This is a genomic window from Stutzerimonas chloritidismutans (assembly GCF_051486945.1).
In the GTDB taxonomy this organism is placed as follows: Bacteria; Pseudomonadota; Gammaproteobacteria; order Pseudomonadales; family Pseudomonadaceae; genus Stutzerimonas; species Stutzerimonas chloritidismutans_B.
Genome location: NZ_JAHVDX010000001.1, coordinates 172,223 through 229,893, shown reverse-complemented (window position 1 = coordinate 229,893; position 57,671 = coordinate 172,223). Strand labels below are relative to the sequence as shown.

Genomic DNA, 57,671 nt, shown 5'->3' with positions numbered 1-57,671 from the left:
CGACAGCTAGCGATTGCATGAACACAGCACGGCAACCGACGATCTCGCCCTGGCGCTATAGAAATACAGCCAGGCCGAGCCACCATATCATTGCTTTTTAATGTGTCAATGTGCTGATAGAGCAATCATTTAATGAGCCTCCCCGACGCACATCATCGGGAGGGCTGCATAGCTCTCCCCTTCAGCAGCGGAACGCGCCAACCGCGCTCTTGAGCCGCCCAGACAAATCCGCCAGGGATTCGCTCGCTTGGGTCAACTGCAACGCGCTGTCGGACGTGCGGGTGGAGAGCGTTTGAATAGTGGTTAGATTGCGGTCGACTTCTCTCGCAACCTGCGCTTGCTCCTCCGAGGCGCTGGCGATCACCAGGTTGCGCTCGTTGATCTGGCTGACCCCCTCAACGATCCGCTCCAGCGCTTGACCTGCATCGAGCGCCTGAGCCTGTGAGCTTCCCGCAAGCGCCTGGGTCTTACTCATGGCTGCCACCGCCTCACCGGCGCGGCCGCGGACCGCGGCGATCAACTTTTCAATCTCACCAGTCGAATTTTGCGTACGGTGCGCAAGCGCCCTCACCTCGTCAGCGACCACGGCGAAGCCGCGACCCTGCTCACCAGCGCGCGCTGCTTCGATGGCCGCGTTCAGTGCCAGCAAGTTGGTCTGCTCCGCAATACCGCGGATCACTTCGAGCACATCGCCGACATTGCTGATCTCGCCCGCCAAAACGCTGACCTTGTCTGTCGAGCCGGTGATCTCGCTGACCATCGCAGTAATGCCGGCAATGGCCTGACATACCTGCTCTCGGCCACGTTCCGCGTCAGCGCTGGTCTGGTTCGACGCTTCAGAAGTGCTTACAGCGTTGCGCGCCACCTCATCTACTGCCGCGCTCATCTCTGTCACAGCCGTCGCAGCTTGCTGGATTTCGCCGTTTTGCGTCTGAAGATCCTCCGAACTCTGTAGCGCCACCGCATGCAACTGTGTAGCGGCGGAGGCCAATAGCCCCGACGCATCGGTGATCTCGCCGACCGTTTGCCTCAGGCTCGCCTGCATTGCCGCCAGGCTGCGCAGCAGCTGGGCCGACTCATCATGGCCACGCGCGACAAGCTGCTGTGTGAGATCGCCCTTGGCTATGCGTTCCGCTGCAGCCATTGCATCGCGTATTGGCCGGGTAACCAGGCGTGTGATCCAGACGCCCAACAACACTGATACCAGAAAGGCTGCGGCGATACCCGTACCCAAAATCCAGCTCGAGCGAACGCTTGCTGCAGCGGCGGCCTCGGTCGCGACGCGGCTGCGTTCTTTATTTTCGTTGATGATCGCCTTCATTGCATTGGTCGCGCCCCGGTATGACGGGAAGGCATCACGATCCAGCACCAGCTTGGCCGCCGCCGCATCGCCCATGTCCAGCTCAGCGGTTGCACGGGCAATGGCAGCGGTATAGCCCTTCCATGCCGCCTCGAAAGCCGCGACCTGTTCGCGCTCGTCGAATGATTGCGGCGTCGCTTGATACTCGACAAATAGAGCTTCTACCTGTCCCTGGTTCTCCAGCATCGAGGCCCGCGCATCATTCCGCTCTTCAACACTCGCCTGCATCGCGACCAGCCCAATCAAACGGTAGGCATCACGAATATGCGCAATGACGTTGCTGCGCACATCATTTGCCTTAGTGATCGATTGAAGATCGTCAATCAGTACTTGCTCCAGCGCCTTGTGTGTGCCGGCTACTTCAAGCTTGCCCAACCCGCCGACCGCCAACGTCACACATGCACACATGCACACAAACCGAATGCAGCAATCAGCTTCGCGGCGATTGTTTTTCTCTGCAGCAACATATTGCTTCCTCCCAGATACCACGCGAGGCGCCCACATGGCACCTAATCGGTTCTCACGGAGTATCGGCAAGAGGGAAAGAAACTTTTGCTTTTTAGGACGCATATAGACGATGTAACGCTGGCGCCCTGCCCGACTGTTCGCAATGATGGCGATTCCCTGATTATCAGTCGCCTTAAGCGCGCGTCCCGGCCCGACCCTAGAGCGCCAGCTAACTAGTTTTAATGATCAGTTATCCACCAGCGGACAAGCGCTTGGTTTATCGCCTCCTTGCATCGCGTCGTTTGAGAGCTGGGCGACAGGTCAAACATGTGCGTCACGTTTGGGTAGACGTGCAGTTCGATTGCAACGCCAGAACCTGACAAGCGCCGTGCGTAGTCGAGGTTCTCTTCGAAAAACAAATCCAGGGCGCCAACGGCTATGAAAGTGGGAGGCAGTCCCGCCAGATTTGTCGCCAGGGCCGGTGATAGATAACCGAGCGTGTATTCGTCGAGCGCCTGCTGGCCTTGCAGGCAACGCCAGCAAAAGCGATTGGCCTCAGCCGTCCAGGCGAATCCGCCGGTTGTCGGGTTATCACGGGGAGCTGCTGGCGTCCCTGTGCGACAGTCGAGCATGGGGTAGACCAATAGCTGGCCGGCCAGGGCCGGCAAGCCGCTGTCCCGGGCGAGCAGCGCCAGCGCCGCCGCGAGACCGCCGCCGGCACTATGGCCCATCAGCGTGACTCGCTGCGGATCGATACCGAGCGACTCAGCCTGTTCGATCAGCCATTCAAGCCCTGCGAAGCAATCCTCCAGCGGTGCCGGAAATGGATGCTCCGGAGCCAATCGGTAATCGACCGCAACGACCCAGGCCCCCAGAACCTGGGCCAGATCTGCCAATTGGTCATCGGCCATTTCCGGCTTGCCGAGTACGAAGCCGCCGCCATGGATGTAATAGATAGAAGGCCTGGCCAAGCCAGGCTCCAAGCCAGGCGGTGCATAGACACACAGCCGCAGGGGCGCGTCATTTTCAGCGCGGTCAATACAATATTCCCTGAAACGCAAAGGCCTGACCGGTTCAAAGCCCGCATGTACCCGTTCGCGGATGACCGGAAGCGTTTCGAGGCTCCACACCTGTGGCGCCTCGTCGAGCAACGCGTGGTAGGCCGGGTCGAGCAAGTGCTTGCCATGGCTGGCACGGTTTGATGAGGACATCGAAGGCTCCTGTGAACGAAACATCAGGACGGTCAGGCCAACCGCAAGGCCAAAGCCAGCGAGATGGAAAATAGCGCGACCAGGTTGCCGAGGATAACGATCGAGGCCACCTTTTCCGGCTCCTGTCGGTAGAGTTCGGCAAACATGAAATTGAGCACGGCGGGGGGCAGCGCACCGAACACGAGCAGGATGTCCGTCTCGTGTGCAGACAAATCCAAAGCCAGGCAGAACAGGTAGGCGATCAGCATTCCGGTGAGCGGTGTCGCCACCGCGCCGACCACGCCGATGCGCCATTGCGCGAACGGCGCGGTGTTCAGCCGCACGCCAAGCGAGAACAGCATCAGGCCCGTGGACACGTCCGCGATGAGTTTGATTGCCGAGAGGAACGGCGGCCACAGCGTGACGCCCGACAGGCTCACCGTCACCCCGGCAATACCGGCGATTATCACCGGCTCACGCAGCAAGCGCCACAGCTTCGCGTTGTGCCCCAGCCACCAGGTGACGACAGCGAAGTGCAGAATGTTCTCGACCAGAAAGAGCACCACCGCGGCCGGCAGCGCCTGCTCGCCAAAGGCGAACAAGAGCAATGGCAGACCCATGTTGCCGGCGTTCTTGAACATCATCGGCGGCAGCAGCGTTTTGGGGTCGTAGCCCAGCCGTCGCGCGATCGGCCAGCCGAGCAGACCCGAGCCGAGCACGACGACTAGACCGCCAAGCGCAATCGCCTGCACATGGGCAAGATCCACCGACTTGCCCGCCAGCGCGGAAAAGACCAGTGCGGGCACGAAAATGCTCATGTTGAGCTGATTAGTGGCGAACATATCCGGACGATGCTTGCGGCCGTACAGGTAGCCGATCGCGATCACCGTGAACACAGGGAAAACGATGCTCACGATCTGGACGAGCATGGGGGTTCCTTTTTTGGTGGTTGCCTGGCGTCAGCCGTTCGCTGGCGGGCCGTTCAAGGCGTGGTAGCTGCGGATGACCTGACTGTCATCGGCGCGCCCATCGCCGCGTCCCGAAGTGGCGAGGAACAGCTGGTGCGCGACCGCCGCGATGGGCAGCGCCGCCTTGGCGTCGCGCCCGGCTTCGAGCACGATGCCCAGATCCTTGACGAAGATGTCTACTGCGCTGCTGACTTCCGGCTCGGCCTCGAGCATGCGCGGGCCGCGATCCTTGAGCATCCAGCTCGAGGCCGCCGAGCCGCCCATGATCTCCAACAGCACCTCAAGATCGACACCGACCTTGGCGGCGAGCGCGAAGGCTTCGGCGACCACCGCAATATGCACGCCGCACAGCAACTGGTTGACCGCTTTGACGGTCGCCCCCTGACCAGCACGCTCGCCAACATGGAAAATGCGCTGGCCAAGGCCCTCGAACACTGGCTTCACCGCCTCGAAGGTGGCACGCTCGCATGCCGCCATGATGGTCAGCGAACCGGCCTGAGCCCCAGCGGTTCCGCCTGACACCGGCGCATCGACGAAACGTCGGCCCGTTGCGCCCACCCGCTCAGCGATGCGTTCGACCGCAGCCGGCGGGCAGGTCGCCATCAGGCAGACGATGCCGCCCTCGTCCATCGCCTGCACAGCGCCTTCGTCGAACAACACCTGCTCGGCCTGAGCAGCATTGACCACCATCAGGATCAGTATCTGCGCGCCCCGGGCAGCATCAGCTGCGCTTACTGCGGATTCGCCGCCGGCTGCTTCGAGCGAGGTCAGCGCGGTTGGGTTGAGGTCGATACCACGCACATGGTGGCCGGCGGCCAGAAGGTTTTTCGCCATTGGCAGGCCCATCGAGCCAAGCCCGGCGAATGCAATGATGCTCATGAGCAGTTCCTCTGGCGACAACCCCGCATGGGCGGGGCTGTCGCCCATCAATAGAACGTGAAGGCAGGTACGAAGGAGACCAGGCCCAGCACCGTGATCGCCACCAGGTAGAAAGGCCACAGCTCACGCACCACCGCGCCGACCTTCTCGCGTGAGATGGCCGAGGCGATGAACAGCGTGGTGCCTACCGGTGGAGTGAACAGGCCGATGCTGAGGTTCACCACCATCATGATGCCGAGCTGAGTGAGGTCGAGACCGATGGCGTTGCCGATGGCGACAAAGGTCGGCCCCAGGAGCAGGATTGCGGCAGGCAGGTCAAGGAACATGCCCACTGTCACCATAATCAGGTTCAACATCAGGATGACCATCCACGGCGACTGCAGGGTTTGCGCCGTCCACTCCGCGACTGCCGTCGGCACGGACTCTACCGTCAGAACGTAGCCCACCAGGTTCGAGGCTGCGATCACTAGCATCACCACGCCAGTCGTGATGGCTGTGTGCACCAGCGCATCGTACAGCCGGCGCAAGGTCAGGTCGCGATAGATCAGCATGCTCACCATCAGGCCATAGAACACCGCCAGCACACTGACTTCGGTTGGCGTGGCGATTCCGGCGCGCAGCAGCACGACGATGAACGCCGGCATCGCCAATGCGGGCGCCGCAGCAAGGCTCACGCGCAGCACACCCTTGAGCGTGACCTCGCTGGCCAGGCGATTGAAACCACGCAGGCGGCCCGACAGGTAGCAGGTCAGCATGAATCCGGCACACAGCAACAAGCCCGGCAGCAATCCGGCGAGAAACAGCGCGGCGATCGATTGGTTGGATACGGCGGCATAGAGGATCAGCGGGATCGAAGGTGGAATCAGCCCCGCGATGGTGGCCGACGAAGCCGTGGCCGCAGCGGCGAATGCGCCGGGGTAGCCCTCTCGCTTTTGCCACGGGATCAGCATCGAGCCGAGCGCCGAAGCCTCTGCAACCGCCGAGCCGGACACGCCGCCGAACACGGTCGAGCCGACCACCGTAACCTGGCCCAGGCCGCCATGAAAACGGCCAACGAGCATGGTGGCGAAGGCAATCAGACGCTTGCCTAGCGTGCCGCCCATCATCAGGCTGCCCGAGAGCATGAAGAACGGAATCGCCAGCAACGGGAAGCTCTGCGTAGGTTGGAAGATCTTCACGATCGCCGCCACGCTGGGCATGCCGCCAACCGTGATAGCCGCCAGCCCTGAGCTGATCAGCAGCGCGTAGCCGACCGGCAATGCCAGTATCAGCAGGACGGCGAAGACCGCCAGCATCATGAGGGTCATAGGTCGTCCTCGATGTCGTGAGCGCGAACGGCGAGTGGGTCGCCGGCGTGCAGTAGGTAGACAAGTGTCGTCAGCGCGGTGAGGCCGAGGCCGACGAAGCCGACAATCATGGACATGTAGGCCCATTTCGCCGAGATGCCGGTGACGGGATAGACCTCGCTACCGGTAATCTCGATGACGCCGAGGCCCACCCAGGCGAGGTAGAAGAAGGTAGCGGTAATCAGAACCTGGTGAAGGATCAGCAGCACCCTGTTCCCGCCGTGGCCGATCCACCCTTGAATAGCGGTGACCGCGATGTGCTGGCCTCGTTGAGCGGCTAATACGATGCCGCCCATGACCAGCCAGGGAAACAGGATGTTGGGCATCTCGCTCGGCCAGCCCATGCCCTGGTTGGTGAGGTAGCGCACCACCACTTCGGCCATCAGCGAGCCGAACATGACGACCAGCGCCGCGATTGCCGCTACCACGCTGAGGGCTACGATCGCGCTGTCCAGCCACTTCGCCAACCGCGTCAGGCCACCCGGCCGGGCCGTCTCCTTGGTTGAGAGTTGGGCGGCCATCATTGCTTGCCCGCCTCCGAGACGATCAGCTCGACCAGCTCGGGATATTGCTTGGACCACTTGTCATAGACCGGCTTAGTCTTGGCTGCGAAAGCCACCTGATCGATCTCGTTAATCTGCACGCCGGCCTCGGCGAGCTTGGTACGAAGCTCGGTATCAGCCGCGAGCGACAGCTCTCGGTTGAGCTTGCCGGCTTCGATGGCGGCTTCTTTGACGGCTTGTTGGTCCGCCTTGGAGAGGCCCGCCCACACCATCTTGCTGGCGAGCAGCGGCGTCGTCTCGTACTTGTGCCCGGTAAGGGAGATGTACTTCTGCACCTCATGGAGCTTGGAGGAATAGATGTTCATCAGCGGATTCTCCTGACCGTCGAACACGCCCTGTTGCAGCGCGATATACAGTTCGGAGAAGGCCAAGGGAGCCGGATTGGCGCCAAGCGCCTTGAAGATGTCCAGCGTCATGGTGTCCGGCGGGGTGCGCACCTTGATGCCCTGCAGGTCTTCAGGCTTGGTGATTGGGCGCTTGTTGTTGCTCGTGTGGCGGATGCCGTTGTCCCACAGGGCCAGCAGCACGAGGCCCTTGGCATTGGCCGCCTCGTCGAGCTTGGCACCGACCGGGCCGTCGACCACCTGGTAGGCGTGTTCGAGGTCGCGAAACAGGAACGGCAGGCCGATCACGTTGAACTCAGGCACCACGCCCGCGGTGCTGCCCTGGGAGTTGGTGCTGAAGGCCAGCGTGCCCAGGCGCATGTTGGTCAGCGACTCGACGTCATCGCCGAACTGGGCACTGCCACCCACGTCGACCTTGACCCGGCCGTTGGTCTTCGCTTCGACCAGCTCGGCGAATTTTTCCGACGCCACCGCCTTCGGATTGCCCGGCGCGGCGTTATGGGAAAGGCGCAATACCTGTTGAGCCCAACCAGTGGAAGCAGTAGCCAGTGCGAAGGTCGCAGCGACCGCGATCAGTGTCTTTTTCATGAGCTTCACCTTGCGTTCTTATTGATATTGTTTGCAGTTCTTTTGGTACTTCTACGTGCCGCGCATCAAGGGGGCGAGCGCTCTCCACGCGCCCGCACCGTTTTTCATCAACCGTGGATGAGCATGCCTCCATTCACGTCGATGACCGCACCGGTGATGTAGGCCGAGAGGTCGGACGCCAGGAACAGATAGGTACCCGCCACTTCCTCCGCCTTGCCCAGACGATTGAGCGGAATGCCGGCGGCGATGTCGGCCTTCTGCTGGTCGGTTAGTTTGCCGGAGCTGATGTCAGTCTGGATAAGGCCCGGGGTCACGCAGTTGACGCGGATGTTGTCAGGGCCGAATTCACGCGCCATGGCCTTTGCCAGCCCCAGCACTCCGGCCTTGGCGGCCGAATAGTGCGGGCCACCGAGGATGCCGCCGCCGCGCTGGGCCGAGACCGAGGACATGCAGGCGATCGAGCCGCCGCCCTGCGCTTTCATGTGCGGAATGACCGCCTGCGACAGGTAGAGCACGCCGCGCAGGTTGACGTCGAGGATGCGATCCCAGCTGGCCGGATCGATCTCCAACGTCTTCACCGGCTGGGTGATGCCGGCGTTGTTGATCAAGATGTCGATGCGGCCGAAATCTGCGATCGCACGTTCGGCCGCCTTCAGGCAGGCGTCCTTGTCCGCCACGTTGCAGGCATAACCGCGATGCTCGGGGCCGATGGATGCAGCCGCCTCGACGGCCGCCGCCTCGTCGAGGTCGAGAATCGCCACCTTGGCGCCGTGGCTGGCGAATAGGCGGGCCGTGGCGAGGCCGATGCCGCGTGCCGAGGCTGCACCAGAAACCATGGCGACCTTGCCGGCAAGAAGAAGCGCGTTGCTCATAACGGTAATTCCTTCATAGGGCGCCCCAGCGGGCGCGTCTGAATGCAGTGTTCTGAGAGTGAGCGCAGTGCGCTTAGCTGAGCCAACCCTTGATGGTGGCGGACATCGCCTCGGTAGAAATCCCGTAGCGGTCGTGCAGGGTTGGCAGCGCGCCGGCATCGAGGAACGCATCGGGCAGCGCGATCTGGCGGAATTGCGGAGTGACGCCGGCGGTCAGCAGTGCGGTCGCCACGGCTTCGCCGAGCCCGCCAACCGTGGTGTGGTTCTCCGCCACAACCACCAGGCGGCCGCCGCGGCCCGCTTCGCGCAAAATAGTCGCGACGTCGAGCGGTTTGATGGTCGGCACGTGCAAGACGCCCACGTCGATCTTGTCCGACCCCAACGCCTTGGCCACTTCGAGTGCGCGCATGGTCAGGATTCCGGACGAGATCACCAGCACGTCGCGACCATCACGCAGTAGCTTGGCTTTACCCAGTTCGAAGCTGTAGTCGTACTCGTCCAGCACCAGCGGCACGTTGCCGCGCAGCAGGCGCATGTACACCGGGCCGTTGTGGGCGGCGATCTGCGGTACGGCCTGCTCGGTGTCGAGCGCGTCGCAGGGGTCGACAATGGTCATGCCGGGGATGCCACGCATCAGCGCGATGTCCTCGGTGGCCTGGTGGCTAGGGCCGTAGCCAGTCGTGAGGCCGGGCAACGCGCAGCACATCTTGACGTTGAGGTTTTCCTCGGCGATCACCTGATGCACGAAGTCAAAGGCGCGACGGGTGCCGAACACCGCGTAGGTAGTGGCGAACGGTACGAAACCTTCTTTCGCCATACCGCCGGCCGAGGCCATCAGCAACTGCTCAGCCATGCCCATCTGGAAAAACCGCTCCGGGTAAGCCTGACCGAAGAGGTGCAAATCGGTGTACTTGGCGAGATCCGCGGTGAGGCCGACGATCTCGGGACGATTAGCAGCCAGCTCGACCAGCGCCTTGCCGAAGGGCGCAGCCGTTACGCGCTGCCCCTCGGAGGCAATTGACGCGATCATCGCCGAAGTGGTCAGGCGTGGCTTCTTGACGGTGGTATTCATTTGGCGGCTCCCTGGGCTTGATCGAGGATGTCGAGGGCTTGCTGCCACTCGGTCGGATCGACGCGAATGAAGTGGTTCTTCTCGCGCTGCTCAAGGAACGGCACGCCCTTGCCCATCAGGGTGTCGCAGAGGATTACGCGCGGTTTGGCCTCGGTGAGGTTGCGCGCGGTGTCGAAGGCGGCGATGACAGCGGCGAGGTCGTTGCCATCGACACGCTGCACATGCCAGCCGAAGGCAGCCCACTTGTCGGCAAGTGGCTCGAAGGCCATCACCTTGCTCGACGGGCCGTCGGCCTGCTGGTTGTTGATGTCCACCAGGCAGATTAGGTTACCCAGCCCGTGGTGGGCCGCGCTCATTGCCGCTTCCCAGGTCGAGCCTTCATCGAGCTCGCCGTCGGACATGGAGTTGTAGACGAACGCCGGGTTGCCCTTCAGACGCAGGCCCAGCGCCATCCCTACTGCAATCGGCAAGCCTTGACCGAGCGATCCGCCGGACATTTCCATGCCTGGCGTATAGGTCGCCATGCCGGACATGGGCAGGCGGCTGTCATCGCTGCCGTAGGTGTCGAGTTCGTCCTCGGGGATGATCTTCGCCTCGATCAGCGCGGCGTAGAAGGCGATGGCGTAATGCCCGTGAGACAGGAGGAAGCGGTCGCGACCTTCCCAGCTTGGGTCTTCGGGACGCAGGTTCATGGCATGGCAGTAGGCGGTTGCCAGTACCTCGGCGTAGCCCAGTGCCTGGCCCACATACCCCTGGCCTTGCACTTCGCCCATTTGGAGGGCGAAGCGGCGAATACGGTAGGCGCTTACGGCGACCCTCGCGAGGGCCGGTGACGTATCGTTTTGCACGGATATCTCCTTGTTATTGGTCCGGCTTAGCGGCTTGCTGGCTGCGCATCGGTCATGTTGGCGAAGGCGTTTGTAGCCTTCTGAACGACGCGTCCGGCGGGTAGGAAAAAGCCTATGCCCTTGATTTCCTCTTCTCAAACGAATAGTTATGCCCAATAGATGAACTGAGCTAATGTGAAATCACCATGCAAACCCGCGTTTCTCTGAAGTCAGTACAGGCATTCGAAGCCGCTGCTCGGCTGTCTTCGTTCGCCCTGGCGGCGGAAGAACTTTTCGTCACGCCTTCGGCCGTGAGCCACCAGATCAAACTGCTGGAAGAACAATTCGGGGTGCGCCTGTTTCACCGGGTACACCGTGCGGTGGTGCTGACCGACGCCGGCCGCCTCTATGCGGAGGAGGTCTCCGCAGCGTTCGCGAAGATCGAGATGGCGACGCGCGAGTTGGGGCGCACGGCCAAGAGCGACATCCTCACCGTGCATTCGACGCCGAGCTTCGCTACCCAATGGCTGATGCCGCGTCTGGCCCGCTTCAGCGCCCTGGAACCGGATATCGACGTGCGGCTCAACGCGTCCTACCCGGCGCCGGCCGACCTGCTGACTCAAGGGGTGGACATCGACATCCGCTACGGCATGAAACGACTGCAACCGGCCGGGACCATGGTGCTCCCCTTCCCGCCCGAAACCATCGTGCCGCTCTGTGCACCCTCGCTGACCACCGGCGAGCATCCGATTCGCGTGCCGGAGGATTTGCACCACCACACCCTGATCCACAGCGAGGTATGCCTCGTCAGTTGGCGCGACTGGATGCGACAGCACCGCAAGGTGCCGCTCGATATCTCCCGCGGGCCGCGCTTCGATCGCTCCTTCATGGCGATCAGCGCCGCGGTGGATGGCCTCGGTGTCTGCCTGGAAAGCCTGCTACTAGCCCAGCGCGAACTCGATACCGGGCGCCTGGTCGCCCCGCTGGGACTCAAAGGGCCGAAGATCCAGGGTTACACCTTCAACATGCTGAAATCGCGCGCGGAGCTGCCGAAGATTCGCAGCTTCCAGAACTGGCTGTTCGGCGAGCTTGAGGGCCGCTAGCCAGCACGCCGGAGCGTGCGCCCGCCAAGGACGGACCAAGGCCCCCCTTGGCCACACTCGACGTAAAAAACACGTTATTTCTCAATCGATTCGCTCGCCCCGGTGCTACGGGCAGGAGCAACGATCAAGGCCAAGCCGACGCCTGGCCGAAAGCCAAATCAATCAGTTCAGCTTAACGATCCAACTCAGCGGCATGATTCGCATCAACACCGCCATCAGGCGCCACGGCCACCTTGGAACATAGGCGATCGCCGGCTCACGCTCAATGGCGCAGACCATTGCCAGACAGCCTGTTTCCTCATCCACCTCGAAGGGCAGCTTCTTTGCGCCGGCGTTCAGTTCGGTACGGATATAGCCGGGGAAAATGGTGGTAACGCGGATCGGCGTTGCCAGCAATTCAGCACGGATGCCTTCGGTCAGGCTTGCCAGGGCCGCCTTGCTGGCAGCGTAGGTGGTCAGGTGCCTGGGCAGGCCGCGAATGGCACTCATTGAGGAAATGGTCACCAAATGGCCGGCGTTCTGCTGGCGGAAGATTTCCACTGCAGCCTCACACTGCGCCAGCGCCGCGATGAAGTTAGTTTCGGCCGTTTTGCGATTTGTCTCGAAATGACCGGTCCCTATACGGCGTCCCTCACCTACGCCGGCGTTGATGATGATTCGGTCCAACTGGCCGAAGACCCGCTGGAAGTCTCCAAACACCGAGAAGACCTCGTCATGGTCGTTCACGTCCAGGGCGCGCAGCTCAACCCTGACACGGTGCTGCCCGGCCAGTTCGTCTCTCAACGTTTCGAGCCGCTCGGTACGCCGCGCGCACAAGGCAAGATCGTAGCCGAGTGTTGCAAAGCCTCGAGCCATGCCTGCACCAAGGCCAGAGCTGGCGCCTGTGATAAGGATGCTTTTACGGCCTGGTCCCTTGTTGTTCATGCCTGCAGATGCCTTACAAATAACGGATCAGATGAAAACTCGGCTCGTGAAATAGAGGCCGGAACGGCGGATGATCGCTCGGCATCGCCAGTCAAGGTAGTTCACCATCAGCCAGTAATGCCTGAACGCCGGATTGTGGGTTTGGCGGTGGTGGTAGCGGTAGTAAATCTGCTGAGCAATGCAGGACAGGCGGAACAGTCCGAACATCTCGTAAACGCCCAGTTGTCGCATGACAGGCCAACCTGCTTGAGGTAGTAGGCCACCGCTTCCTGACGGCTGAGCATGCCAAGAATATTCTCGGCTGCCGGCGTGACGCACGCATCAGCCGATTGTGATCGGCTTGTATCCAGTAGGCGAGCATGCTCCCCAGATCCATCAGCGGATCGCTAACGGTCGCCAGTTCCCAGTCCAGCACACCGATGATGCGGGTGGGATCCTGCGGATCCAGGATTAGGTTGTCGAAGCGCCAGTCGTTATGGATGACACAGCTGCCCCGGTCGGCTGGGGTATTGCGCTTGAGCCATTCACGGACCTTTCGTAGCTGGGCACATTCCAGGTGCGCGCGGCCTCGTAGCGCTGGTCCCAGCCGTCCACCTGACGCTGACAATAGCCCGGACCTTTGCCGACGCTTGCCAGCCCTGCTGACGCCGGTTCCGAGCCGATGCAGAGCGGCCATGGCGTCCAGCATGTTCAGGCAAAGCGTGCGCGCACTCGCTGCATCGAGCTGCAGCGAACGGGGCATCTCAGCCCAGGAAATGCGGAGCTCGTCGCTGCGAAACGCCCGCCAGAAGCCGATCAGCATCAGGGCACGATCGCGCCAACAGCGCCCAAACCGTGGCCAGTCGTCCTCGGCACGGGCTTGCTCCCCGTTTCGCTCTAACGACAACACGCACTGCTCAAGCTGGCGTAACTGTATCGGTACAGCCTGCTTTTGTTGGCGTGGATGCGGTGTCCGAATGCCCTTGAGAATCTGGCGGACCAGCGGGGTCTTGGTCGGATCAGAGAAGCCCTGGCTGACATGCCACTGCGCCACAAGTTGCCACGCTATTGAGCGACAGGCTTATTAGCCTCAGTCCAACGGCCGCTTTTGGCCGAAAGCGGTCTTTTGAAAGCGGCACCATTTAGCGCCCAAGCTAGACGCTCCTGAGTCACCGAAAGCCCCTGCAGCGGGTACTATCTCCCGCCCACACACTTGGAGGTAGATAATGTTCATCCCGCAGGCTTCAGATTGGGAAGCATCCATCGTCGCGGCCATCACTGAAGAACTGGATCAGCTTAAGTATCTGATCGAGGACGAAAGTGGCTCGACGGAGAGAGGCGACATCCATGCGCAAATCAGCCGGGTTTGCGGCCTGACCGATCTCGCGCAGAACGATGCAGTTCCTTTCGCCGCGTCGGCAAGGCTTCAGATCCGAGAATTGAATGAGACGGCGATGGGGATGATTCGAAATACGCTCGATCTCACTCCGGTAAGTGATGAGCGTCTACAGAGTCTTGAGCGCGAGGCTGCACAGGGGCTTTTTGATGCAATTGCGCTCAATATCCCCCACTTAGCGCAAGGCGAGGCGAGGAAATACGCGATTGCCCTGTCGACCAATGCTTTCGAGGAACTGCGAGAGTACATGGGTGAACATCCCGATTTCGAGATGATGGAGCAGTTGGTGCTTGTGCAAGACTACCGGGTGATGAAGCTGGCGGGAGACAATCGCTAAATCGCGGCTTTGTATCGGTGCCGAGTATCAGCAAAGAAACCCCGAACCGTCGGTCTCTTGTCGCAGCGCTTTACTCTAGGTCGATACTAGGCAAGGCGTATCACAGCAGCCCCAGGCGCTCCCAGGAGCCAGTCGCGCTATTTTCTCTTGGGCTGCGTAGCTTGCTCGGAGCAGGCTGCTCTTAGGCAATGATGCTGCTGCTTTCGGATCAAGGCAGCTGCCTACGTTCAAGCGTCCGAGGGTGACCAATAGGGAAGCGGCGACGCGCCAGGCTTATCAAGGATAATCGCCACGCTCTGCTGGGCTCGTGTGACCGCTACATAGAAGTCAGCTGCTGACAGTGGTACGAGGTACTCACCCTTGCTGATGAATTTGCCAATTGGGTCGGTGGGATAGATAAGCACTCGGTTGAAGGTTCGCCCCTTCGACACACCAAAATTCATGTAATCAAGATCGAATTCTCTGCCCGACCTGATGCTGTTGCGAAGGCACTGAGGTTGGAATGTATCGACGTACTGACTGACGTGCTCCTTCCTCACTAGAAAGACCCCGTCGTGCGCCGTGGCCTCGTGATTCTCGGAGGTTGTTTCTGGGAACTCCCAGGTTGGCTCGAAAATAGTGTCGGAGAATCTGGCGATCGCCTGGCAGCACCTCCAGGTGATGGAGCTGTAGGTGATCTCTAGGCGACCTGCCTCCTGCTGCCCTCTGAACCAACCAAGTGATTTGGAGTAGGCAAAAGCCTTCTTCATCCTGCTGTGTGGGTTTGTGGAAAAGACCGCTTGGCGTGTGTCCCCCACGAGCCGGATCTCTATGCGCGTACCAAATAGTGCCTCCAAGATGCTCCAGTCGTACCCTGACAAATCCTGCACCTCGTCGATCAGAATCTCGTCGTACAAACACTCAAGACGATGAATCAAAGCACCGTCGCTTTTACCTATCAGTTCATGGGATAGGCGGGCAATTTCCTTTGCGTAGACCTTGCTCGCAGAGTCGAAGAAGCGCCCCACCCCAGAGGCGTATCTCCCCGGATCACCATCGAAGTTGAACCCCATACAACGCTTTCCGGGGAAAACAAAAGGCACGAACGGTTTGACGAAGTGGCTTGCACGCGCGCTTTAATGGTCATAAAAGCTGGGATAGGATACCCAGCAGCGCTGCATACTCTTTTTACTTCTTTCCAGACTTTCGCCACGCGTGTTCCAGGGCCAGTCCACTCACCACATATGACGTTATCGATAATCGACTCGACACGGGGGTCAAGCTGTCGACATCCAACCGGCCTCCCTGACTTTTCACTTAAATAACATCTAGCCCCCATGCTTTCATCGAATTTCCTAATCAATACATATGCTCTGCTTGAGCTAACTCTCAATTTTTTAGACAGCCTAGTAATATTCTCACTCGTTCTGTCTCCGCTGAGATACTCTCTTATTGCCTCAAAGCGAAACTTTGCTAGGCGCCATTTTTTTTCATCAACTTCAGAAATATCCGCAGGCACACTTTCATTTTGATAAGACACGGATGAAATCACTGCTAACTCACCGACAGGCACGGACAGATACCTATTCTCAGCCTCTATGTAGACCTGCACCAAGTCCGGACCTAAGGACGCTTCATATTTACAAATTTTTCCGTCCCATAGGACACCTTGCCCTTTATTCAAAATTTTCATAAAAATCTACACAGTAATGCTCTCTGCCGATTTACGTTAACAACAGTAAATCAAGCACAACTCACATTAAATGCAATAAATATCCAGAGGCTGGATGAAATTTAGCTTTACGCAAAATATTTATTTAATAAAAACAAAGGCTTAAGATTTCTTGAGATTACCTAAAATCGACATCTGATTGATTTCACCGTTTCAACCTCACTTCCGTTCAACCCACCCACCATACGAAAACACTGATGCTCAGGAACGAAACCACCGTGGCGGCGACCAGCCCTGCGGCGCAGCGTTGTTCCAGCCCGTAGCGTGCACCGAAGATTGGATAGATGCTCATCATCGGCGCTGCGGCCATCAGGACGCCGGCGACCTTCAGCACGGGGTCCGATATGGGCAGCAAGCTGAAGCACAGCAAGACCAGCAACGGATGCAGGATCAGCTTGCCGATCAGCAATTGCCCGACGTCGAGCACCATGCCGCCGGGTTTGACGCCATTCAGGCTCGCGCCTATCACGAACAGCGCAACTGGGGCCGACGCCTGGGCCAGCATTTCGATGACGCGCATGATGAATGGCGGCGGCTGGACCTCCAGCGTCGCCATCGACAACGCCAGTACGATTGCGATCAATACGGGATGGCGAACCAAATTGCGTAACGTGCCCAACAAGGCGACGCCCACGCTGGCGCCGTTTTGCCGGCCGAGCTCGGCGAGCGTCAAGGCCAGCGGGATCATCACCGCATTCTCGATCATCATGCCCAGCGCCAACGCCACAGCTGCTGGCGTCCCGACCACCAGCACCACGATCGGATAACCGACGAAACCGCTGTTCGACACGGACATGCCCAGGCCCATCAGTGCGCTGCCGCTGAGGCTATCCTTGCGCACGAGCCGTGCAAACGCGTAGCCCAGCGCGAATATCGCCAGGGAACCGAGCCCATAGCCGATCAGGTAGTTCCAGTGAATGACCTCGGCCAGTGGCCGCTCAAGCAGCGCTCGGATGACCAGCGCCGGCAATGCCAGCGTGATGACGAAGCGCCCCATTCCGGCAACCTGATCTCGGGACACCAGCCCCATCCGGTTGGACAGGAACCCAATGGCGATGAGGATGAAAATGGGCGTGGTGATGGCGAGTATGGCAAGCATCGGTGGGTTCTTGAGCGAATGGGTATGCGTGTGGGCACGCGCTGTCACACAGCATACGTGACGCTCGGCAGCGCTAGACCGCCGTTTTCGGCTGTTTCGCCTCGGGTTCGCATTCTGTGTGGGATTGTCGACGCGCTGCGCCGCGTCTCCAGCGTTGTAGCCGTTCGCACCAGGCCAACGGCCGCTTCGCTCCGTGCGCTTGCCGCCAGGCCTCGGCTACGGCGACGCTGGCTTCGGCAAGTGTCGGGTTGATGTGGACCACCCGATGCAGCTTGTTCAGCCCAAGCTTGTGCTTCATCGCAACGACCAGCACGGCCAGTGCTTCATTGGCGCCATCGCCGAGGAAGGTCGCGCCGAGGATGCGGTCCCGCCCGTGTTCGGTCAGTACCTTGACGAAGCCGCGATTGCCCGCCGTCAGATGGGCTGTGGCCATGCTTTCGAGTGGGATCAACGTGACTTCGTATTCCTGCTCGGCAGCTTGCGCTTGCGCCTCGGTGAGGCCGACCATGCCGACTTCTGGAGAGGTATACGCGGCGCAAGGCAGTACTCTGTCGCTGACCGCCACGCGACGCAGCCCGGAAAACAAGGCATTGGTCGTAGCGTAACCGGCGCGGTGCGCGGCCTCGTGCGTCGAGGTATCCGGCGCCGAGACGGCTCCGACCGCGAAGATGTTGGGAAAACGCGTGGCCTGATATTCGTCAACCTCGAGGCTTTTATCGTCTCGGGTGCCGAGCTTGAGTGCTTCGAGACCTAGATGGTCCAGGGCGGGCTGGCGCCCGAGCGCGACCAACACGCGGTCGAACTCGGCCGATTCGGAGTAGCCATCCGGTGCAGTGCAGACGAGCCGGTGCGCCTCCCCTGCTCTTTCGAACCGCTCAGGCCGATGTTTTGGCAGCAGGCGAACGCCGTCGGCGCTGAGCGCGTCGCCGATGGCCCGGCGGGCCTCGGGTTCGTAACTGCCCAGCACTTCTTCATCATCGAACACCATCGTCACCTGGCAGCCCAGGCGCTGCATCGCCTGCGCCAGTTCGCAGGCGTTGGCGTTGCTGCCCAGAACCAGCAAGCGGTCCGGGCGCTCGTTCAGATTCCAGAGGTTCTCTGATGTCAGCGGCTCGACCTCGTCGATGCCCGGTATGGGCGGCAGGAACGCGTGGCTGCCGGTCGCGAGCACCATGGCGCGCGCGCTGATGCTGCGTTGACCGACGTCCACCGTCCAGGGCGAGGTCAGGTGCGCGTCGCCTTCGATGACCTCGACACCCATCTTCTCGTAAGCGTCCTTCGTCACTCGCGCCTGGGCATCGGCAAGGGTTTGCCGGACTTGCTGCATCACTTTAGCGAAGTCCACCTCCGGGCATTGGCCCGCGCCGAGGGTGTCGCCCCGGCGCAGCGCGTGGGTCATGTTGGCTGCACGCATCAGCGCTCGCGCTGGAACGCTGCCGCTGTGCAACGCCGCGCCGCCGAGCTGGCCGCGCTCGACCAGCGCCACCCGTGCTTTGAATGACGCAGCTTTGCGTGCCGCGGCCAGCCCGCCACTGCCGCCGCCAATCACCAACAGGTTGTAGTCGAACGACTTGGGCTTACTCCAGCCACGGAACGCTTTGCGCGCCTTGTACAGCGTGAGCAGGCGCGTTGCAGCAAGCGGAAACACGGCAAGCAGCACCAGGGTGCCGATCATGCTTGGCGAAAGAATGTCGGAGATCTCGCGGATGCGCGACAACTGCAGCCCGGCGTTCACGTAGACGAGGTTGCCCGGCAGCATCCCGGCCTGCGTCGTCCACCAAAACGTCCAGATGCCGACTCGCGTCAGACCCAACGCCGGGTTGAGCAATACGAATGGCACGATCGGAATCAGGCGCAGCGAGAACAGGTAGAAGGCGCCGTCGCGCTCAAGCCCGCGATTGATGCTCATGACCTGCTTGGCGAATCGTCGCTGCACCCAATCACGCAAGAGAAAACGGCTGATCAGCATGGCGATCAGTGCGCCGAGGTTGCTGGCGAAGGAAACCAGCAGCGTGCCCTCGCCTAACCCGAACAGCGCGCCCGCGAGGATCGTAAGTACCACGGTGCCCGGGAACGACAGCACCGTCAGCGCGACGTAGGCGAAGAAGAATACGCCTGCCGCCCACAGCGGATGCGCATGGACTTGGTCCCGAAGCGCCCCGCTCCGTGACTGGATTGTTTCCAGCGTGAGGTACTGGCTCAGGTCGAAGTAGAAGAAACAGATCGCCGCGACGATCAGCGTCAAAACAATCAGGATTCGCGTCAGTTTCATGCTCGCCCTCTCCACCGGCAGACACAGACAGCCCGGCGCTGCGACACGGCGCAGGCGGCTAAGGAGGCGATTCGATAAGGGTTGGTCAATCTATGGCTCTCATCGGGGTGCCTAGGTTCGAACCTGGGCAGGCCCAAGCGTTCCGGGCGACCCGATGATCCGTGCGCCTTCCCGGCCATCACCCTGGCTGAACGATGAGACGCAGCGGACCTCTACACCAGTGCGACAGCGGCGTCAGCCCTGTACAACTTATTGGAGCAACCACTTCCGGCGAGCGGACCGCCATCATCAGACCGGAGGTTTCATGCAATCGGACGATCATCTTCCCTCTCGCCGGAAACTACTCATTCAGGGCGCGGCAGCGACCCTTGCGGCAGGCGTCGCCGCGCCGATTTTCGCCCAGTCTTCTAATAGTGCAGCGCCCGCGCCGAATACCCCTGCCCCGCTACGCGACCCGACCGAACGCTACAAACAGCCGCCGTTCGAGGCGCAGAAGCAGCCATGGCCCGGGCTTGCTCGCGATATGGAGCCGCGGCCGGATCATGGTGAGGACAGTTATCAGGGCAGTAACCGTCTGGCCGGGCGCAAGGCGCTCATTACAGGCGGTGACTCCGGGATTGGTCGCGCTGCCGCCATCGCCTTCGCCCGCGAAGGTGCGGATGTGGCCATCAACTATTTGCCCGATGAAGAACCGGATGCGCAGGCCGTCGTTGAGCTGATTCGCAAAGCCGGCCGCAATGCCGTGGCGCTGCCCGGTGATATCCGCGACGAAGCGTTCTGCCGCAGCTTGGTCGAAAAGGCAGTGGAGCAACTCGGCGGGCTGGACATCCTCGTCAATAACGCTGCGCGCCAGCAGAGCCATCCGTCGATACTCGACATCACCACCGAGCAATTCGACTGGACAGTCAAAACCAACCTGTACGCCATGTTCTGGATCACCAAGGCTGCGGTGCCGCACATGCCACCGGGCTCGTCGATCATCAACACCTCATCGGTGACGACTTACGATCCGCCAGTCAACCTGTTGGATTACTCGATGACCAAGGCAGCCATTGTGAATTTCAGCAAAGGATTGGCGAAGCAACTCATCGAGAAAGGGATTCGCGTGAATGCTGTCGCTCCAGGGCCGTTCTGGACACCGCTGCAGGTCAGCGGCGGTCAGACGATGGAGAATCTCAAAACCTTTGGTAAGGACACCCCTCTGGGCCGGCCCGGACAGCCCGCCGAGATCGCTCCTTTGTACGTACTGCTTGCCTCGACCGAAGCCAGCTATGTCACCGGCCAGGTATATGGCGCAACCGGTGGCAACGGCCAACCCTAGCTGAAGGCCAGTGCAGCGGCGATAAGCCGACATACTCGCCGCTGCATTTCGGGTTGCCTTTCGCCTCGACGCTCCACGATGGCTGCCGCATCATGTCCGCCGGTTACGGCTTAGGTAACAATCGATGGACATGTTGAATGCGATGCGGATGTTCGTTCGAGTCGTCGATGCCGGCAGTTTTACCGCTGCCGCCCGACTGGCAGAGACGTCGACGGCGCAGGTATCGCGGCTCGTCTCCGAGCTTGAGAACGAACTACAGGCCCGGCTGCTTCAGCGGACCACACGTCGCCTGGCGCTCACTCAGGCGGGTGATAGCTACCTGGCTCATTGCCGCGCCATTCTGGAGCACGTCGAGCAGGCGCGCGTCGAAGCGAGCGGCGCGCACAAAGTTCCGCGTGGCCGCTTGCGCGTGCATTCGACCATTGGCCTCGGAATCCAGCTGCTGGCGACCTTCGCCGGGCGCTACAACCAGATCTACCCGGATGTGCATATCGAGTTGATGCTGTCCCAGCGTCAGCCCGACCTGCTGGAGGACAATCTCGACGTCGTCATCACCCTGTCACGCCAGTTGCCGGATTCCGATCTCGTCGCCCAGCGCCTCGGCACGGTGCACCATGTCGTTTGCGCCTCGCCTGGCTATCTGCAGCAACAGGGGGTGCCGCGCACTCCGGCCGAGCTGGGCCGACATCGCTGCCTGCGGCTGGCCGACCCGGTATTTGCCGACAGTTGGACGTTCATGCAGGGGGATGGCGAGCAGATCATTCATCCCGGCGAGTCGTTCACGGTCAATGTGGCCGAGGCGATGAGCAGCGCTGCCGAGGCCGGGATGGGCATTTGCCTGCTACCGGACTACGTCGCCGCCCCGGCGTTGCAACGCGGCACGTTGCGTCGCCTGCTGCCGGGTTACCGCGTTCAGGAGAAGAGCATCCATGCGCTCTACCCATCGCGGCGTTTTCTCGATGCCAAGGTGGCTACCTGGCTGGGCTTCCTGCGTGATGAATTGCCCAAGGCGCTTCGCGGCTTCCACGAGTCCATCGAAGACCCCGTGCATTGGGCGTGATGATTGTTGCGCGTTAAGTAAAGGTTCCTCTCGCTGAGACGTGTTTTTCCGTCCTGGCGGCTCCCCTACTCTGCACATCGTGACTTGCATCGTCGTGCTCGGTTGCTCCTTCCGGCACGGCGCCTGTCCCCTTCGGCTGCCGCCTGCCGGCAGCCCGTTTTAATTCCCCAGCGCGCCGATGTGCCGCTTGTTCACTTGTCGAGGTCAACGATGAAAAATCTGTTCTGGATTGCCGGACTGTCCCTGCTCGCCCAACTGGCACAGGCTGAACCTCAGGTCGAGCCCTACCACTACGGCGACAAGCTCGACGTCGCCAAGCTGGTCTCCATGGATGTGCCACACGGCGGCTGCGAAATCGTGACGGCTACCATGACGTACCTGGATTCTCAGGGCGAAGTGCATAAGGTCAGCTACCTGCGCCAAGGTCCGGATTGCCACGATCACTAAGCTCCTAGTTTTTTTTCATCCCGAGTTGTTCGCGCATCTGCGCGGTGATGCGCTGGCGAGCATCGGGTAACGCGGCCCAGGGGTCGTCCTCGCCCAGCTCTTCCAGGCGCGGTATCAGGTTGCGGATTGTCCAGAGGTTGGCACCCTTTAAGTCAGCCAACTCGTCCCGATGTATCGGCACCGAAACGCCCAGCCCTTCCCTTGCTCGCACCGAGTACGGCGCAACCGTGCTGGCGCCTTGGCCGTTGCGCAGATAGTCGATGAAGATGCGCCCGACGCGGTTCTTCGGCCCGCTAACCGCTGAGAAATGCTGCGGCATGAGCTTGGCCATGTATTGCGCAATCGCCTGGCTGAACGCCTTCACCTCGCTCCAGCCGTGCACGGGCTCGAGCGGCACCACGACGTGCAACCCCTTGCCGCCGCTGGTCTTCAGAAACGACTGCAGGCCGATTTCATCGAGCAGTGTTTGAGTGAGTTGCGTCGCTTCGATCATGCGTTTCCAGGGCAGCGACGGGTCCGGGTCGAGGTCGAGGACGAAGCGATCCGGGTGGTCGAGGGCTGGTGCCACGGCGTTCCAGACGTGCAGTTCGATGGTCCCCATCTGCGCTGCGCCTACCAGTGCTTCGGCACTTTCGATGGTCATCAGCGCGGCATGCTCCGGGTAGAGCGAAGGGTCCAGCTGATTGATGTACGGAATGCTGAGCTTCTCAGCATGCTTCTGGAAGAACAGCTCACCGGCGATCCCTTCTGGAGCGCGTACCAGGGCCAAGGGGCGCTGATGCAGCTGCGGCAGCGCCCAGGGTGCGACCTCGGCGTAATAGCGCACCAACTCCATCTTGGTCGCTCCGATCGAGGCGTCGATCACGCGCTCGGGGTTCGAGATTCTGAGCGCTCCCGTAGTCTTATTGGCCGTCTTGCCTGACGTGCTTTTGCGTGGGGCCTTGGCGGCCTTTTCATGGGTGATGGCCTTGGCGGGTTTGTCGCTGCGTAGCCCATGAAAGACCGAATGCCGGACCACGCCCTGGCGCGTCATCTCCGCGTAGGCCACTTCGCACATCAGCTCCGGCTTCAGCCAATGCGCGCCGCGCACGTCAGCGGCGGGCGGGGCCTTGTGCAGTGGATGCTTGTCGATCTCAAGCGGCTCGAGCTTCGCATGCAGGCTTTTCAACGTCGCCTGATTGAAGCCAGTGCCGACCTTGCCGGCGTAATGGAGTTTGCCCTGATCATCATGCAGGCCGAGCAGCAGCGCACCGAACCCACTGCGCGTGCCCTTGGGGTCGGTATAGCCGACGATGACGAACTCCTGTCGATTCTTGCATTTGATCTTGATCCAGCTGCTGCTGCGGCGGGACACGTAGCCGCTGCCGGCACGCTTGGCGATCAGTCCTTCCAGGCGCATCTGGCACGCACTTTCGAGCATGCTTTCCGGGTCTTCGCTGAAGTCGGCGGAAAAGCGCAGCAGGTCGCTTTCAGCCGATTCCAGTAGTGCGGCAAGTGCGGCCCGGCGTTCCTCGAGCGGTACGTCGCGCAGGTCGTGGCCGTTGAGGTAGGGAACATCGAACAGGTAGTAGACGATTTGCCCGCTGCGGCCAGCCTCGAACGCATTCTGCAAAGCCTGGAAATCGGGCGCGCCGTCATCGTCTAGCACGACCACTTCCCCATCGAGCCAGGCCGATTCAAGCCCAAGCCCCGCCAGCGCCTCGGCTTGCTGGGGCATCTTGCCCGTCCAGTCATGGCCGTTACGGGTGAACAGCTGCACCTTGCCCGAATCGATGCGAGCCATGATGCGGTAGCCGTCGAACTTGATTTCGTAGCGCCAGTCGCCGTCGGGCACTGTCTCGACGAGCGTCGCCAATTGCGGCTTGAGCTGCTCGGGCAATGCAGCCCGCTTGGCACCGGTGAGTGCCGTTTCAGTGCTCTCCTGACGGCGCCGTGGCGCAGGCTTCTTGACCGCTTTCGGCGCCTCGCGTTGGACGGCCTTGCCGCGCTTACGCGGGATCAACGTTCGGTCGCTGAGTACACTGTCGGGTAGTTCATGAACGATGTCGTATTCGGCTTCAGGGCGCGCGGCCTCGTCGTTGGACTTGATGAGGAACCACTGCTCCTTGCCCCCATCCATGCGGGTGCGGACCAGGTTCCAACTGCCGCTGAGCTTTTCACCGTCAAGGCTGAACTTGAGCTTGCCCTTGCGATAGCCCTCCTCCGGATCGCCTTCGGGCGTCCAGACGCCGCGATCCCAGACGATCACATCACCCGCGCCGTAATGCCCGGCCGGTATCGTGCCTTCGAAGGTTGCGTACTCCAGCGGGTGGTCTTCGACGTGCACCGCCAGGCGCCGGGACTTGGGGTCGAGTGACGGGCCCTTGGGCACCGCCCAGCTTTTCAAGGTGCCGTCGAGTTCGAGGCGAAAGTCATAGTGCAGACGCGTAGCGTCGTGCTTCTGAATGCAGTACTGCAGCGCCCCCCGCTTGCGGCGTTTCAGCTGCCCCTCACCGCCGGGCTCAGGTGTGGCGGCGAAGTCGCGCTTGCGGTTGTATTCGTCGAGAGCCATGCCAGCGCTCCGAATGCCTATTCCAGCTCGCCCGGGTCCGACGCATTGTCCGTCGGGCCGCCATGGCTGGAATGGCGCCCGGGCTGGACGGAAGGATCGTCCGCGGACTCATTGACGTCGGCGTCGCTGCCCTTGAGCGTCTTCACCGGCTTGCCGTCTTCGGTCACCGTGCGCCCCTGGCTGTCCTGGCGTGTTTCCACTTCCTGCTGCGGTGTGGGATTGCCCATCGGGCTGGGGCGCGCGCCCCGCTCCGATTCAGGCGTACCGGCCGGCCATTGAGCGAAAGCTGAACTGCACAAGCCTATGAGCGCGACGACTGCGATCGTTTTTTTCATTGGATTTTCTCCATGCCGGAATCGAATCGGCCTGTGCGTGACGGACAAATTTGGTTTGTAAAACTAAAGACTTGGCGGACAGGTGACCCTTCGGCATCAGGAGACATGCCGGCCACACCCACTCCGGGGGTATTTACAACGAGACAGAGCCTGCTAGCGTTCATCTTTGCCAGGTACGCAACGCGGCAATGGCAAGCGCAGCGGCACTCATAGCCAGGGGAGGAAAAGCCATGTCATCACGTCTACCTTTGTTGACAATCGAGAACATCCTTCGCGATGAGCTGCATCCCTTCCGTTGTGATTGCCAGGTCCAAGACGAAAGCCGGGTGACCGTCCGGCTCTATGACGAACACGATGACGTCGAACAACTGACCGTCTTCGGCATCACCGATGAGCAATGCCAGAACGCCGATGACCTCGTCCGGTTGGCGCAGGAGCTGCGCTTCGAGCTTCACGCAACGCGCAGCGCCATGACTGCCGCCGTGCCAGAGAAGGTGGCCGGCGGCTAGCCCCGTCTTTCCTCAGCGTTTGGCCTCGGTGTGCGGCGTCTCGGCGCGGGTCAGGTAGGCCTGCGTCAGCTGCGCCAGGTGGCTACGCATCCACTCCGCCATGGCGACCTCTTCGCCAAGAATCCGGGTGCAGATGTCCTTGGTCTCCGTATCACCCACCGCTTCGGCCGCAGCGATCAGGATTTCGTACGAGGCGATTTCCAGATTCTCGAACACGTAGCCCATCTGCGCGCCCTTGACGATTTCGTCGTTGACCATCATTCCGCCCATGGCCTGCCCCATCGCCATCATCTTGCCGCCCAAGTCCTTGAAGCCTGAATAGGACTTGTCGTAACGCTGCAGGCAGCTTTCGATCAGCTTGGACTGGTTCTGGGTTTCCTGAATATGCTGCTCGATACGGGCTTTGAGCTCTGGATAGTGCTCGATGCGGCTGGCCTGCTTGTTGAGCATCGTCTCGGCCTGGGCTTCCATTGCGTGGGCATCACGCAGCCATTCGATCAGGCGTTCGATACGGACGTCGTTTCCGGTTTGTGCGCTTTGCATGGTTCGTCTCCCAGTGGTTGAAGCAATCGGGCCACGCGGCCCCCTTGTAAGGTGGAAAACGCGCAGTGAGGGGAGTTCCAACGGGCCGACTGAGTGCATGCAGGGGGTTTGCGCCATGAACTTTGCAGGGTGGGTCCAGTCATCACCTAGGGCCTGGCGCAAGCGGTACGGCACCGCCCTGCCCTGCCAAGCGGCGCACTTGCGCACTAGACCTGACCTAGAAACTGGATGGGAGCTGTCCTATCGAACACTTCGCGTTTCTGATGGAGTGGGAGAACTACATCACCCGGCCCGGCCTGCGCGTGCTGGTCGCGGCGACCGTCATGGTCCTGCTGTTGAGCGTGTTCAGCCACGTACTGACCGCCATCATGCTGCGGCTGGGCCGTGGGTTCCTCTTCACCAAGGCCGTATCCGAACAACTTGAGAAACCCGTCCGGGTGCTCCTGCCGCTACTCGGCCTTCAGGGCGTGCTGGCGGCGGCCAGTGGTGACCTGGCCCTGGTGCCGGTTGCGCGGCGCTTGACGCTGCTGCTGATCATCGGCTGTTTCACCTGGTTGGCCATGCGCCTGCTGAGGGGTGTCGAGCAGGCCATACGGCTGAAAAACCCGGTGGATGTCACCGACAACCTGCGCGCGCGGCAAATCCAGACGCAATCGCGCGTGTTGTTGCGCACGCTCAGCTTCTTCATCCTGCTGATCGGCGTTGCAGGCATGCTGATGACCTTCCCCGGCGCGCGGCAATTCGGCGCCAGTCTGCTCGCCTCGGCCGGCCTTGCAGGTCTGGCGGTGGGTTTCGCGGCCCGCCCGGTACTGGGCAATCTCATCGCCGGTATGCAGATCGCGATTACCCAGCCCATCCGCCTGGATGATGTCGTCATCGTCGAGAACGAATGGGGACGGATCGAAGAAATCACCGGCACCTACGTCATCGTACGGATCTGGGACGATCGCCGCCTCGTGGTGCCGTTGCAGTACTTCATCGAAAAGCCGTTCCAGAACTGGACGCGTCGCAACTCCAGCATTATCGGCTCGGTGTTCTTCTGGGTGGATTATTCCCTGCCGCTGGAGCCCCTTCGTGAAGAGTTGCGGCGCCTGTGCCAGGACGTCCCCGAGCTCTGGGATGGCCGGGTGATCGTGCTGCAGGTGACCGACACCAGCGAAAAATCCATTCAGCTACGCGTGCTGGTAAGTTCGCCGGATTCCTCGCGCAATTGGGATCTGCGCTGCCACCTGCGCGAAAACCTGATCGGCTTCATCCAGCGCCAGTACCCGCAATGCCTGCCGCAACTGCGCGCGGACCTCAGCGTCGGGCAGAAGCCGACGGTGGATCGTTCGACGCCCGACCATGTCGAGCCGGAGCGTCAGCCGCCGGTGTGACTGCGCCGCAAGATGGCGCAGCGGCTTTGCGCTCTGCGGGGTTTCGGTGCGGTGGCTGGGCGCGGCGGCGATCAGTTCTCGTGGTTCAGCTTGCGCAGCAGAAGCTCGTATTTACTCGGCAACTGCTCTAGCCCGTACCTCGCCGCCTGCTTGCGGATCTCGACCCGGTCCCCTTCGAACTGCACGGTCTCGCTGATGCTGACCTGGCGTTCACCTTGCATCAGGGCAAAGGCATAGCACTGGGTGCCGCCCTCGTCTTCTTCGCTGTCGTCGGCGACACCCGTATTGGCGATGGCAACGTCAGCGACGCTCGCGTTCAGTGCGCCGATGGCCATTTCGGTGGCGACTTCCTCGCTGGTCAGGCCAAAGGTTTCGATGGTTTCGAAGCTGACGTGCAGCAGGCGGTTCTTCGCCTTGGGCGAATAGACGACGAACCCGCTGTCGAGCACCTGGCCGCAGCCTGGAATGTCGCCCAACAAGGAGGCCATCAGGCCACAGGTGCAGGATTCGGCAGTGGTCAATTTCATCTGCTTGTCACTCAGAAACCGCACGATTTCAGAAAGGTCTTGCATTCGTTTCGCTCCGGCTGGCGCCCTGAAAAAGTATCTGTCTGGTCAGGTTTGGGAACCGGCCGCAAATTGCAAAGTTCCCGCGCCGGCCCTTCCGGCGGAAAGTGAGAACTTATTCACAGACCCCCGGTCTGCTTTCAAGGTAGGGCCGACGAAGCTCTACGCCGCGGTTCCCGCGGCCTCCAATAACGTTTTCATGCCTTGCCGTGCTCATGGTTTTGCAGCGCTCAGATGAACGCTGTGTGGGAGAAATGTGCTCGTAACTGACCTGGCCAGGGGGCCGGTCATTGGGGAGAAGTGCTATGAGTATCGCTGCTGTCAACACCCGGCTCGCCCGCCCGAATGCACTTCAACACCCGGGAGCGCTCGCTGAACGTCCCGTCCTGCAGCTTCGCAGCACGCAGGACGACAAGAAAAAAATCCTCTTCGTCACCTCCGAGCTGACCGACCTGGTCAAGACCGGCGGGCTCGCCGATGTGTCCGCCGCGCTGCCACGCGCGTTGGGCGCGCGGCATGACGTGCGCGTATTGATCCCTGGTTACACGCAGGTAATGCAGTGCGGCGAGCCGATTCGCATCGTTGGCAGCGTCATGTCCCATGGCGACCTACCGAGCTGCAAAATCGGCCGACTGGACATGCCCGACGGCCTGATCATCTACGTGGTGATCTGCCCCGAGTTATACGAGCGTGACGGGCTGCCCTACGGGGACGAACACGGCAATGACTGGCCGGACAACCCGGTGCGTTTCGCCCGCCTGTGCATGGTCGCGGCTGACATCGCCGCCTGCACCGCCGGCATCCGCTGGACGCCCGACCTCGTGCATGCCCACGACTGGCCGACCGGCCTCACGCCCGCCTATATGCACTGGCGCGGCCTGAGCACACCGAGCGTGTTCACCATTCACAACCTCGCCTACCAGGGCAACATCGACATGAGCCAGCGCCGTGCACTGGGCATTCCGATGGAAGCCTGCGGCCCGGAGCGGATGGAGTTCTACGGCGCGCTGTCCCTGCTCAAGGCGGGTATCGCCTACGCCAACCGCGTGACGACCGTCAGCGCCACCTACGCCGAGGAAATCACCACGCCCGCCTTTGGTTGCGGCATGGAAGGCTTCCTCAGCCTGAAAGCGCGGCAGGGGCTGCTCAGTGGCCTGCTCAACGGCATCGACGAAACCTGGGAGCCCCAAAGCTGCCAGCACCTGATCAGCGCGTTCGGGCCGAATGACTGGGAGGGCAAGCGCGCCAATGCGGCCCACGTCCGCGAGCTGTTCGGGCTCGATCAGGGCGACGGCCCGCTGTTCTCGGTCGTGTCCCGCCTGGTGCACCAGAAAGGCATCGATCTGACCATCGCAGTCGCCGAAACCATCGTCGAGCGCGGCGGCCAACTGGCCATTCTCGGCCGTGGCGAACCCCATATCGAAGACGAAGTGCGGCGCCTGGCGGAACGGTTCCCGGGCCGTGTCGGTGCGCACATCGGCTTCAACGAAACCGACGCCCGGCGCCTGTTCGGCGGCAGCGACTTCCTGCTGATGCCGTCGCGCTACGAGCCCTGCGGCTTGAGCCAGATGTACGCGCAGCGCTTTGCCTCGCTGCCTATCGCCCACCGCACCGGCGGGCTGGCGGACAGCATCGACGATGGCGTAACGGGCTTCCTGTTCGGCGAGGCGACGGTCGAAAGCTACCGCCAAGCGGTCGAGCGCGCACTGGCGGTTCACCGGAATCCGCAACTGCTCAATGCGATGCGGTGCCGTGCGATGAGTGGGGGATTTTTCTGGAGCCACGCGATCGAACCCTATGACCGGTTGTATCAGCAATTGCTGGGCACTCGGCGAGAGGTCACTGCAACTATCTGACGAGGTCGATCAATGCAAAACAGGCCTGCCCGTACTGGGCGACACGGACCGGAGCTACTTGAGAATTCCCGTACCCGGTTCAGCCTTTGGGCCCCGGACGCGCAAAGCGTCAGCCTGGTACTCGAAGGTGGCGATACGCTACCGATGCAAGGCGATGAACACGGCTGGTACGGCATCGATACCGATGCGCCGGCCGGCACCGCATACCGCTTTCTCATTGACGATGAACTCAAGGTGCCCGATCCGGCGTCCCGCGCGCAGGCCGACGACGTGCACGGTCCTAGCCTCGTCGTCGACCCCAAGCGCTACCGCTGGCAGAGCGAAGGCTGGCAAGGCCGGCCGTGGCACGAAACCGTGCTTTACGAACTGCACGTCGGCGCCTACGGCGGGTATGCGGAAATCGAGCGCCGTCTTGGCGACTTGGTCGATCTCGGCGTCACCGCGATCGAGCTGATGCCGCTGGCCGAGTTTCCGGGCGACCGCAACTGGGGCTACGACGGCGTGCTGCTGTACGCGCCCGAGGCCAGCTATGGCAGCCCGGACGAACTCAAGCACCTCATCGATACGGCCCACGGGCTGGGCCTGATGGTGTTCATCGATGTGGTCTACAACCACTTCGGCCCGGACGGCAATTATCTGGGCCGCTATGCCAAGCATTTTTTCCGGCACGACCAGCAGACGCCCTGGGGCGATGCCATCGATTTTCGCCGCCGCGAAGTGCGGGATTTCTTCATCGACAACGCGTTGATGTGGCTGATGGAGTATCGGTTCGATGGCCTGCGGATGGACGCTGTGCATGCGATCCCCGACCGCAGTTTTCTGACGGAGCTGGCCGAGCGCGTGCGCGCCGAGACCGAGCCGGGCCGTTACGTCCACCTCGTGTTGGAAAACGAAGATAACCGCGCCAGCCTGCTCACCCAGGGATTTACCGCGCAGTGGAACGACGACGGCCACAATGTGCTGCACACATTGCTCACTGATGAGCGCCAGGGTTATTACGCTGACTATCACAGCGATGCGACCGACAAACTGGTGCGCTTCCTCGGCCAAGGCTTCGTCTATCAAGGCCACCAAAACCGGCGTGGCGAATCCCGAGGAGAACCCAGCGGGCATCTCTCGCCTACGGCGTTCGTGCTGTTTCTGCAAAACCATGATCAGACCGGCAACCGAGCCTTCGGCGATCGTTTGATTGGCCTCACCGATCCTGATTCCCTGAAAGCCGCCACTACGGTGCTGCTGCTCTCGCCAATGATTCCGCTGCTATTCATGGGCGAAGAATGGGGCGCACGCGAGCCCTTTCTGTTCTTCACCAGCCATCACGGCGAGCTGGCGGAGGCCGTGCGCGAAGGCCGCCGGGGTGAGTTCGCCGAGTTTGCTGAATTTGCTGACGAACACACCCGCGAGCGCATTCCCGACCCGAACGAGGTCGGCACGTTCGAGGCGTCCCGGCCTGACTACGCCAAGCGCGACACGGCCGAACATGCCGCGTGGCTCGCCCTCTACCGGCAGCTCCTGCAGCTCCGCCACGCGGAGGTCGTGCCACGCCTTGAAGGCTCGCGCTTCCTGCGCGCCGAAATACTTGGCGAGGCTGCTGCGCGTGCCCGCTGGCAGATGGGCGACGGCACAGTGCTGCGTCTAGAGCTCAATCTCGGCAAGAGCGACGTGCGAACGCTGGCTACCGGAGGCCGATTGCTGCACAGCAGCCGTGATGGAGGCGATGCGCACACGCTACCGGCGCACACCGCCCGGATGTACTTGCATGACGCTGGAGATGCCGTATGAGCGATGAACGACTGAACCGCCTCGCCGAGGCGGCGGGCCTGTCCATCGATTGGGTTGACGCCGACGGGCGCGACCAGCGCGTACCGCCCGATACCCTGCGGGCCGTGCTCAAGGGTCTTGGCCTGGCCGCCGACACGGATGCCGATGTCGAGCAGAGCCTGGAGAAGCTGGCGACCATCGATGGCAGCAGCGGTGTGCCACCCATGCTCACCGTCGATTACGCCGCCGCGCTCGACCTGCGCCGCTATTTCGAGCCCGGTGCCCGATTCCGCCTCGAACTCGAAGGCGGGCCGGTACAGGACGGCACGCTGGACAATCAGGCACGCCTGCCGGCCATCGAAACGCCGGGTTATCACCGCCTCGAAGTGAATGGCCAGCACCTGGCGATCGCTGTCGCGCCGCCGGCCTGCCCTCGTGTGGAAGAGGTCGCCGGCCCGAACGCCTGGGGGCTGGCGGTGCAGGTTTACGGCCTGCGCCGCCCTGGTGATGGCGGGCTGGGTGACACCCAGGCACTCGAAGCGGTCGCCCGTAACGCCGCTGCCCATGGTGCCGATGCATTGGGCATCAGCCCGTTGCACGCCATGTTTCCAGGTAACAGTGGCCAGTACAGCCCTTACTCCCCTTCCAGCCGGTTGTTCTTCAACGTGCTGCACAGTTCGCCGGAGACGATTCTCGGGGAAAAGGCGCTACGTATGGCGGTCGAGTCCTGCGGTTTGGCTGATGAACTCGAGCGGCTGGAGTCGTTGGAGCTGATCGATTGGGACGCCGTATCACGCACCCGGCAATGCCTGCTTCGGGCGCTGTTCGAGGACTTTTCCAAGGGCGGCAACGCACAACAGGCTGACTTCGACAGCTTCCGCGAAGCCGGTGGCGAAGCCTTGGAAAACCACTGCCGGTTTGAAGCCTTACATGCCGCACTGCTTGGTCCCGAGGGCTATCCGCAGCACTGGCGCAACTGGCCGGAGGAATATCGTTCGCCGGAAAGTCCCGCTATCGAACGTTTTGCCGCCGAGCATGCGCATGAGGTCAGCTATTACGCCTTCTGCCAGTGGCTCATTGCCCGTGGGTTGGAACGTGCCCAAACCGCCGCACGCAGCGCTGGGATGAAGATTGGCCTGATCAGCGATCTCGCCGTCGGTGCCGACGGTGGCGGCAGCCAGGCCTGGAGCCGCCAGGACGAGGTGCTGGCCTCCGTCAGCGTCGGTGCACCGCCAGACATCATCAACCGCCAGGGCCAGAGCTGGGGCATCTCGGCATTTTCGCCCTGGGGCCTCAAGGCGCACGGCTACCGCGCCTTCATCGAGATGGTCCGCGCCAACCTCGCCCATGCCGGCGGCATGCGGATCGACCATGTGATGGGCCTGATGCGGCTCTGGGTAACGCCGGCCGGTGCCGGCCCGAAGGACGGCGCCTACCTCAACTACCCCTTCGATGACTTGCTGCGGCTGCTATCGCTGGAAGCCTGGCGGCGCGGCGCCGTGATTCTCGGCGAGGATCTGGGCACCGTTCCCGCTGGCCTGCGCGAAAAGCTCGCTGCCCGAGGGCTGCTTGGCATGCGTGTTCTGTTCTTCGAGCGCGACCACAACGGCACGTTCAAGGAGCCGCAGGAGTGGCCCGACAGCGCGATAGCCACGTCGACGACCCACGACCTGCCGACCATCAATGGTTGGTGGCAGGCAAACGACATCGACTGGCGCATCCGCGTCGGTCAAAACCAGGAGCACGAGCGGCCGCAGCAGCAGGAGGAACGTCAGCGCGAGCGCAACGGCTTGTTGCACCTGCTCCGCAAGCACGCACCGGAAATCGACGGAGACCTGGATGACCCCGAGGTGCTAGCCGACGCCTGCGCGGCTTTCCTCGGTCGCACCCCAGCCCCACTGGTGCTGTTCCCCGTCGAAGACGCGCTCTGCCTGCTCGAGCAGCCGAACCTGCCCGGCATCGTCGACACCCACCCGAACTGGCGCCGCCGTTACCCCACCGACAGTGCATCGCTGCTCGACCAACCCGGCTGCCAGCGACGCCTGGCCGTTCTCGACAAGGCGCGCAAGCAGTCAACTGGAAATCATCGATGAGAGACCTCAGCGCCACACTGCGATTGCAGTTTCACCGTGACTTCACGCTTGACGACGCGACCGCGCTCGTCGACTACTTCGCCGACCTCGGCATCAGCCACGTTTATGCCTCACCACTGCTGACCGCCCGCCCCGGCTCGATGCACGGCTACGATGTGATCGACCCGACCCGCATCAATCCTGAACTGGGCGGCGAGCCGGCCCTGCGGCGCTTCGTCGAGGCGCTGCGCCGGCGGGACATGGGGCTGATCCTGGATATCGTTTCCAACCATATGGCCGTTGGCGGCTCGGGCAATGCCTGGTGGCTGGACGTCCTGGAATGGGGGCGTCGCAGCCCCTACGCGCAGTTCTTCGATATCCAGTGGAACTCGCCGGATCCATTGCTCGAAGGCCAACTGCTGGTCCCGTTTCTCGGCAGCGACTATGGCGAGGCGCTCCAGCAAGGCACCGTCGTGCTACGCCTGGACATCGACAACGGCGCCTTCTACGCCGAGCACTACGAGCACCGGTTTCCCATCACGCCGCCCAGCTACGGCGAGATCCTGCGGCAGACGGACCAGCCTGAGCTGCGCAGCCTGGCGCAACACTTCGACGCGCTCAAGACAGCTCCGGCACCCTACCAGACCGCCCGCGAATTGCGCGCGGACCTGTCCCGTCTGCTGGAGGACAGCAGCATCCGCCAGACGCTGGAAGCGGCCTTGGCTCATTACGATGGCACCACCGAGGATGGCTTCAAGCGCCTGCATGGGCTTCTCGAACGCCAGCACTACCGGCTCGCCAGCTGGCGCACCGCCGGTGACGACATCAACTGGCGGCGGTTTTTCGACATCAACGAACTGGGCGGCTTGCGCGTCGAGCGGCCGGTTGTATTCGAAGAGACCCACGCCAAGATTTTCGAGCTGATCAGCGAAGGGCTCGTCGACGGGTTGCGTATCGACCACGTAGACGGCCTGGCCAACCCTCGCGGTTATTGCCGTACGTTGCGCCGCCGCGTCGATCGGCTCAACGCGGCGCGCCCACATGAGGCCGCGCAGGACCATGTGCCCATCTATGTGGAGAAGATCCTCGCCGAGGGCGAGCGCCTGCATGACGATTGGGGCGTGGACGGCACCACCGGCTATGAATTCATGAACCAGGTGTCGCTGCTGCAGCACGATCCGGCCGGCAAAGCCGTGCTGTGCGAACTCTGGAGCGAAACCGCCGAACGCCCCGCCGACTTCATGGAGGAGGTGCGGGCAGCCCGGCAACTGGTGCTGACCGGGCCGCTGGCCGGCGATTTCGAGACCGTTGCGCAAGCCCTGCTGCAAGTCGCGCGTTATGACGTGATGACCCGCGACATTACGCTGGGCGCGATTCGCCGTGCATTGCTCGAATTGATCGTGCATTTTCCGGTGTACCGCACCTATATCGCGGCACGCGGCCGTCGCGAAGCTGACGAACCCTTCTTCCAGCAGGCACTGGCCGGTGCTCGAACCACCTTGGGCGAAGCGGACTGGCCGCTGCTCGATCACCTCGACCGCTGGCTTGGTGGGCAGAATCTGCGCACGCTACCGCCTGGCCCCGCGCGCCGCCTGCGCCGTTACGCCTGCACCCGTTTCCAGCAGCTCACCTCGCCCGCCGCCGCCAAAGCTGTCGAGGACACCGCCTGCTACCGTTCCGGCGCACTGCTGTCACGCAACGACGTGGGCTTTGACCCGCAAACGTTCAGCGCCTCGGTCGAGGCCTTCCATGATGAATGCCTGGCGCGCGCTGAACATTTTCCGCGCAACCTGCTGACCACCGCGACCCATGATCACAAGCGCGGCGAAGACACCCGTGCGCGTATGACCGTCATCAGCGAGCGCGCCGACTGGTACGCCGAGAAGGTTCGCCACTGGCGGCAGCTCGCCTACGGGCTGCGCCAGGCCCTGCCGGACGGCCCGGCACCCTCGCCCGCCGACGAGATGCTGCTGTACCAGATCCTGCTGGGCAGCTGGCCGCTCGACCTGAGCCCGGACGATGCACCTGGCCTCGAACGCTACTGCGAGCGCATCGTCAAGTGGCAGGAGAAGGCGCTTCGCGAAGCGAAACTGCGCACCACCTGGACCGACCCCAACGCTGACTACGAAGGCGCCTGCCAGGCTTATACCCGGGCACTGCTGCTCGATGACCAGGCCAGGACTCTGCGCAACGACATCGCTGCAGCGGCTGCCGAGTTGGCACCCGCCGGCGCGCTCAACAGCCTGGTCCAGACGCTGCTGCGCATGACCACGCCCGGCGTCCCGGACCTGTACCAGGGCGCGGATCGTTGGGACTTCAGCCTCGTCGACCCGGACAACCGCCGCCCTGTCGATTACGACACGCGCCGCCAGCAACTCAACCCTGAGGCCGATCCTGCCGAGCTGCTCGCGCACTGGAAGGACGGCCGCATCAAACAATGGCTGATCGCACGCACCTTGAAACTGCGCCGCACCCTGCCGCTTCTCTTCACCGAGGGCCGTTATCTGCCGCTGAAAGTCGAAGGCGAACAGGCCGAGCACCTGATTGCGTTCGCCCGTGAATGGCAAGGCCACTGGGCGGTCGTTGTCGCGACGCGGCTCTCCAGCGCCCTGCTCGGAGATGCAACGGCGCCTCAGGTGCCGGCCGAGCGCTGGACGGATACGCGGCTGATCTTGCCCGAGGCGCTGAGCGGTCATGCCCTCGAGCGACTTTTCGACGCAAACACAGTCAGACCCAAACAAGCAGTCCTGAATCTGGATGAGGTTCTGCAGCAGCTCCCCCTGGCGGTTTTACAGCTATCAATCAGTTCAACAGGAGAATCAGAACGATGACGAACGACGAGCAGCGCATCCGCGAATTCGCATATGACATCTGGGTGTCGGAGGGTCGGCCAGAAGGCCAGGATGCGCGTCACTGGGAAATGGCTCGCAAGCTGGTAGAGGCGGAAAAGGCGAAGCCCGGCGCTAAACCAGCCGCACGCGCCCGCAAGACCGCAACCAAGCCTACCGACGCGACGCCAGCGGCCAAGACCACCCGCGCGGCCAAGCCGAAGGAGCCAAAGGAAGCCAAGCCCGCCAAGGCGCCCGCTGCAGCCAAGAGCCCGGAGAAAGCCAAGGCCAAAGCCAGCACGGATGCCGCCGAAGGCACCCCGGAAGGCGTGAAGAAGGCGCGTACGCCGCGCACCAAGAAAGAAACCTGAACGACACGAGGTCCGGCACCCGTTCCGGCTTCCTGTGGGAGCCGGCGGGTCAGTGCGTCCGCTCGATCGGCGCAGCCTCTGTCACGCGTAGTCACTGGAGATGTCATGAGCAAGAAAAAACCTGCTGCGCCCCACGTTCTGATTCCGTCGCGGATTCGTGAGGGGCTACCCTTTCCCCTCGGCGCGACCTGGGACGGGCTGGGCGTCAACTTCGCGATCTTCTCCGCCAATGCCACCAAGGTCGAACTTTGCTTGTTCGACACCGACGGCGAGACCGAGCTCGAGCGTATCGAACTGCCCGAATACACCGATGAGATCTGGCATGGCTACCTGCCGGACGCTCATCCCGGCCAGATTTACGGCTATCGCGTATACGGCCCCTACGAGCCGGACGCCGGCCACCGTTTCAACCCGAACAAATTGCTCATCGACCCTTACGCCAAACAATTGGTTGGCGGCCTGAAGTGGTCCGAGGCGCTGTTCGGTTACACCATCGGTCACAAGGATGCCGACCTCAGTTTCGACGAGCGAGACAGCGCGCCCTTCGTGCCGAAATCCAAGATCATCGACCCGGCCTTCACCTGGGGGCACGACCGCCCCGTGCAGGTGCCGTGGGATCGGACGATCATCTACGAGACCCATGTGCGTGGTTTCACCATGCGCCACCCGTCTGTTCCTGAAGACATGCGCGGCACCTTTGCCGGCTTCAAGTCACCGGACGTGATCGACTACGTCCGCAAGCTCGGCGTCTCGTCCATCGAATTTTTGCCGATTCACGGTTTCGTCCAGGATCAGCACCTGCTCGAAAAAGGAATGAGCAACTACTGGGGCTACAACAGCATCGCCTTCTTCGCACCGCACCCAAAGTACCTGGCGAGCGGCAAGATCAGCGAGTTCAAGGAAATGGTCGCGCACCTGCACAACGCCGATCTCGAGGTCATTCTCGATGTGGTCTACAACCACACCGCCGAGGGCAACGAGCTCGGCCCGACGCTATCCATGCGCGGTATCGACAACGCCTCCTACTACCGCTTGATGCCGGACCAGAAGCGCTACTACATCAATGACTCGGGCACAGGCAACACGCTGGACATGAGTCACCCCTGCGTCGTGCAGATGGTCACCGATTCGCTGCGCTACTGGGCGGAGGAGATGCACGTCGATGGCTTCCGTTTCGACTTGGCAACCATCCTCGGGCGTGAACATGACGGTTACGACGAACGTCACGGCTTCCTCGTCGCCTGCCGGCAGGACCCGGTACTCGCCAAGACCAAGCTCATCGCCGAGCCCTGGGACTGCGGCCCGGGAGGCTACCAGGTCGGCGGCTTCCCGCCTGGCTGGGCGGAATGGAACGACCAGTATCGCGACACCGTCCGCGCGTTCTGGAAGGGTGATGGAGACAAGCTTCCTGACTTCGCCGCGCGCCTGACCGGCTCCGGCGATTTGTACAACCAACGTGGCCGGCGCCCGTTCAGCTCGGTGAACTTCATCACTGCGCATGATGGTTTCACCATGAACGACCTCGTGTCGTACAACGACAAGCACAACGAGGCGAACGACGAGGACAACCGCGACGGCAGCAGTAACAACATCTCCTGGAACCATGGCGTGGAAGGCCCGACGGACGACCCGGAGATCAACGAACTGCGCTTCCGCCAGATGCGTAACTTCTTCGCCACCCTGCTCTTCTCCCAAGGCACACCGATGATCGTCGCTGGGGACGAATTCGCCCGTACCCAGCACGGCAACAACAACGCCTACTGCCAGGACAGCGAGATCGGCTGGGTCAACTGGGAAATACCGGAGCAGAGCCGCGTGCTACAAGGCTTCGTGCGCAAGCTAATCCGGCTGCGTCAACGTTATCCGATGCTGCGGCGCGGGCGCTTCCTGGTAGGCGCGTACAACGAAGAGTTGGGCGTCAAGGACGTCACCTGGCTGGCGCCGCACGGCGAGGAAATGACCGTCGAGCACTGGGAAGACGGCAACAACCGCTGCATGGGCATGTTGCTCGACGGCCGCGCTCAGGCGACCGGTATCCGCAAGGCCGGCTCTGACGCCACCTTGCTGCTGGTGGTCAATGCTCATCACGACGTGGTGAATTTCAAACTACCGGAGTCGCCGCAGGGCATTTTCTGGAACCGGTTGATCGACACCAACGATCCGAACGCCCGTACGGCGCGCTTCGATTTCGATGATGAATACGCGATCACCGGCCGGTCGCTGTTGCTGTTCGAACTGATCAAGGAAGAAGAATAGCCAGGAGCCACGTCGCCAGCGGCGGTTTCGCTGGCGGCCTCGGTTCACTACCGCAGTGCATTCGCCGACGTGCGGTAGTGAACCCAGGCCATTGCGACCAGTCCCAACCCGGGCGTGTCCTGCGTGGCTCACGCCTAACGCGGCCCTACCAATGAACCCGACGGATGTGTCCTGCCAGCCGCAGGCAGGTTGTCCCTCCGTGATGGATCACACCCAAATGCCCGCATCCCGCCTCGTCTTCGCCCTTGCTCTGCTGATCATCAGCGCGCTCGACCTTCAACCTGCGCTAGCGGGTGGCGCCATTACCAATGCCACGCTGCCTGCCGGCAAACCGGGCAATGTCCGGTTGATGGTCAACACCATCCGCGGCGGCAAAGCGATGGACGTGAACAATGAAACCGACGTGCCGGTGGAAGTGGTGCTGCGCCTGACCCGACTGGTCAACGTCACCGGCGTTGGCAAGGGTGTGGTTCGCAAGACAGTTCCGGCCCGCACGCGGCTGCGCGTCGCCACCCTGCGCAAACGCCAGGCCGGCTACCCAATGATGTACCAGCAGTCGTTCAGCTATGCGCTGATCTATTCGCCGGAGCCCGGCAAAGCCGGTTCGGTCGGTGGCCACGCCTACGCCCTGCCGTGGAAAGGTGGCCCCTTCCACATATCCCAGGGCGCCGGTGGAGATTTCAGCCACAACTCGCCGAAGGGGCGCTATGCCGTGGATGTCGCCATGCCGGTCGGCACGCCTATCGTGGCAGCACGCGACGGCATCGTGGTCGAGGTGCATGACGGCCAGGGTGGCCGCCTGCCCAATCCGGCGGGCAACTACGTGCGTGTCGAACATGCTGACGGCACCCACAGCGCCTACCTGCACCTCAAACGCGGCTCGGTCAGTGTCACCCGCGGGCAGAAGGTCAAGACCGGCACCTTGCTCGGCCACTCCGGCAACACCGGCCGAAGCACCGGCCCGCACTTGCACTTCGTGGTGCAGAAGCCCTACGGCGATTCCCTCGTCTCCATCCCCTTCCGCTTCAACCGCCCCGTCAGCGCCCTTCCCAATTTCGCGCGCAATGACTGAGTCCGCCTGGTCTCAGCCCGCTTCTATCGGTGCTCAGCCAATGCGCCTGTAGGCGCGCGCTTGCTCGCGATTTAAATCGCGGCGTGGCACCGGATCGCCAGCAAGCTGGCTCCTACGAAAGCAAGGGGATTGGGCGTGAAGATGGCTTCCCTCGGGTGGTGGGTCCTGGTCCGTGTAGGAGCGAGCTTGCTCGCGATCGAGGTCTCGGCGTGGCGCCGGATCGCCAGCAAGCTGGCTCCTACTAAAGCGGATTGGCGTGAAGATGCTTCCCACGGGTGATGAGTCATGGTCCGTGTAGGAGCGAGCTTGCTCGCGATCGAGGTCACGGCGTTGCTTCGGATCGCCAGCAAGCAGGCTCCTTCGAACGCGGATTGGGCCGCAACCCGCGATCAAAAGCGGCAGGCGTCTTAACCGTGCCGCTTCCAGTGGAATGTAAAGGTCTCTTCCGCGGCCATCCGTTGGAGGTGATCGGCGACGACATGCTCAAGCTTTTCTAGCTGCGCTTCATCTTCGGCGCGGACGCCGGCGGTCAGACTGCCCTCGCCAGCGGTGAGTTGGCAATGGCCACTGCCTAGCGGGATGCTGCCCTGCTGGTCGTCATAGGTGACGTCGAACTTATGGCTCCAGTGCTTACAGAGCCGGCGGATCAGGCGGCTCGGGTCGGCGGTGGTGATTTGTACGGTGGATTCGAGCATGTCGTCTCTCCTGAAGGTGTTAGCCGAATTGGAAGCCCGACAACGCCGTGTGCATGACGGTGTCGGAGAAGCTTTGGCGGCCGATGCTGTCCCCCGCGGCGCCGGCGGCCACCAGCAGCGGCAGCAGATGTTCCTCGGCGCGGGGCGGGTGGCAAAGTCGTGCAACCGGCGCTTGTGTCCAGCCGCGAAGAGCAGCTTCGCGTGCGGCACCCGTTGCTGACACGGTCTGGACCAGCCAGTCGTCGAACTGTTCTGAAATAGGCGTAAACGCGGGATCACCATAGCCGCGCATGTTGTGAAAGCTCATGCCGCTGCCCACGATCAGCACGCCTTCGTCGCGCAACGGTGCCAACGCGCGGCCAAGTGCCAGGTGAGCCTCAGCATCGAGGTCGCTGCGAAGGGAAACCTGCACGACAGGAATGTCCGCGTCGGGAAACATCAACTTAAGCGGCACGAAAACACCATGGTCGAGGCCGCGCTGCGGATCGCTCGCCGCCGGTATGTGCGCGTCGCACAGCCGCTTCACAATGGCGTCGGCGAGCGCTGGGCTGCCCGGTGCCGGGTAGGCAAGCTGGTAGGTGTGCTCGGGAAAACCGTAATAGTCGAAGATGAGTGCCGGGTTCGGATGAGCCGTGACACGGATCTGCGGCTCGAGCCAGTGTCCTGAGACGACCACGATGGCGCGTGGTCGCTCGGGCAACGTGGCAGCGATGTTCTCAAGGTAGGCGCGCATCCGATCCCAAGCGTCGGCCGGATTCCAATCCATGAAGAAGCAAGGGCCAGCGCCATGCGGGACGAACAGCGTCGGCATACGGCTCGGTCGATCGTTCATGGTTAAGCCTGCGTGGTCAGCGATGAGGCGGAAGTATGAATTACACTTCGGCAGGCGTTAAACCGCCAAAACACCACTACAGTTCTCACTGAAAGTAGGAAATCCGATGCTCGACCAAGTGACGGGAATGCGAGTGTTCGTCCGCGCCGCCCAGGCCGGCAGTCTGTCGGCAGCAGCACGGCTGGTCGGCATGTCTCCGGCGATGGCGACCAAACACGTGGATGCGCTCGAAAGCCGGCTGGGTGTGAAGCTGTTCCACCGCAGTACACGCCGGCTCAACCTGACCGCAGCGGGCACCAGCTACCTGGAGGCCTGCCTGCGCATCCTGCCGGAGATCGACGAAGCCGAGGCGAGCGTAGCCTCCCAGCGGGTCGAGGCGAAGGGGCTGCTCAGAATGAACGTGCCGCTTTCCTTCGGTACCCGCTACATCGCCCCGCTCCTTCCGGCTTTCAGTCGCCGGCACCCGGAGGTCAGCATCGAGCTCGGCTTCACGGACAGCCATGTGGACTTGATCGATGGCAACTGGGACATGGCCGTGCGTATTGGGCGTCTCGAAGACAGCCCCCTGCAGGCCCGCCGCCTGGTCGCCGACTGCCCGATGCTGCTGTGTGCGTCCCCGGGTTACTTGGCCGAACACGGCACCCCGCGGCGCACGGGTGAGCTGGCCCAGCACAATTGTTTGGGTTACAGCCTCTCCAGCATGGGCCCGAGGGAATGGGCATTCGGGCGCGCCGGCGAGGTGCGCGTGCCCATTTCCGGCAACCTGATCGCCAATAACGGAGCGGCACTGGTAGCCGCGGCCGAAGGTGACATGGGGTTGATCTACCAACCGACGTTCATCGTGTCCGCGGCGCTGGCACGGGGCACGCTGATCGCCCTGCAACTCGACCAGGAGCCGATGCGGCTCGGCGGTGTGTATGCCGTCTACCCACCCGACCGGCGCCCGCCTGCCAAGGTGCGCGCGATGGTCGATCATCTTGTCGAGGCGTTTTCCGGCGTGCTGCCCTGGGAACGGCAGGCTGACTGATCGGTCACCCGCTCCTCCTGGCTGGCCGTTGCGCTGCGCCGCAAAAAAAGATGAACCGTGAAAGCTGCGGTCAGTCCCAAGAACAGAGCAAGCCATTCAGCAGGAATGCGGCTGGAGCGCCCCGTGCGCGGCGCTTCGGAGTATCGCGACCCGGCTGTCAGGTGCCGGGCGCATCGAGGGAGGTCCAATCATCCGCGGGCAAGCATGCCTACCCGATCCAGACGGAGTAACCATGAAAGCTGTTGTCTATCACGGTGTCGGCGACATTCGCCTCGAAGACGTCGACGAGCCACGCATCCAGGAACCCACCGACGCCATCGTGCGCATCACCGCCTCGGCCATCTGCGGCACGGATCTGCATTTCGTGCGCGGCACGTTCAGCGGTATGAAGCCCGGTACCATTCTCGGCCACGAGGCCGTGGGAATCGTCGAAGCGCTGGGTGACGACGTGCGCAACCTTGAGATTGGCGACCGTGTCGTCGTGCCCTCGACCATCGCTTGCGGGAACTGCTCGTACTGCCGGGCCGGCTATTTCGCCCAGTGCGACGTGGCCAACCCGAATGGCAAGGAAGCCGGCACCTCCTTCTTCGGCGGCCCCGCCGCGACCGGCCCCTTCCACGGCCTGCAAGCCGAGAAGGCGCGGATTCCCTTCGCCAACATCGGCTTGGTGAAGCTGCCAGCCGAGATCACCGATGACCAGGCGATCCTGCTTTCGGACATCTTCCCGACCGGCTATTTCGGTGCCGAGATGGCCGAGATCGAGGCCGGCGACACGGTAGCGGTATACGGTTGCGGGCCGGTTGGCCAGTTCGCCATCGCCAGCGCCAAGCTGCTCGGCGCCGGCCGTGTGTTTGCGATCGACCAGTATGAAGACCGCCTCAAGATGGCCCGCCGCCAGGGCGCGGAAGTCATCGACTTTAACCGTGAAGATCCCGTCGAAACCATCAAGCGGCTCACCCGTGGCATCGGTGTTGATCGAGTCATCGACGCGGTCGGTGTAGATGCCGAGCACGGCTGCTGCTCCGGCAAACCGGCAGAAGGTGCCAGCAGCCAGGAAAACGGCCAGTGGCGCCCGGGCGATGCCCCTTCTCAGGCGCTGGAGTGGGGTGTTCAGAGCCTCGCCAAGGCCGGCACGCTGTCGATCATCGGCGTCTACCCGCCGGATGCGACGACCTTCCCGATCGGCATGGCGATGAACCGCAACATCACCATCAACATGGGCAACTGCCATCACCGGAAGTACATCCCGCGCTTGATCGAGATGGTCCAGGCCAAACGTATCGCGCCGGAAACCATCCTCACTCAGACGGAACCGATGCCCGATGCGATCGCCGCGTTCGAAGCATTCGATCGCCGCGAACGGGGCTGGATCAAGGTTGAACTGCAGCCGCAGCGCAGCGGGGCGAGCAAGACGGCCGAGGCGCAGGCGAGGGTCGACAAGGCCGTGGCCGACACCTTCCCGGCCAGCGACCCGACCAGCATGCAGAACCCGCGATAGGCCAAGGAGCGCGCGATGGCAGCCATCCATATCGGCATTTCAGGCTGGCGTTACGCACCCTGGCGAGGCGACTTCTACCCCAAGGGACTGGTCCAGAAAAAAGAGTTGAAGTTCGCCTCGCGTGCGGTCAGCAGCATCGAGATCAACGGCTCGTTCTACTCGCTGCAGCGACCGGAGCTCTACGCCGCCTGGTATGACGAAACGCCGGACGGCTTCGTCTTCAGCGTCAAGGCGCCGCGCTACATTACCCACATCCTGCGGCTGCGCGAGGTCGAGAAACCCATTGCCAACTTTCTTGCGTCGGGGGTGCTTGCGCTAAAGGACAAGCTCGGCCCGATGCTCTGGCAATTCCCGCCTTCATTCAAATTCGACGCCGAACGCTTCGAGGCCTTCCTCGCCTTGCTCCCGCATGACACCGAGGCGGCGCTGGAGATGGCCAAGGGCTGCGAGCCGCGCATGGAGGGCCGCAGCTACTTGCAGATCGACCGCAAGCGCAAGCTGCGCCATGCCGTGGAGATACGCAACGAAAGCTTTGTCGACCCTCACTTCATCGAACTGCTGCGCCGCTATGACGTGGCGCTGGTCATCGCCGATACCGCCGGTAAGTGGCCCTACCGCGAAGACCTGTGCAGCGACTTCGTCTACATCCGTCTACATGGCGCCGAGGAGCTTTACACCAGCGGCTACACCGACGACGCGCTGGACGCATGGTGCCGGCGTATCCAGCGCTGGAGCGAGGGCAAGCAGCCCGACGACGCACACCTGATCAGCGACCGCCCGCCGCCCGCACGCAAGCGGCGCGAGGTGTACTGCTATTTCGACAACGACGTGAAAGTCCGAGCGCCCTATGACGCTCGCCAACTGCTGCGTCGGCTTGGGCTGGAAGACGGCCTGCAGACCACCCCGGGGATATTGGAAGGAGTACCGGCTTGAATCTGGACAAGAACCATCCGCTGGACAGCAGCGACCTCGACGCCCATATGTCGACGGCGGTTAACGCGGTACGCGTGCTGACCGTCAACACGCATAAAGGCTTCACTGCCCTGAACAGACGTTTCATCCTGCCAGAGCTGCGCGAAGCCGTCCGGTCGGTCTCGGCTGACGTGGTGTTTCTGCAGGAGGTCCTCGGCACGCACGAGAAGCACGCCTTGCGCTTCCATGATTGGCCGAAAATGTCGCAGTACGAGTTTCTTGCCGACAGCATCTGGACCGACTTTGCCTACGGACGCAACGCCGTCTACCCCGACGGCGACCATGGCAATGCGCTGCTGTCGAAATTCCCCATCACCCGCTACGAAAATCTCGATATCTCAATTGCCGGCCCCGAGCGCCGCGGCCTGTTGCACAGCGTGCTGCAAGTGCCCGGGCACGATGAGTTCCATGCGATCTGCGTGCACCTGGGGTTACGCGAATCGCACCGCCAGCAGCAGTTGCGCCTGTTGTGCGAGCTACTCGACTCGCTGCCGAAGGATGCGCCCGTCGTGGTGGCTGGCGACTTCAACGACTGGCGCCTCAAGGGTGCACAGGTGCTCGACCGCTGCGCTGGCATGCACGAGGTGTTCGCGGTGTCTCATGGCAAGGTTGCCAAGACCTTTCCGGCGCGCTGGCCAATGCTCAGGCTCGATCGCATCTACGTGCGTAACGCGACCAGCCATCAGGCCAGGATTCTCGGTAACAAACCCTGGACGCACTTGTCCGATCATCTGCCCTTGGCGGTGGAGATACACCTATGAATTTTCACTGGAGAGACGGGAATCGTCTTCAGTTGCTGGAAAACGGAGAGGAATTTTTCCCCGCCGTATTCGAGGCCATCGCGGCCGCGAAAAGCGAAGTGCTGCTGGAAACCTTCATTTTCTTTAAAGACAAGGTCGGCTCGGAGCTGCAAAAAGTCCTGATCGACGCGGCGCAGCGTGGGGTCAGCGTCGACGTCACCGTTGACGGCTACGGCTCGGCAGACCTGGATGGCGAGTTCGCCGCAGCCATGACCCGTGCCGGCGTGCGCATCCACATGTTCGACCCCGGCAAGCGGTTGCTCGGCAAGCGCATCAACGTGTTCCGACGCATGCACCGCAAGATCGTGGTGATCGATGGCGAACTCGCTTTTATTGGGGGTATCAATTTCTCGGCCGATCACCTCGGTGATTTTGGCCCTGCTGCCAAGCAGGACTACGCCATGCATATCGAGGGACCGGTGGTGCACGACATCCATCGCTTCTCTCTTGCCGCCCTCGCCCACGGCCAGACGCCACGCCGCTGGTGGCACCGCCGCGATCGCAGCCATAGCAACGGCTATGCCGGCGCCAGCCGCGGCGAAGCCCGCGCGTTGTTCGTCACGCGCGACAACGCCAGCCACCGCAACGACATCGAAGAGCACTACCTACAGGCCATCCGCGACGCCCGCTCGCGGCTGCTGATCGCCAACGCGTATTTCTTCCCGGGCTACCGTGTGCTCCGCGAAATTCGCAACGCGGCGCGGCGTGGCGTGCGGGTCCGGCTGATTTTACAGGGGCAACCGGACATGCCGATCGCCAAGTTCGGCGCGCGCATGCTCTACAACTACCTGATGAGCGACGGGGTCGAGATCCACGAATACTGCCGCCGTCCGCTGCACGGCAAAGTCGCGCTGGCTGACTACGAATGGTCGACGGTCGGCTCGAGCAACCTCGACCCGCTGAGCCTATCGCTCAATCTGGAAGCCAACCTGATTATCCGCGACCACAGCTTCAACCGGCTGTTGCACGAGAAGCTCGACCGCCTGCTGCAGGAAGATTGCCGGCGCATTCCGCTGGAGCGCATCGTGCGGGGTTACTGGTGGCGGGCGCCGTTGATCTTCATCATTTTCCACTTCCTGCGGCACTTTCCGCAGTTGGTCGGGCTGTTTCCGGCTCACCGGCCGAAGCTCGAGCTGCTGGACCCGGAACCGGTCGAGCCCGCCCCCGCGCCGCTGCAGCGAGACCATCAATGACCGAAGCCCGCCACGACCCGCCACGCAGTCGCTGGAAACGAGCCTGGCCCGTCATCAAGAAGTTGCTGACTTACGCCTTCTTCATCCTCGTTGTGGGGCTGCTGGTGAGCCTCGCGCGCAACCTGGACTGGAGCGAAGTGGCGGCGACGCTGCGCAACTACAGTGGCACCACCCTGCTACTGGCTGGCGCCGCTACGCTGACGAGCTATGCGGTGTATTGCTGCTATGACGTGCTCGGCAAGCGGTACGCCCGGCATGACCTGCCGGTACGGCAGATTATCCCGGTGACCTTTGTCTGCTATGCCTTCAATCTCAACCTGAGCGCCTGGGTCGGCGGTATCGCCTTGCGCTACAGGTTGTACTCGCGGCTCGGCCTGCGCGCGTCACAAATCACCAGCGTGTTCACGCTGAGCATCCTGACCAACTGGCTGGGCTATCTCTGGCTGGCCGGGCTGATTTTCGCGATGGGCTGGATCAGCCCGCCGGCAGACTGGGAAATCGGCCAGACCGCGCTGCGTGTGCTGGGCTTCGTCCTGCTGCTAGCGGCGTTGGCGTATCTACTCGCGTGTGGGCTGTCCAAGCGTCGCCACTGGACGATCCGTAACCATGAGATCCACCTACCGTCGTTCCGGCTGGCCGCCTTCCAGATGCTGCTCGGCGCGTCGAACTGGTCGCTAATGGCGCTGGTGGTCTATTTCATGCTGTCGCAGCAAGCACCCTACCCCGAGGTGCTGGGCATCCTGATGATCAGCAGCATGGCGGGTGTGCTGGCACATATTCCAGCGGGCCTCGGCGTAATCGAGGCGGTGTTCGTCGCGATGCTGGCGGACGAGCTGAGCCAGGGTGCGATCGTCGGCGGGCTGATCGGCTATCGCGTCGTCTACTTCCTGGTGCCGCTGGTGTTCGCGACACTGGTGTACGTCGTCCTCGAAGCGCGTGCTAAAAAGCTGCGCACCGGGAACCAATCCCGCCCCAGCGAAGAACCTCAGCCGCGCCGCACCTGAGGCCAGACTTCACCGATTCATACGGTCGAGGCATGAAAAAGCCGGACCATCGAAAGATGGCCCGGCTTTTTTACCCCGCTTGGATCAGCCCTGCGGTCGAAGGATGATCACGCCCAGCGGCGGCAACGTGAGTGACAGCGAGACTTGCTCGCCGTGCGCCTCCACAGGCTCGGCGGCCATGCTGCCGCCGTTACCCACATTGGAACCACCGTAGCATTCGGCGTCGCTGTTGAAGATCTCCTGCCAACGGCAGTCGACCGGTACGCCAACACGGTACCCCTCGCGTACCACCGGCGTGAAGTTACCGACCACCAGCAACGGTTCACCTGCCGAGTTTCTGCGCAACCAGGCGAACACACTATTGGTGCGGTCGTCGCCGATCAGCCATTGAAAGCCCGCTGGGTCGGTATCGAGCTCATGGAGCGCCTGCTCTTCCACGTACAAGCGGTTGAGGTCGCGCACCAGGTTCTGAGCGCCGCGGTGATCGGCCTCGTCGAGCAGATGCCAGTCCAGCTCGCGATCATGGCTCCATTCGCGCCACTGACCGAACTCCGCGCCCATGAACAGCAGTTTCTTACCGGGGTGAGTCCACATGAAGGTCAGGTACGAGCGAAGATTGGCAAACTTCTGCCAGCGGTCACCCGGCATCTTGTCGATCAGCGAACCCTTGCCGTGCACGACTTCATCGTGGGAAATCGGCAGCACGAAGTGCTCCGAGTAGGCGTAGACCATGCCGAACGTCAGCTTGTCGTGGTGGTACTGCCGGTGGATCGGGTCCTCCTCGATGTACTTCAAGGTGTCGTGCATCCAGCCCATGTTCCACTTGTAGGCAAAGCCAAGCCCGCCCTCGGATGTAGGCTTGCTCACGCCGGGAAAGGCCGTCGATTCCTCGGCAATCACCAGAGCGCCGGGCGTCTCGGTCGCAACCACGTCGTTCAGGTGGCGCAGGAAGTCGATCGCTTCCAGGTTCTCGCGCCCACCGTGACGGTTGGGAATCCACTCGCCTTCTTTGCGCGAATAGTCGCGGTAAAGCATCGACGCAACCGCATCGACACGCAGCGCATCGACGTGAAATTCACGCAGCCAGTGCAGCGCGGAGGCCAGCATGAAGCCGTGCACCTCGGTGCGTCCCAGGTTGTAGATGTAGGTATCCCAATCCTGGTGGAACCCTTCGAAGGGGTGCGCGTATTCGTACAGCGCGGTGCCGTCGAATTCGCCGAGGCCATGGGCGTCGGTTGGAAAATGCGCCGGTACCCAATCCAGGATCACGCCGATACCGGCGTTGTGGCAGGCATCGACGAACGCGGCGAAGTCATGCGCGGTGCCGTAGCGCGCGCTCGGCGCAAACTGCGAGAGCAGCTGGTAGCCCCACGAGCCCCCAAAGGGATGCTCCATGATCGGCATGAGTTCGATATGAGTGAAACCCATGTCCACCACATAGGGAATCAACCGTTCGGCGAGCTCGTGCCAGTCGTAAAGGCGCCCATCGTCGCCCCCCTCGCGGCGCCATGACCCTGCGTGCAGCTCGTAGATGCTCATGGGCGCCTGGTAAGCGTGACGCGCCTGGCGTTGCTCCAGCCAGGCCTGGTCCTTCCATACGTAATCCAGCGGGCTGGCGATCACCGAGGCGGTGCCCGGTGGCATCTCGGTCGCAAGCGCGATGGGGTCCGCCTTCAAGGGCAGGATGCCGTGCTGGCCCAGGATCTCGTACTTATAGCGATCGCCAGGCTGTAGGCGAGGTATGAAAATTTCCCAGACGCCAGACGGGAAGCGCAAGCGCATCGGGTGGCGACGACCATCCCAGGCGTTGAAATCGCCTACTACCGAGACGCGCCGCGCATTTGGCGCCCAGACGGCAAACCGCACGCCTTGCACCCCGTCGACTTCCATCGGCTGAGCGCCGAAGACACGCCCGATCTCCCGGTGGTTGCCCTCGGAAAACAGATACATGTCCATCTCGCCCAGCTGCGGGCCGAAGCTGAACGGGTCTTCGGTGACTTGCTCACCCCCGGCCCAACGAATCCGCAACAGATAAGGCTGCTGGTTGGCCAGCCGGGTGAATAAGAAGCCCGGCGCCTGGCCTTGCTCCATGGCGGCGAGCACACGGGTTCCGCTGCGGTCCAGGACTTCGGCGCCGAGCGCGTTGGGCAAGTAAGCCCGTACCATCATGCCGTCTCCGTCCGGGTGTGGCCCGAGAATGGAAAACGGATCGCCATGTTCCGCGCGCACCAGCGCGTCAACGTCAGCGTCAGTTGGCAGCAGGTTTTCTCCGGGCATGGTCACGACCGGTCGATCACTCATTGGGAACCTCCATCGGAAATCTGTTGTGCCAGCTCGGCCAATCCCTGCAATGGAACCGACAGCCAGGCCGGACGGTTCTCTGCCTCGTACGCCACTTCATATGCAGTCTTTTCGATGCTGAACAGGGCAAGGGCCGCATCGGCACCGGCAGCGTCCTTCCAGGCATGCGGCATTTTTGCCGTCGCTTCGCGGTAAGCCTCGAGGAACACCCGCCGCGCGCTCTGCCGGTAGGTGTCGGATATGTTGCGCCGCGCCTGGTTGGCTTCTTCGGAGCTATCGCTTATCTGCGCGTTTCGCAGTGCCATGGCGGTGGCATATTCGAAGGACCGAAGCACGCCAGAAACATCCTTGAAGGGGCTCAGCTTGGCGCGCCGCTCTTCCAGCGAACGGGCGGGCTCGCCTTCGAAGTCGATGAAATAGGCATCGCCCTGCGCGACAAGGATTTGCCCGAGGTGCAGGTCGCCGTGCACCCGCGTGCGCAACCCGCCCAGGGTTCGGTCGGCCAGGCGCTTTACTTCGCCGAGCAAGGCTTTGCGTTGGCCGAGCAGCTGGTCAACCTGAGCGGCGGCCTTGCGGTCAAGATCGCCGCGCCGATCCTGCAACAGGTCCAGTGCACGCTCGACTTGCGCCGAGATGGATTGCGTCCATTCCTTCGCATCGGCGGCCTTGGTTTGCTCACCGGCGAAGGCCGGGTTGTCAGTCTTGACCGCGAGCGCCATGTGCATCTCGCCGAGGCGCTGGCCAAGCAGGCGATTGAAGGCCTCCAGTTCTTCCAGCGCGCTGTACTGGTTTTCGTGCAGGGACACGCCGCCAGCAATCTGGTCACGTACCGCCCGGTCCAGCGTATTGAGCGTCCACTCCCATGCGTCGCCTTGGTTATCGAGAAAACGCTGCACGACCATCAGCGCGTGCGGCTCGCCGTTCTTGTCGAACCGGCTGACCTGCCCGAGCATCGCCGAGATGTGCGTAAAGCCTTGCTCGGTAAGGAAACTGCCCATCTCCAACTCAGGGTGCATGCCCGCCGAAACCCGGCGCAACACCTTGATCATCATGCTGCTGTCGATGATGGCCGAACTGTTCGACTGCTCGGCCGTGAGGTAGCGCACTTCGGCGTCCTCCGGCAGTTCGATGTCCGCCAGCTGCGGCATCGGCTGAAAGCGAATCTCGCCGTCGCCGCACGGGAGCACCCGCTCCTCTCGCAGCGCCTGAATTACGCCCAGCACGAACTGTTTGAGCGCAAAGGCGTCGGTCAGCAACCCGACCTGGGGGCCACGGCGCACCCGCGCCATCGCCAGTTGTTGAGGCAGCGCGATGTCGAAGTCGTCTTCGTCGAGGAAACCCAGCGGCAGCTGGTACAGATCGGTGCGCCCGCCGGACTCTACAGAAATCTCGCTGAGCAGCACCGGGCGTTGCGGATCACCAAAAGGCACGCTGTAGCAGATCTTGATCGAATCGATCGGCGCGTCCTTGCTGGCGAACCAGCGACGCTTGGGCAGGTAGGCCGGCAGTGACTCGGTCTCCAGGATGCGCTTGTTCGATGTATTGAGCGCATCCAGGCGCTTGAGTACCAACGTCTGGAAGTCGGGCATGGTTTCCACCGGTTCCTGGTGCCAGCTGGGCATTTGGTGACTGGTCGCCAGCTGGAACCAATAAAAGCCATAGGGAGGCAGCGTGAGCAGGTACGGCAGTTGGCCGATGGGCGGAAATGCGCTGCCCCCAACCATCTCGACAGGCACCATTCCGGCGTAATGCGACAGTTCGAGTTCTGCCGCCTGGGCCGAACGCGAAACGTTGGCGACGCAGAAGATCACTTCCGTTTCGCCGGTCGGCCCCGTGAATTCGCGCAGGTAAGCAAGAATTCTGCGGTTGCTGGGTGCCAGCATCTTCAGCGTGCCGCGCCCGAAGGCCTTGAACTGCTTGCGGATCGAGAGCAGGCGCCGCGTCCAGTTAAGCAGCGAATGCGGGTCGCGCTGCTGCGCCTCGACGTTGATCGCCTGGTAGCCGTACAGCGGGTCCATGATCGGTGGCAGTACGAGGCTCGGCGGGTCCGCGCGGGAGAAGCCTCCGTTTCGGTCCAGCGACCATTGCATGGGCGTGCGCACCCCGTCGCGGTCGCCGAGGAAGATGTTGTCCCCCATACCGATCTCGTCGCCGTAATAGATCACCGGCGTACCGGGCATCGAAAGCAGCAAGCTGTTCAGCAGTTCGATGCGTCTGCGGTCGCGTTCGAGCAGCGGCGCCAGGCGCCTGCGGATACCGAGGTTAATGCGTGCGCGCTTGTCACTGGCGTAGTAGTTCCAGAGATAGTCGCGTTCGCGGTCGGTGACCATTTCCAGCGTCAGCTCATCGTGGTTGCGCAGGAAGATCGCCCACTGACAGTTCTCGGGAATATCGGGCGTCTGCCGAAGGATGTCCGTAATCGGAAAACGGTCCTCCTGGGCCAGCGCCATATACATGCGCGGCATCAACGGGAAATGGAACGCCATGTGGCACTCGTCGCCGAGCCCACCGTCTTCCCCGCCGAAGTACAGTTGGGTGTCTTCCGGCCACTGGTTGGCCTCGGCGAGCAACATCCGATCCGGGTAGTTGGCGTCGATTTCGGCGCGGATCTGCTTGAGCACCGCATGGGTCTCGGGCAGGTTCTCGTTATTGGTGCCGTCGCGCTCGACCAGATACGGAATCGCGTCCAGCCGAAGCCCATCGATCCCCAAATCCAGCCAGTAGCGCATGACGCTGAGCACAGCCTTCATGACTTGCGGGTTGTCGAAGTTGAGGTCCGGCTGATGCGAGTAGAAGCGGTGCCAGAAGTACTGCTTGGCGACTGGATCCCACGTCCAGTTGGACTTCTCGGTGTCGAGGAAGATGATCCGGGTGCCTTGGTATTTGTCGTCCGTATCGGACCAGACGTAGAAGTTGCGTGCCGCCGACCCCTTCTTGGCCTTGCGCGCGCGCTGGAACCAGGGATGCTGGTCCGAGGTGTGGTTGATCACCAGTTCGGTGATGACGCGCAGCCCGCGCTTGTGTGCCTCGGCAATGAAACGCTTGGCATCGGCCATGGTGCCGTAGTCTGAATGCACGCCACGGTATTCCGCGATGTCGTAGCCGTCGTCACGGCGCGGCGAGGGGTAGAACGGCAACAGCCAAATCGTGTTCACGCCGAGATCAGCGATGTAATCGAGCTTATCGATCAAGCCCTCGAAATCACCGACGCCATCGTTGTTGGAGTCGAAGAAAGACTTGAGGTGGACCTGATACACCACCGCGTCTTTGTACCAGAGGGGGTCTTTGATGAAGGCCGCCGGTTTACGTGCTCTCGCCATGTCTCATTCCCCTGTTCCGCTTCGCCCCGCCAGCTGCAAGGGCGAAAAGCAGTCAGCGACTGGCAGGCTCTAATCGCTATCAAGAAAGCCACGCATGCCACTGAAGTTGTTAGCGTTCTTCTTCCTTCTTAATAAATCACTTTAAGTCGGGATTCATCGCATCTGACGATATCCGCCAGATGCCGAAAGGCAGGTGCCACGGCTCGATGCGCATCCATTGAGTCTTGCCGTACCAGGTCCAGCGGTGCCCGTTCATGAGGTCTTCGCCGCGAGTTTCGGCATGATCTGGCAGGCCCAGCTCCCAGAGCGGAAGTTCGAAATGCGCTTCCTGAGCGTTGTGCGGGTCAAGGCTGATGGCGACCAGGATGAAGTTCTTGCGATCCGGGGTGCGCTTGCCGAAGTAAAGAATGTTGTCGTTGTAGGCCGTGTAGGCCTGGAAGCCGAGATGAGTCTGCAGCGCCGGGTTCTGGCGGCGGATGCGGTTGAGCTGAGCGATCTCGGCGACGATATTTCCCGGGGCGTGATAATCGCGCGGACGGATCTCGTATTTCTCGGAGTTGAGGTATTCCTCCTTGCCTGGGATCGGCGCGGACTCGCACAGCTCAAAGCCGGAATACATACCCCACAGGCCAGAGCCCATGGTCGCCAACGCCGCACGGATCAGAAAGCCGGGCCGACCGGAGTCATGCAGGAAGAAGGGATTGATATCCGGGGTATTGACGAAGAAGTTTGGCCGATAACAGTCGCGCAGCGGGTGCTGGTTCAGCTCCGTGAAGTACTCGCTCAGCTCGGCCTTGTTGTTTCGCCAGGTGAAGTAGGTGTAGCTCTGGTTGAAACCGACCTTGCCGAGCCGCGCCATCATCGCCGGCTTGGTGAAGGCCTCAGAGAGGAACATCACGTCCGGGTCGCGTTCGCGGATATCGGCGATCAGCCATTCCCAGAACGGCAACGGCTTGGTGTGCGGGTTGTCGACGCGGAAGATCTTCACGCCCTGCTCCACCCAATGCCAGACGACGTCGCGCAGGGCGATCCAGAGGCCGGGCATGGCGTCTTCGGCGTAGAAGTCGACGTTGACGATGTCCTGGTACTTCTTGGGCGGGTTCTCGGCGTACTTGATGGTGCCGTCCGGCCGCCAGGAGAACCAGCCCGGGTGTTCGTTCAGCCAGGGGTGGTCTTGCGAACATTGGATGGCGAAATCGAGCGCGATTTCGAGCCCGTGTTCGCGCGACGCACGGACCAGTTCGCGGAAATCATCCAACGTGCCCAACTCGGGATGAATCGCATCGTGCCCGCCGGCTTCGCTACCAATGGCGTAAGGGCTGCCAGGATCGTTCGGCCCGGCCTCCAGGCTGTTGTTACGTCCCTTGCGATGCTTGCGGCCGATAGGATGGATCGGCGGGAAGTAGAGCACGTCGAACCCCATGTCGCGGATCGAGGGAAGCCGCTTGTGGACGTCACGAAAGGTGCCGTGGCGGTTCGGATCGTCGGTCTCCGAACGCGGGAACAGCTCGTACCAGCTCGCGAACTGTGCCAACGGCCGCTCCACTTCCAGCGGGAAGTTATGGGTCTGGCTGAGGTGCGAACGTGAGTCGGCATCGACCATGGCGGCAGCCGTTTCGCCCGCGAGCATCACCGAAACCCGCTCGTCGTCGAGGTGTGCCGAGTCCAACCGGTGTAGCAAATCCTCTAGCGTTGCGCGGGTTTCGCCTTGCGCCCGCGATATCGCCTGCTCCAGAAGAAGACGCCCCTCTTGAAGTTCAAGCTGCACGGGTACACCGGCGGCGTGCTTTTTCGAGAGTTCGTAACGGTAGGTCTCGTAGACATCCCACCAGGCTTCGATCATGAATTCATGCGTGGCGACCTGGGTCGGCGTGAACTGCCCTTCCCAACTGTCGTTGCCGAGCAGCTTGAGCCGTGCGCGCCGCCAGCCGTCCTCGCCCTTCATCCGCCAGCAGATGCTGGCGGCGAGCTGGTCGTGGCCGTCGGCAAAAATCTTGGCGGTGACGGTTACTGGGTGGCCAATGATTGCCTTGGCCGCAAAACGCCCGCCTTCGAGCGTTGGCTGGATCGCCTCGATGGCGATACGTGGGGTGCGCAGTGCTTGTTCCAGTCGGGGATGAATTGGGGCTTGGGGCTGTGCATCGCTCATCGAACGGGCTCCTGACGCGTGATCGGTGCGAAGGGAAAACCCGCGATGACGGGCTTTCTCGGGCTCTGTTCTTCCGAACCAATACACGCGACAAAAGTTCAGCCCAGGCGACCGCTACCGCCTGACGCAGAGCCGTTTCGCCTGTTAATAGCCATGGTCAGAGAGGTGGGCGCTGCCAGGCTTGTCAGCGAGCGGGCGGCTGCAGCGCTCGCTGATGCTGCTTCAGTCGCCAGGAATCAACAGCGGGTTGTAGCCAGTGCGGGCATAGGTGCCCTGCTCGGCCAGGAGCATGTCGAGGGCGAGACTGGCCAAGTCATCGGCGATGGGGTCTGCGCGGCCATGAATCTCTCGCTGCATCAGCTTCAAGTAGCTGTGGCAGCCGTCGCAGGTCTCGGCCTGCACTGGCAGCACGGCCTTACCGTGCTCGTCCTTCAGTTCGACATAAAGGAGCTTGCCGCCACTGTCGCAGACACTGCACTTGACGCGTTCCAGATGCCATTCTGTCGCGCACAAGGAGCAGTGCAGATACCGCACACCGCTGCGATGCCGTTCGTTATGCACCACGCTGGCTACCGGTGCCGAGCCACAGGTCGGGCACAAGGCGCGGGCTTCGCCCGTCGGCCGCTCGGGTGGGCGTGGCAGGCTTATCGCCAGCCGAGCCCAGCTCACCTGCAAAGCCGCGGCCACCAGCGGCAACAAGGGCCGCGTGGTCTCGTCTCCAGAGTTGGCCTCAAATACCGTTTCAGCCAGGGCATCCAGCGCGGCGCTGTCTTTGTGGCGCAGGGCGTCGATAAAAGGCCGCTGGCGTTCGCCAATGTGTAACTCCATCGCATCGAGCATGGCATTGAGATCGTCCTGCCAGCGAACGTCGCGCCGCAAAGCCGTGAAGCCCAGCGGCGGCATGCCGTGTTCGAGCGCCCTGTCGAACGCATCCGCCTGGGGGCGCCAGGCTGGCTCATGCTCGGTCAGCACCTGGTGCTGGGCCTGTACGACACGCGCCATGAAGGCCAGAAACTCATCAAGCGGTGGCACCTGTTCGACCAGCTCGCGCAGGCGAGTGGCACGCTTGCTGAACAACTTGGCATCCGGAAGTACCACATACGGCGCCTCCATGATCCCGGACGGCGCACTTCCATAGGTGTGGTTCACTACTGCTCCTCAGGTTCGTTTGGACGGCACGTCGCGGTTCGGCGACAGACCACCCGGATCGTCATAGCCTTCCTTGCGGCGCACTTCGTCATACCACAGGCCGTGATGATGCCGCGCCCAGGCGTGGCTTACCCGACCCTGCGTCATGGCCCTGATCGAGCCCTTCACCCAGATTGCCGAGTAGATATGGATCACCAGCGTGATGATCGCGATGAAGGCCGTGTAGGCATGGATAGTCACCGCCCAACGCAGTGCCCAAACCGGCATGTCATCGGCGATCCAGGGCCGCCACAGCACGAAACCGGTCACGAGCAGCACCGGTACCGTGGCGAGGAAGATCCAATAGACGAGCTTCTGCCCGGCGTTGTTCTTGCCTACCGGCGGCAGCCGCTCGTCACGGTTGCCCAGCACGTCACGGATCTGCTTTACCCACTGAACATCATGCCGGCGGATTAGGTTGTCGCGAAAAAAGCGCACCGCCTGGATGACGAAGAACAGCGACATGAACACTCCGATGTAGGGGTGCACGA

At 62.2% G+C, this 57,671-nt stretch carries 46 protein-coding genes and 1 pseudogene (1 of these 47 cut by a window edge); 20 read left to right on the top strand and 27 right to left on the bottom strand.

Annotation, left to right across the window (positions count from 1 at the left end; all coding sequences use genetic code 11):
* Window positions 1-181 precede the first annotated feature (181 nt).
* From KXR72_RS00925 to KXR72_RS00880, 10 genes are all read right to left on the bottom strand, one after another.
* Window positions 182-1,768: a methyl-accepting chemotaxis protein gene (locus KXR72_RS00925; protein WP_437420347.1), complete on the bottom strand. Its 1,587-nt coding sequence runs from the start codon at window positions 1,766-1,768 to the stop codon at window positions 182-184.
* 278 nt (window positions 1,769-2,046) lie between these two features.
* Complete coding sequence (locus tag KXR72_RS00920; protein ID WP_437419260.1) at window positions 2,047-2,982, bottom strand: alpha/beta hydrolase; 936 nt, start codon at window positions 2,980-2,982, stop codon at window positions 2,047-2,049.
* Window positions 2,983-3,050: 68 nt separating this feature from the next.
* Window positions 3,051-3,926 (bottom strand): AEC family transporter, encoded by an 876-nt coding sequence (locus tag KXR72_RS00915; protein WP_437419259.1) that lies wholly within the window; start codon window positions 3,924-3,926, stop codon window positions 3,051-3,053.
* A gap of 30 nt (window positions 3,927-3,956) precedes the next feature.
* Entirely contained in the window at window positions 3,957-4,844 is an 888-nt protein-coding gene (locus KXR72_RS00910) for an NAD(P)-dependent oxidoreductase (protein WP_437419258.1), read from the bottom strand.
* A 47-nt stretch (window positions 4,845-4,891) separates the two neighbouring features.
* Window positions 4,892-6,151, bottom strand: coding sequence for a TRAP transporter large permease (locus KXR72_RS00905; protein ID WP_437419257.1), 1,260 nt, complete (start codon window positions 6,149-6,151; stop codon window positions 4,892-4,894).
* Window positions 6,148-6,714 (bottom strand): TRAP transporter small permease, encoded by a 567-nt coding sequence (locus tag KXR72_RS00900; protein ID WP_437419256.1) that lies wholly within the window; start codon window positions 6,712-6,714, stop codon window positions 6,148-6,150. The genes KXR72_RS00905 and KXR72_RS00900 overlap by 4 nt, the downstream gene beginning before the upstream one ends.
* On the bottom strand, window positions 6,711-7,685 hold the full coding sequence (locus KXR72_RS00895) for a TRAP transporter substrate-binding protein (protein ID WP_437419255.1): 975 nt from the start codon (window positions 7,683-7,685) through the stop codon (window positions 6,711-6,713). The genes KXR72_RS00900 and KXR72_RS00895 overlap by 4 nt, the downstream gene beginning before the upstream one ends.
* A gap of 107 nt (window positions 7,686-7,792) precedes the next feature.
* Complete coding sequence (locus tag KXR72_RS00890) at window positions 7,793-8,557, bottom strand: SDR family NAD(P)-dependent oxidoreductase (RefSeq protein WP_437419254.1); 765 nt, start codon at window positions 8,555-8,557, stop codon at window positions 7,793-7,795.
* Between the two features lie 73 nt (window positions 8,558-8,630).
* The gene (locus KXR72_RS00885; protein WP_437419253.1) at window positions 8,631-9,629 is read right to left on the bottom strand and encodes a transketolase family protein; all 999 of its coding nucleotides are present in this window, start codon (window positions 9,627-9,629) and stop codon (window positions 8,631-8,633) included.
* A complete protein-coding gene (locus tag KXR72_RS00880; RefSeq protein WP_437419252.1) occupies window positions 9,626-10,477 on the bottom strand; it encodes a transketolase in 852 nt (283 codons plus the stop codon). The genes KXR72_RS00885 and KXR72_RS00880 overlap by 4 nt, the downstream gene beginning before the upstream one ends.
* 185 nt (window positions 10,478-10,662) lie before the next feature.
* Here KXR72_RS00880 and gcvA point away from each other — a divergent pair, with 185 nt between their 5' ends.
* Window positions 10,663-11,559 (top strand): transcriptional regulator GcvA, encoded by an 897-nt coding sequence (gene gcvA, locus KXR72_RS00875; protein WP_437419251.1) that lies wholly within the window; start codon window positions 10,663-10,665, stop codon window positions 11,557-11,559.
* A gap of 162 nt (window positions 11,560-11,721) precedes the next feature.
* Here gcvA and KXR72_RS00870 read toward each other — a convergent pair whose 3' ends face one another.
* The 3 genes and pseudogenes from KXR72_RS00870 to KXR72_RS00860 all read right to left on the bottom strand — a co-directional run.
* Window positions 11,722-12,483, bottom strand: coding sequence for an SDR family oxidoreductase (locus tag KXR72_RS00870; RefSeq protein ID WP_437419250.1), 762 nt, complete (start codon window positions 12,481-12,483; stop codon window positions 11,722-11,724).
* A 27-nt stretch (window positions 12,484-12,510) separates the two neighbouring features.
* Complete coding sequence (locus KXR72_RS00865; RefSeq protein WP_437420394.1) at window positions 12,511-12,714, bottom strand: hypothetical protein; 204 nt, start codon at window positions 12,712-12,714, stop codon at window positions 12,511-12,513.
* Window positions 12,715-12,862: 148 nt separating this feature from the next.
* Window positions 12,863-13,225 (bottom strand): annotated as a pseudogene (locus KXR72_RS00860) (phosphotransferase); the annotation flags it as partial.
* A gap of 463 nt (window positions 13,226-13,688) precedes the next feature.
* Here KXR72_RS00860 and KXR72_RS00855 point away from each other — a divergent pair.
* Window positions 13,689-14,195 (top strand): hypothetical protein, encoded by a 507-nt coding sequence (locus tag KXR72_RS00855; RefSeq protein WP_437419249.1) that lies wholly within the window; start codon window positions 13,689-13,691, stop codon window positions 14,193-14,195.
* A 227-nt stretch (window positions 14,196-14,422) separates the two neighbouring features.
* On the opposite strand, the gene KXR72_RS00850 is transcribed toward KXR72_RS00855, so the two are convergent.
* The 3 genes from KXR72_RS00850 to KXR72_RS00840 form a co-directional block, all read right to left on the bottom strand.
* Complete coding sequence (locus KXR72_RS00850) at window positions 14,423-15,247, bottom strand: UvrD-helicase domain-containing protein (protein WP_437419248.1); 825 nt, start codon at window positions 15,245-15,247, stop codon at window positions 14,423-14,425.
* Between the two features lie 828 nt (window positions 15,248-16,075).
* Window positions 16,076-17,005: an AEC family transporter gene (locus KXR72_RS00845; RefSeq protein WP_437419247.1), complete on the bottom strand. Its 930-nt coding sequence runs from the start codon at window positions 17,003-17,005 to the stop codon at window positions 16,076-16,078.
* A gap of 73 nt (window positions 17,006-17,078) precedes the next feature.
* Window positions 17,079-19,277, bottom strand: coding sequence for an FAD-dependent oxidoreductase (locus KXR72_RS00840; protein WP_437419246.1), 2,199 nt, complete (start codon window positions 19,275-19,277; stop codon window positions 17,079-17,081).
* Window positions 19,278-19,581: 304 nt separating this feature from the next.
* On the opposite strand from KXR72_RS00840, the gene KXR72_RS00835 reads away from it, so the two are divergent.
* From KXR72_RS00835 to KXR72_RS00825, 3 genes are all read left to right on the top strand, one after another.
* Window positions 19,582-20,598 (top strand): SDR family oxidoreductase, encoded by a 1,017-nt coding sequence (locus KXR72_RS00835; RefSeq protein WP_437419245.1) that lies wholly within the window; start codon window positions 19,582-19,584, stop codon window positions 20,596-20,598.
* Between the two features lie 124 nt (window positions 20,599-20,722).
* Window positions 20,723-21,658, top strand: a complete 936-nt coding sequence (locus KXR72_RS00830; RefSeq protein WP_437419244.1) for a LysR family transcriptional regulator — start codon at window positions 20,723-20,725, stop codon at window positions 21,656-21,658.
* A 210-nt stretch (window positions 21,659-21,868) separates the two neighbouring features.
* Complete coding sequence (locus tag KXR72_RS00825) at window positions 21,869-22,105, top strand: DUF2790 domain-containing protein (protein ID WP_437419243.1); 237 nt, start codon at window positions 21,869-21,871, stop codon at window positions 22,103-22,105.
* A 4-nt stretch (window positions 22,106-22,109) separates the two neighbouring features.
* Here KXR72_RS00825 and ligD read toward each other — a convergent pair whose 3' ends face one another.
* Together ligD and KXR72_RS00815 are read right to left on the bottom strand one after the other, a co-directional pair.
* Entirely contained in the window at window positions 22,110-24,656 is a 2,547-nt protein-coding gene (gene ligD / locus KXR72_RS00820; protein WP_437419242.1) for a DNA ligase D, read from the bottom strand.
* A 17-nt stretch (window positions 24,657-24,673) separates the two neighbouring features.
* Entirely contained in the window at window positions 24,674-24,991 is a 318-nt protein-coding gene (locus tag KXR72_RS00815) for a hypothetical protein (RefSeq protein WP_437419241.1), read from the bottom strand.
* Window positions 24,992-25,221: 230 nt separating this feature from the next.
* Between KXR72_RS00815 and KXR72_RS00810 the strand changes: the two genes are divergently transcribed.
* Window positions 25,222-25,500: a DUF1652 domain-containing protein gene (locus KXR72_RS00810; RefSeq protein WP_437419240.1), complete on the top strand. Its 279-nt coding sequence runs from the start codon at window positions 25,222-25,224 to the stop codon at window positions 25,498-25,500.
* Between the two features lie 12 nt (window positions 25,501-25,512).
* Here the strand turns inward: KXR72_RS00810 and KXR72_RS00805 are convergent, their stop codons facing one another.
* Window positions 25,513-26,043, bottom strand: a complete 531-nt coding sequence (locus KXR72_RS00805) for a ferritin-like domain-containing protein (protein WP_437419239.1) — start codon at window positions 26,041-26,043, stop codon at window positions 25,513-25,515.
* 263 nt (window positions 26,044-26,306) lie between these two features.
* Here KXR72_RS00805 and KXR72_RS00800 point away from each other — a divergent pair, with 263 nt between their 5' ends.
* Window positions 26,307-27,419: a mechanosensitive ion channel family protein gene (locus tag KXR72_RS00800; RefSeq protein ID WP_437419238.1), complete on the top strand. Its 1,113-nt coding sequence runs from the start codon at window positions 26,307-26,309 to the stop codon at window positions 27,417-27,419.
* 71 nt (window positions 27,420-27,490) lie between these two features.
* Here KXR72_RS00800 and KXR72_RS00795 read toward each other — a convergent pair whose 3' ends face one another.
* Window positions 27,491-27,991 carry a CinA family protein gene (locus KXR72_RS00795; RefSeq protein ID WP_437419237.1) on the bottom strand — a complete coding sequence of 167 codons (501 nt, stop codon included), beginning with the start codon at window positions 27,989-27,991 and terminating at the stop codon, window positions 27,491-27,493.
* Window positions 27,992-28,290: 299 nt separating this feature from the next.
* On the opposite strand from KXR72_RS00795, the gene glgA reads away from it, so the two are divergent.
* The 7 genes from glgA to KXR72_RS00760 all read left to right on the top strand — a co-directional run bounded on the left by glgA (window position 28,291) and on the right by KXR72_RS00760 (window position 40,201).
* On the top strand, window positions 28,291-29,841 hold the full coding sequence (gene glgA / locus KXR72_RS00790; protein WP_437419236.1) for a glycogen synthase GlgA: 1,551 nt from the start codon (window positions 28,291-28,293) through the stop codon (window positions 29,839-29,841).
* Between the two features lie 12 nt (window positions 29,842-29,853).
* Window positions 29,854-31,623, top strand: coding sequence for a malto-oligosyltrehalose trehalohydrolase (gene treZ, locus KXR72_RS00785; RefSeq protein WP_437419235.1), 1,770 nt, complete (start codon window positions 29,854-29,856; stop codon window positions 31,621-31,623).
* Window positions 31,620-33,695 (top strand): 4-alpha-glucanotransferase, encoded by a 2,076-nt coding sequence (gene malQ, locus KXR72_RS00780; RefSeq protein ID WP_437419234.1) that lies wholly within the window; start codon window positions 31,620-31,622, stop codon window positions 33,693-33,695. Before treZ ends, malQ begins: the two co-directional genes overlap by 4 nt.
* On the top strand, window positions 33,692-36,505 hold the full coding sequence (locus tag KXR72_RS00775; protein ID WP_437419233.1) for a malto-oligosyltrehalose synthase: 2,814 nt from the start codon (window positions 33,692-33,694) through the stop codon (window positions 36,503-36,505). Before malQ ends, KXR72_RS00775 begins: the two co-directional genes overlap by 4 nt.
* Complete coding sequence (locus KXR72_RS00770; RefSeq protein ID WP_437419232.1) at window positions 36,502-36,873, top strand: DUF2934 domain-containing protein; 372 nt, start codon at window positions 36,502-36,504, stop codon at window positions 36,871-36,873. The genes KXR72_RS00775 and KXR72_RS00770 overlap by 4 nt, the downstream gene beginning before the upstream one ends.
* A 105-nt stretch (window positions 36,874-36,978) precedes the next feature.
* Window positions 36,979-39,129: a glycogen debranching protein GlgX gene (glgX, locus tag KXR72_RS00765; protein WP_437419231.1), complete on the top strand. Its 2,151-nt coding sequence runs from the start codon at window positions 36,979-36,981 to the stop codon at window positions 39,127-39,129.
* 217 nt (window positions 39,130-39,346) lie between these two features.
* Window positions 39,347-40,201 (top strand): M23 family metallopeptidase, encoded by an 855-nt coding sequence (locus KXR72_RS00760; RefSeq protein WP_437419230.1) that lies wholly within the window; start codon window positions 39,347-39,349, stop codon window positions 40,199-40,201.
* A 407-nt stretch (window positions 40,202-40,608) separates the two neighbouring features.
* Here the strand turns inward: KXR72_RS00760 and KXR72_RS00755 are convergent, their stop codons facing one another.
* Together KXR72_RS00755 and KXR72_RS00750 are read right to left on the bottom strand one after the other, a co-directional pair.
* A complete protein-coding gene (locus KXR72_RS00755) occupies window positions 40,609-40,896 on the bottom strand; it encodes a DUF2218 domain-containing protein (RefSeq protein ID WP_437419229.1) in 288 nt (95 codons plus the stop codon).
* A 19-nt stretch (window positions 40,897-40,915) separates the two neighbouring features.
* On the bottom strand, window positions 40,916-41,707 hold the full coding sequence (locus tag KXR72_RS00750) for a DODA-type extradiol aromatic ring-opening family dioxygenase (protein ID WP_437419228.1): 792 nt from the start codon (window positions 41,705-41,707) through the stop codon (window positions 40,916-40,918).
* 127 nt (window positions 41,708-41,834) lie between these two features.
* On the opposite strand from KXR72_RS00750, the gene KXR72_RS00745 reads away from it, so the two are divergent.
* From KXR72_RS00745 to KXR72_RS00720, 6 genes are all read left to right on the top strand, one after another.
* The gene (locus KXR72_RS00745) at window positions 41,835-42,755 is read left to right on the top strand and encodes a LysR family transcriptional regulator (protein ID WP_437419227.1); all 921 of its coding nucleotides are present in this window, start codon (window positions 41,835-41,837) and stop codon (window positions 42,753-42,755) included.
* 232 nt (window positions 42,756-42,987) lie between these two features.
* Window positions 42,988-44,253: a zinc-dependent alcohol dehydrogenase gene (locus KXR72_RS00740; RefSeq protein ID WP_437419226.1), complete on the top strand. Its 1,266-nt coding sequence runs from the start codon at window positions 42,988-42,990 to the stop codon at window positions 44,251-44,253.
* Window positions 44,254-44,268: 15 nt separating this feature from the next.
* Window positions 44,269-45,186: a DUF72 domain-containing protein gene (locus KXR72_RS00735; RefSeq protein ID WP_437419225.1), complete on the top strand. Its 918-nt coding sequence runs from the start codon at window positions 44,269-44,271 to the stop codon at window positions 45,184-45,186.
* A complete protein-coding gene (locus tag KXR72_RS00730) occupies window positions 45,183-45,986 on the top strand; it encodes an endonuclease/exonuclease/phosphatase family protein (RefSeq protein WP_437419224.1) in 804 nt (267 codons plus the stop codon). The genes KXR72_RS00735 and KXR72_RS00730 overlap by 4 nt, the downstream gene beginning before the upstream one ends.
* On the top strand, window positions 45,983-47,218 hold the full coding sequence (gene clsB / locus KXR72_RS00725) for a cardiolipin synthase ClsB (protein WP_437419223.1): 1,236 nt from the start codon (window positions 45,983-45,985) through the stop codon (window positions 47,216-47,218). The genes KXR72_RS00730 and clsB overlap by 4 nt, the downstream gene beginning before the upstream one ends.
* Window positions 47,215-48,222 carry a lysylphosphatidylglycerol synthase domain-containing protein gene (locus KXR72_RS00720; RefSeq protein ID WP_437419222.1) on the top strand — a complete coding sequence of 336 codons (1,008 nt, stop codon included), beginning with the start codon at window positions 47,215-47,217 and terminating at the stop codon, window positions 48,220-48,222. Before clsB ends, KXR72_RS00720 begins: the two co-directional genes overlap by 4 nt.
* 84 nt (window positions 48,223-48,306) lie before the next feature.
* On the opposite strand, the gene glgB is transcribed toward KXR72_RS00720, so the two are convergent.
* The 5 genes from glgB to KXR72_RS00695 all read right to left on the bottom strand — a co-directional run.
* Window positions 48,307-50,523, bottom strand: coding sequence for a 1,4-alpha-glucan branching protein GlgB (glgB, locus tag KXR72_RS00715; RefSeq protein ID WP_437419221.1), 2,217 nt, complete (start codon window positions 50,521-50,523; stop codon window positions 48,307-48,309).
* Window positions 50,520-53,843 carry a maltose alpha-D-glucosyltransferase gene (gene treS / locus KXR72_RS00710; protein ID WP_437419220.1) on the bottom strand — a complete coding sequence of 1,108 codons (3,324 nt, stop codon included), beginning with the start codon at window positions 53,841-53,843 and terminating at the stop codon, window positions 50,520-50,522. Before treS ends, glgB begins: the two co-directional genes overlap by 4 nt.
* A 136-nt stretch (window positions 53,844-53,979) precedes the next feature.
* Window positions 53,980-55,992, bottom strand: a complete 2,013-nt coding sequence (locus KXR72_RS00705; RefSeq protein WP_437419219.1) for an alpha-1,4-glucan--maltose-1-phosphate maltosyltransferase — start codon at window positions 55,990-55,992, stop codon at window positions 53,980-53,982.
* Window positions 55,993-56,214: 222 nt separating this feature from the next.
* Window positions 56,215-57,105 (bottom strand): formate dehydrogenase accessory protein FdhE, encoded by an 891-nt coding sequence (fdhE, locus tag KXR72_RS00700; RefSeq protein ID WP_437420346.1) that lies wholly within the window; start codon window positions 57,103-57,105, stop codon window positions 56,215-56,217.
* Window positions 57,106-57,150: 45 nt separating this feature from the next.
* Window positions 57,151-57,671, bottom strand: the 3' portion of a protein-coding gene (locus KXR72_RS00695; protein WP_437419218.1) for a formate dehydrogenase subunit gamma. It continues 172 nt past the right edge of the window; 521 of the gene's 693 nt are visible here — the last part of the coding sequence; the start codon falls outside the window, past its right edge — the gene reads right to left on this strand; its stop codon occupies window positions 57,151-57,153.

Excerpts from the sequence above, each read along its gene's own strand:
- KXR72_RS00925 (WP_437420347.1), bottom strand. The coding sequence starts at position 1,768 with ATGTGTGCATGTGTGACGTTGGCGGTCGGCGGGTTGGGCAAGCTTGAA.
- KXR72_RS00915 (WP_437419259.1), bottom strand. The coding sequence starts at position 3,926 with ATGCTCGTCCAGATCGTGAGCATCGTTTTCCCTGTGTTCACGGTGATC.
- KXR72_RS00910 (WP_437419258.1), bottom strand. The coding sequence starts at position 4,844 with ATGAGCATCATTGCATTCGCCGGGCTTGGCTCGATGGGCCTGCCAATG.
- KXR72_RS00905 (WP_437419257.1), bottom strand. The coding sequence starts at position 6,151 with ATGACCCTCATGATGCTGGCGGTCTTCGCCGTCCTGCTGATACTGGCA.
- KXR72_RS00900 (WP_437419256.1), bottom strand. The coding sequence starts at position 6,714 with ATGATGGCCGCCCAACTCTCAACCAAGGAGACGGCCCGGCCGGGTGGC.
- KXR72_RS00895 (WP_437419255.1), bottom strand. The coding sequence starts at position 7,685 with ATGAAAAAGACACTGATCGCGGTCGCTGCGACCTTCGCACTGGCTACT.
- KXR72_RS00890 (WP_437419254.1), bottom strand. The coding sequence starts at position 8,557 with ATGAGCAACGCGCTTCTTCTTGCCGGCAAGGTCGCCATGGTTTCTGGT.
- KXR72_RS00885 (WP_437419253.1), bottom strand. The coding sequence starts at position 9,629 with ATGAATACCACCGTCAAGAAGCCACGCCTGACCACTTCGGCGATGATC.
- gcvA (WP_437419251.1), top strand. The coding sequence starts at position 10,663 with ATGCAAACCCGCGTTTCTCTGAAGTCAGTACAGGCATTCGAAGCCGCT.
- KXR72_RS00870 (WP_437419250.1), bottom strand. The coding sequence starts at position 12,483 with ATGAACAACAAGGGACCAGGCCGTAAAAGCATCCTTATCACAGGCGCC.
- KXR72_RS00865 (WP_437420394.1), bottom strand. The coding sequence starts at position 12,714 with ATGCGACAACTGGGCGTTTACGAGATGTTCGGACTGTTCCGCCTGTCC.
- KXR72_RS00855 (WP_437419249.1), top strand. The coding sequence starts at position 13,689 with ATGTTCATCCCGCAGGCTTCAGATTGGGAAGCATCCATCGTCGCGGCC.
- KXR72_RS00850 (WP_437419248.1), bottom strand. The coding sequence starts at position 15,247 with ATGGGGTTCAACTTCGATGGTGATCCGGGGAGATACGCCTCTGGGGTG.
- KXR72_RS00845 (WP_437419247.1), bottom strand. The coding sequence starts at position 17,005 with ATGCTTGCCATACTCGCCATCACCACGCCCATTTTCATCCTCATCGCC.
- KXR72_RS00840 (WP_437419246.1), bottom strand. The coding sequence starts at position 19,277 with ATGAAACTGACGCGAATCCTGATTGTTTTGACGCTGATCGTCGCGGCG.
- KXR72_RS00835 (WP_437419245.1), top strand. The coding sequence starts at position 19,582 with ATGCAATCGGACGATCATCTTCCCTCTCGCCGGAAACTACTCATTCAG.
- KXR72_RS00830 (WP_437419244.1), top strand. The coding sequence starts at position 20,723 with ATGGACATGTTGAATGCGATGCGGATGTTCGTTCGAGTCGTCGATGCC.
- KXR72_RS00825 (WP_437419243.1), top strand. The coding sequence starts at position 21,869 with ATGAAAAATCTGTTCTGGATTGCCGGACTGTCCCTGCTCGCCCAACTG.
- ligD (WP_437419242.1), bottom strand. The coding sequence starts at position 24,656 with ATGGCTCTCGACGAATACAACCGCAAGCGCGACTTCGCCGCCACACCT.
- KXR72_RS00815 (WP_437419241.1), bottom strand. The coding sequence starts at position 24,991 with ATGAAAAAAACGATCGCAGTCGTCGCGCTCATAGGCTTGTGCAGTTCA.
- KXR72_RS00810 (WP_437419240.1), top strand. The coding sequence starts at position 25,222 with ATGTCATCACGTCTACCTTTGTTGACAATCGAGAACATCCTTCGCGAT.
- KXR72_RS00805 (WP_437419239.1), bottom strand. The coding sequence starts at position 26,043 with ATGCAAAGCGCACAAACCGGAAACGACGTCCGTATCGAACGCCTGATC.
- KXR72_RS00800 (WP_437419238.1), top strand. The coding sequence starts at position 26,307 with ATGGAGTGGGAGAACTACATCACCCGGCCCGGCCTGCGCGTGCTGGTC.
- KXR72_RS00795 (WP_437419237.1), bottom strand. The coding sequence starts at position 27,991 with ATGCAAGACCTTTCTGAAATCGTGCGGTTTCTGAGTGACAAGCAGATG.
- glgA (WP_437419236.1), top strand. The coding sequence starts at position 28,291 with ATGAGTATCGCTGCTGTCAACACCCGGCTCGCCCGCCCGAATGCACTT.
- treZ (WP_437419235.1), top strand. The coding sequence starts at position 29,854 with ATGCAAAACAGGCCTGCCCGTACTGGGCGACACGGACCGGAGCTACTT.
- malQ (WP_437419234.1), top strand. The coding sequence starts at position 31,620 with ATGAGCGATGAACGACTGAACCGCCTCGCCGAGGCGGCGGGCCTGTCC.
- KXR72_RS00775 (WP_437419233.1), top strand. The coding sequence starts at position 33,692 with ATGAGAGACCTCAGCGCCACACTGCGATTGCAGTTTCACCGTGACTTC.
- KXR72_RS00770 (WP_437419232.1), top strand. The coding sequence starts at position 36,502 with ATGACGAACGACGAGCAGCGCATCCGCGAATTCGCATATGACATCTGG.
- glgX (WP_437419231.1), top strand. The coding sequence starts at position 36,979 with ATGAGCAAGAAAAAACCTGCTGCGCCCCACGTTCTGATTCCGTCGCGG.
- KXR72_RS00760 (WP_437419230.1), top strand. The coding sequence starts at position 39,347 with ATGCCCGCATCCCGCCTCGTCTTCGCCCTTGCTCTGCTGATCATCAGC.
- KXR72_RS00755 (WP_437419229.1), bottom strand. The coding sequence starts at position 40,896 with ATGCTCGAATCCACCGTACAAATCACCACCGCCGACCCGAGCCGCCTG.
- KXR72_RS00750 (WP_437419228.1), bottom strand. The coding sequence starts at position 41,707 with ATGCCGACGCTGTTCGTCCCGCATGGCGCTGGCCCTTGCTTCTTCATG.
- KXR72_RS00745 (WP_437419227.1), top strand. The coding sequence starts at position 41,835 with ATGCTCGACCAAGTGACGGGAATGCGAGTGTTCGTCCGCGCCGCCCAG.
- KXR72_RS00740 (WP_437419226.1), top strand. The coding sequence starts at position 42,988 with ATGAAAGCTGTTGTCTATCACGGTGTCGGCGACATTCGCCTCGAAGAC.
- KXR72_RS00735 (WP_437419225.1), top strand. The coding sequence starts at position 44,269 with ATGGCAGCCATCCATATCGGCATTTCAGGCTGGCGTTACGCACCCTGG.
- clsB (WP_437419223.1), top strand. The coding sequence starts at position 45,983 with ATGAATTTTCACTGGAGAGACGGGAATCGTCTTCAGTTGCTGGAAAAC.
- KXR72_RS00720 (WP_437419222.1), top strand. The coding sequence starts at position 47,215 with ATGACCGAAGCCCGCCACGACCCGCCACGCAGTCGCTGGAAACGAGCC.
- glgB (WP_437419221.1), bottom strand. The coding sequence starts at position 50,523 with ATGAGTGATCGACCGGTCGTGACCATGCCCGGAGAAAACCTGCTGCCA.
- treS (WP_437419220.1), bottom strand. The coding sequence starts at position 53,843 with ATGGCGAGAGCACGTAAACCGGCGGCCTTCATCAAAGACCCCCTCTGG.
- KXR72_RS00705 (WP_437419219.1), bottom strand. The coding sequence starts at position 55,992 with ATGAGCGATGCACAGCCCCAAGCCCCAATTCATCCCCGACTGGAACAA.
- fdhE (WP_437420346.1), bottom strand. The coding sequence starts at position 57,105 with ATGGAGGCGCCGTATGTGGTACTTCCGGATGCCAAGTTGTTCAGCAAG.